The 56,758-nt window shown below is 64.8% G+C and carries 49 protein-coding genes and 3 pseudogenes (1 of these 52 cut by a window edge); 30 read left to right on the top strand and 22 right to left on the bottom strand.

Annotated elements, in window-relative coordinates:
- Both cydD and D105_RS0104690 read right to left on the bottom strand, forming a co-directional pair.
- Positions 1–1,182 carry the 5' portion of a thiol reductant ABC exporter subunit CydD gene (gene cydD, locus D105_RS0104695; protein WP_196801057.1) on the bottom strand. The gene continues 537 nt to the left of window position 1, outside the view, so 1,182 of the gene's 1,719 nt are visible here — the first part of the coding sequence; its start codon is at positions 1,180–1,182; the stop codon falls past the left edge of the window.
- A 3-nt stretch (positions 1,183–1,185) separates the two neighbouring features.
- A complete protein-coding gene (locus tag D105_RS0104690; protein WP_018877664.1) occupies positions 1,186–2,571 on the bottom strand; it encodes an NAD(P)/FAD-dependent oxidoreductase in 1,386 nt (461 codons plus the stop codon).
- Positions 2,572–2,939: 368 nt separating this feature from the next.
- On the opposite strand from D105_RS0104690, the gene D105_RS0104685 reads away from it, so the two are divergent.
- From D105_RS0104685 to D105_RS0104665, 5 genes are all read left to right on the top strand, one after another.
- Complete coding sequence (locus D105_RS0104685) at positions 2,940–4,346, top strand: cytochrome ubiquinol oxidase subunit I (RefSeq protein ID WP_018866038.1); 1,407 nt, start codon at positions 2,940–2,942, stop codon at positions 4,344–4,346.
- A gap of 3 nt (positions 4,347–4,349) precedes the next feature.
- Positions 4,350–5,354 carry a cytochrome d ubiquinol oxidase subunit II gene (cydB, locus tag D105_RS0104680; RefSeq protein WP_018877663.1) on the top strand — a complete coding sequence of 335 codons (1,005 nt, stop codon included), beginning with the start codon at positions 4,350–4,352 and terminating at the stop codon, positions 5,352–5,354.
- A gap of 145 nt (positions 5,355–5,499) precedes the next feature.
- Positions 5,500–6,981 carry a sigma-54-dependent Fis family transcriptional regulator gene (locus D105_RS0104675; protein ID WP_018877662.1) on the top strand — a complete coding sequence of 494 codons (1,482 nt, stop codon included), beginning with the start codon at positions 5,500–5,502 and terminating at the stop codon, positions 6,979–6,981.
- Between the two features lie 169 nt (positions 6,982–7,150).
- A complete protein-coding gene (locus tag D105_RS0104670) occupies positions 7,151–7,807 on the top strand; it encodes a hypothetical protein (protein WP_018877661.1) in 657 nt (218 codons plus the stop codon).
- 178 nt (positions 7,808–7,985) lie between these two features.
- Positions 7,986–8,612, top strand: coding sequence for a peroxiredoxin (locus D105_RS0104665; protein WP_018866042.1), 627 nt, complete (start codon positions 7,986–7,988; stop codon positions 8,610–8,612).
- Between the two features lie 237 nt (positions 8,613–8,849).
- Here D105_RS0104665 and gloA read toward each other — a convergent pair whose 3' ends face one another.
- The 5 genes from gloA to trxB all read right to left on the bottom strand — a co-directional run bounded on the left by gloA (position 8,850) and on the right by trxB (position 14,142).
- Positions 8,850–9,350, bottom strand: a complete 501-nt coding sequence (gene gloA, locus D105_RS0104660) for a lactoylglutathione lyase (protein WP_018877660.1) — start codon at positions 9,348–9,350, stop codon at positions 8,850–8,852.
- 354 nt (positions 9,351–9,704) lie between these two features.
- Complete coding sequence (locus D105_RS0104655; RefSeq protein WP_018877659.1) at positions 9,705–10,379, bottom strand: hypothetical protein; 675 nt, start codon at positions 10,377–10,379, stop codon at positions 9,705–9,707.
- Positions 10,380–10,676: 297 nt separating this feature from the next.
- On the bottom strand, positions 10,677–11,432 hold the full coding sequence (gene aat / locus D105_RS0104650) for a leucyl/phenylalanyl-tRNA--protein transferase (protein WP_018877658.1): 756 nt from the start codon (positions 11,430–11,432) through the stop codon (positions 10,677–10,679).
- A 348-nt stretch (positions 11,433–11,780) separates the two neighbouring features.
- On the bottom strand, positions 11,781–13,019 hold the full coding sequence (locus tag D105_RS0104645) for a GNAT family N-acetyltransferase (protein WP_018877657.1): 1,239 nt from the start codon (positions 13,017–13,019) through the stop codon (positions 11,781–11,783).
- 4 nt (positions 13,020–13,023) lie between these two features.
- The gene (trxB, locus tag D105_RS0104640; protein WP_026280408.1) at positions 13,024–14,142 is read right to left on the bottom strand and encodes a thioredoxin-disulfide reductase; all 1,119 of its coding nucleotides are present in this window, start codon (positions 14,140–14,142) and stop codon (positions 13,024–13,026) included.
- A gap of 512 nt (positions 14,143–14,654) precedes the next feature.
- Between trxB and D105_RS0104635 the strand changes: the two genes are divergently transcribed.
- From D105_RS0104635 to D105_RS0104595, 10 genes and pseudogenes are all read left to right on the top strand, one after another.
- Positions 14,655–17,549, top strand: coding sequence for a ribonucleoside-diphosphate reductase subunit alpha (locus D105_RS0104635; RefSeq protein WP_018877655.1), 2,895 nt, complete (start codon positions 14,655–14,657; stop codon positions 17,547–17,549).
- 109 nt (positions 17,550–17,658) lie between these two features.
- The gene (locus D105_RS0104630) at positions 17,659–18,897 is read left to right on the top strand and encodes a ribonucleotide-diphosphate reductase subunit beta (protein WP_018877654.1); all 1,239 of its coding nucleotides are present in this window, start codon (positions 17,659–17,661) and stop codon (positions 18,895–18,897) included.
- Positions 18,898–19,129: 232 nt separating this feature from the next.
- The gene (locus D105_RS15180; protein WP_018877653.1) at positions 19,130–19,279 is read left to right on the top strand and encodes a hypothetical protein; all 150 of its coding nucleotides are present in this window, start codon (positions 19,130–19,132) and stop codon (positions 19,277–19,279) included.
- Positions 19,266–20,765: a reverse transcriptase domain-containing protein gene (locus D105_RS14530; RefSeq protein ID WP_081619273.1), complete on the top strand. Its 1,500-nt coding sequence runs from the start codon at positions 19,266–19,268 to the stop codon at positions 20,763–20,765. Before D105_RS15180 ends, D105_RS14530 begins: the two co-directional genes overlap by 14 nt.
- Before the next feature lie 5 nt (positions 20,766–20,770).
- Entirely contained in the window at positions 20,771–21,760 is a 990-nt protein-coding gene (locus tag D105_RS0104620; protein WP_018877652.1) for a 5'-nucleotidase, read from the top strand.
- Positions 21,761–22,171: 411 nt separating this feature from the next.
- Positions 22,172–22,378, top strand: a pseudogene (locus D105_RS0104615) (transposase); the annotation flags it as partial.
- A gap of 202 nt (positions 22,379–22,580) precedes the next feature.
- The gene (locus D105_RS0104610; protein WP_018877650.1) at positions 22,581–23,606 is read left to right on the top strand and encodes a transposase; all 1,026 of its coding nucleotides are present in this window, start codon (positions 22,581–22,583) and stop codon (positions 23,604–23,606) included.
- Positions 23,607–23,715: 109 nt separating this feature from the next.
- On the top strand, positions 23,716–24,750 hold the full coding sequence (locus D105_RS0104605; protein ID WP_026280407.1) for a transposase: 1,035 nt from the start codon (positions 23,716–23,718) through the stop codon (positions 24,748–24,750).
- 106 nt (positions 24,751–24,856) lie between these two features.
- Positions 24,857–25,168 carry a BrnT family toxin gene (locus D105_RS0104600; RefSeq protein WP_018877647.1) on the top strand — a complete coding sequence of 104 codons (312 nt, stop codon included), beginning with the start codon at positions 24,857–24,859 and terminating at the stop codon, positions 25,166–25,168.
- Positions 25,143–25,418: a BrnA antitoxin family protein gene (locus D105_RS0104595; RefSeq protein WP_018877646.1), complete on the top strand. Its 276-nt coding sequence runs from the start codon at positions 25,143–25,145 to the stop codon at positions 25,416–25,418. Before D105_RS0104600 ends, D105_RS0104595 begins: the two co-directional genes overlap by 26 nt.
- A gap of 262 nt (positions 25,419–25,680) precedes the next feature.
- Here D105_RS0104595 and D105_RS0104590 read toward each other — a convergent pair whose 3' ends face one another.
- Together D105_RS0104590 and D105_RS0104585 are read right to left on the bottom strand one after the other, a co-directional pair.
- Positions 25,681–27,294: a hypothetical protein gene (locus tag D105_RS0104590; RefSeq protein WP_231366839.1), complete on the bottom strand. Its 1,614-nt coding sequence runs from the start codon at positions 27,292–27,294 to the stop codon at positions 25,681–25,683.
- Between the two features lie 314 nt (positions 27,295–27,608).
- Positions 27,609–28,265, bottom strand: coding sequence for a TetR/AcrR family transcriptional regulator (locus D105_RS0104585; RefSeq protein ID WP_018877644.1), 657 nt, complete (start codon positions 28,263–28,265; stop codon positions 27,609–27,611).
- A 112-nt stretch (positions 28,266–28,377) separates the two neighbouring features.
- Here D105_RS0104585 and D105_RS0104580 point away from each other — a divergent pair, with 112 nt between their 5' ends.
- The gene (locus tag D105_RS0104580) at positions 28,378–28,800 is read left to right on the top strand and encodes an MAPEG family protein (RefSeq protein WP_018877643.1); all 423 of its coding nucleotides are present in this window, start codon (positions 28,378–28,380) and stop codon (positions 28,798–28,800) included.
- 178 nt (positions 28,801–28,978) lie between these two features.
- Entirely contained in the window at positions 28,979–29,314 is a 336-nt protein-coding gene (locus D105_RS0104575; RefSeq protein ID WP_018877642.1) for a sulfurtransferase TusA family protein, read from the top strand.
- A 44-nt stretch (positions 29,315–29,358) separates the two neighbouring features.
- Here D105_RS0104575 and D105_RS15035 read toward each other — a convergent pair whose 3' ends face one another.
- Positions 29,359–29,517 (bottom strand): hypothetical protein, encoded by a 159-nt coding sequence (locus D105_RS15035; protein WP_018877641.1) that lies wholly within the window; start codon positions 29,515–29,517, stop codon positions 29,359–29,361.
- A 104-nt stretch (positions 29,518–29,621) separates the two neighbouring features.
- Here D105_RS15035 and D105_RS0104565 point away from each other — a divergent pair, with 104 nt between their 5' ends.
- Positions 29,622–30,461, top strand: a complete 840-nt coding sequence (locus tag D105_RS0104565; RefSeq protein ID WP_018877640.1) for an alpha/beta fold hydrolase — start codon at positions 29,622–29,624, stop codon at positions 30,459–30,461.
- Between the two features lie 147 nt (positions 30,462–30,608).
- Positions 30,609–31,259: a hypothetical protein gene (locus D105_RS0104560; RefSeq protein WP_018877639.1), complete on the top strand. Its 651-nt coding sequence runs from the start codon at positions 30,609–30,611 to the stop codon at positions 31,257–31,259.
- Positions 31,260–31,363: 104 nt separating this feature from the next.
- Here the strand turns inward: D105_RS0104560 and D105_RS0104555 are convergent, their stop codons facing one another.
- The 3 genes from D105_RS0104555 to D105_RS0104545 form a co-directional block, all read right to left on the bottom strand.
- The gene (locus D105_RS0104555) at positions 31,364–32,641 is read right to left on the bottom strand and encodes a hypothetical protein (RefSeq protein WP_026280406.1); all 1,278 of its coding nucleotides are present in this window, start codon (positions 32,639–32,641) and stop codon (positions 31,364–31,366) included.
- A 305-nt stretch (positions 32,642–32,946) separates the two neighbouring features.
- Positions 32,947–33,423 (bottom strand): YqhA family protein, encoded by a 477-nt coding sequence (locus D105_RS0104550; RefSeq protein WP_018877637.1) that lies wholly within the window; start codon positions 33,421–33,423, stop codon positions 32,947–32,949.
- An 83-nt stretch (positions 33,424–33,506) separates the two neighbouring features.
- Entirely contained in the window at positions 33,507–34,976 is a 1,470-nt protein-coding gene (locus D105_RS0104545; RefSeq protein ID WP_018877636.1) for an amidohydrolase family protein, read from the bottom strand.
- 286 nt (positions 34,977–35,262) lie between these two features.
- Between D105_RS0104545 and D105_RS15175 the strand changes: the two genes are divergently transcribed.
- Complete coding sequence (locus D105_RS15175) at positions 35,263–36,765, top strand: hypothetical protein (protein ID WP_018877635.1); 1,503 nt, start codon at positions 35,263–35,265, stop codon at positions 36,763–36,765.
- A 108-nt stretch (positions 36,766–36,873) separates the two neighbouring features.
- A pseudogene (locus D105_RS14520) lies at positions 36,874–37,654 on the top strand (NERD domain-containing protein).
- Positions 37,655–37,689: 35 nt separating this feature from the next.
- On the opposite strand, the gene D105_RS0104535 reads toward D105_RS14520, so the two are convergent.
- Together D105_RS0104535 and D105_RS0104530 are read right to left on the bottom strand one after the other, a co-directional pair.
- Complete coding sequence (locus D105_RS0104535) at positions 37,690–38,808, bottom strand: alpha/beta hydrolase (RefSeq protein WP_018877634.1); 1,119 nt, start codon at positions 38,806–38,808, stop codon at positions 37,690–37,692.
- Positions 38,808–40,487 (bottom strand): diguanylate cyclase, encoded by a 1,680-nt coding sequence (locus D105_RS0104530; protein ID WP_018877633.1) that lies wholly within the window; start codon positions 40,485–40,487, stop codon positions 38,808–38,810. Before D105_RS0104530 ends, D105_RS0104535 begins: the two co-directional genes overlap by 1 nt.
- Positions 40,488–40,840: 353 nt before the next feature.
- Here D105_RS0104530 and D105_RS0104525 point away from each other — a divergent pair, with 353 nt between their 5' ends.
- From D105_RS0104525 to D105_RS0104510, 4 genes are all read left to right on the top strand, one after another.
- The gene (locus D105_RS0104525; RefSeq protein ID WP_231366838.1) at positions 40,841–41,440 is read left to right on the top strand and encodes a hypothetical protein; all 600 of its coding nucleotides are present in this window, start codon (positions 40,841–40,843) and stop codon (positions 41,438–41,440) included.
- A 61-nt stretch (positions 41,441–41,501) separates the two neighbouring features.
- The gene (locus D105_RS0104520) at positions 41,502–42,629 is read left to right on the top strand and encodes a hypothetical protein (protein WP_018877631.1); all 1,128 of its coding nucleotides are present in this window, start codon (positions 41,502–41,504) and stop codon (positions 42,627–42,629) included.
- Positions 42,630–42,664: 35 nt separating this feature from the next.
- Positions 42,665–45,484 (top strand): EAL domain-containing protein, encoded by a 2,820-nt coding sequence (locus D105_RS0104515; RefSeq protein ID WP_018877630.1) that lies wholly within the window; start codon positions 42,665–42,667, stop codon positions 45,482–45,484.
- A 79-nt stretch (positions 45,485–45,563) separates the two neighbouring features.
- Entirely contained in the window at positions 45,564–46,307 is a 744-nt protein-coding gene (locus D105_RS0104510) for a hypothetical protein (RefSeq protein WP_018866067.1), read from the top strand.
- Between the two features lie 36 nt (positions 46,308–46,343).
- On the opposite strand, the gene D105_RS0104505 is transcribed toward D105_RS0104510, so the two are convergent.
- Positions 46,344–47,018 (bottom strand): c-type cytochrome, encoded by a 675-nt coding sequence (locus tag D105_RS0104505; RefSeq protein WP_018866068.1) that lies wholly within the window; start codon positions 47,016–47,018, stop codon positions 46,344–46,346.
- Positions 47,019–47,032: 14 nt separating this feature from the next.
- Positions 47,033–47,572: an HIT family protein gene (locus D105_RS0104500; RefSeq protein ID WP_018877629.1), complete on the bottom strand. Its 540-nt coding sequence runs from the start codon at positions 47,570–47,572 to the stop codon at positions 47,033–47,035.
- A gap of 509 nt (positions 47,573–48,081) precedes the next feature.
- Between D105_RS0104500 and D105_RS0104495 the strand changes: the two genes are divergently transcribed.
- The 4 genes and pseudogenes from D105_RS0104495 to D105_RS0104480 all read left to right on the top strand — a co-directional run bounded on the left by D105_RS0104495 (position 48,082) and on the right by D105_RS0104480 (position 51,107).
- On the top strand, positions 48,082–50,139 hold the full coding sequence (locus D105_RS0104495) for a sodium-translocating pyrophosphatase (RefSeq protein WP_018877628.1): 2,058 nt from the start codon (positions 48,082–48,084) through the stop codon (positions 50,137–50,139).
- 47 nt (positions 50,140–50,186) lie between these two features.
- Positions 50,187–50,375 carry a hypothetical protein gene (locus D105_RS0104490; RefSeq protein ID WP_018866071.1) on the top strand — a complete coding sequence of 63 codons (189 nt, stop codon included), beginning with the start codon at positions 50,187–50,189 and terminating at the stop codon, positions 50,373–50,375.
- Between the two features lie 68 nt (positions 50,376–50,443).
- Positions 50,444–50,641 (top strand): annotated as a pseudogene (locus D105_RS14100) (VOC family protein); the annotation flags it as partial.
- Between the two features lies 1 nt (position 50,642).
- The gene (locus D105_RS0104480) at positions 50,643–51,107 is read left to right on the top strand and encodes an SRPBCC family protein (protein ID WP_018877626.1); all 465 of its coding nucleotides are present in this window, start codon (positions 50,643–50,645) and stop codon (positions 51,105–51,107) included.
- 23 nt (positions 51,108–51,130) lie between these two features.
- Here D105_RS0104480 and D105_RS0104475 read toward each other — a convergent pair whose 3' ends face one another.
- The 5 genes from D105_RS0104475 to D105_RS15030 all read right to left on the bottom strand — a co-directional run bounded on the left by D105_RS0104475 (position 51,131) and on the right by D105_RS15030 (position 55,496).
- Positions 51,131–51,604: an SgcJ/EcaC family oxidoreductase gene (locus tag D105_RS0104475; RefSeq protein ID WP_018877625.1), complete on the bottom strand. Its 474-nt coding sequence runs from the start codon at positions 51,602–51,604 to the stop codon at positions 51,131–51,133.
- Positions 51,605–51,705: 101 nt separating this feature from the next.
- Positions 51,706–53,238 carry an L-lactate permease gene (locus D105_RS0104470; protein WP_018877624.1) on the bottom strand — a complete coding sequence of 511 codons (1,533 nt, stop codon included), beginning with the start codon at positions 53,236–53,238 and terminating at the stop codon, positions 51,706–51,708.
- 374 nt (positions 53,239–53,612) lie between these two features.
- On the bottom strand, positions 53,613–53,966 hold the full coding sequence (locus D105_RS0104465; protein WP_018866076.1) for a hypothetical protein: 354 nt from the start codon (positions 53,964–53,966) through the stop codon (positions 53,613–53,615).
- Between the two features lie 639 nt (positions 53,967–54,605).
- Positions 54,606–55,262 (bottom strand): MOSC domain-containing protein, encoded by a 657-nt coding sequence (locus D105_RS0104460; protein WP_018877623.1) that lies wholly within the window; start codon positions 55,260–55,262, stop codon positions 54,606–54,608.
- A gap of 72 nt (positions 55,263–55,334) precedes the next feature.
- Positions 55,335–55,496 carry a hypothetical protein gene (locus D105_RS15030; protein WP_155985231.1) on the bottom strand — a complete coding sequence of 54 codons (162 nt, stop codon included), beginning with the start codon at positions 55,494–55,496 and terminating at the stop codon, positions 55,335–55,337.
- A 119-nt stretch (positions 55,497–55,615) separates the two neighbouring features.
- Between D105_RS15030 and D105_RS0104450 the strand changes: the two genes are divergently transcribed.
- Positions 55,616–56,743 (top strand): site-2 protease family protein, encoded by a 1,128-nt coding sequence (locus D105_RS0104450; RefSeq protein WP_018877622.1) that lies wholly within the window; start codon positions 55,616–55,618, stop codon positions 56,741–56,743.
- Positions 56,744–56,758: the final 15 nt, after the last annotated feature.

The following is a 56,758-nucleotide window of genomic DNA, read 5'->3' as shown; positions in this document are numbered from 1 at the left end:
GGTCAGTGCGAGATGCGCCCCCGCTTGAATCTCGAGGTCGAGATGCTGCAGGACCGGTGTGCGCTGACCCGGGTAGTGCACCATCACATCCTCGAGTTTCAGCAAGGGGTCGGTCTCGTCCCCGCCGGTGACCTCGGTGACCGCGGCTGAAGCCTCGGCCCCGTTGGGCGAAGCAAGCGCGGGAGCGAGGCTCTCGGCGGCGGCCAGCGCACCGGCGCGGTCATGGTAGCTCTGGGCGAACTGGCGCAGGGGCAGGAAATACTCCGGCGCCAGCAGCAGGATGAACAACCCGGTGAACAGGGTGATGTCCCCGGCCGGGCCATAGTCGATGGCGCCGAACAGGGCGAAGCCGATGTAGATCGCGACCATGCCGATCGCGACCGCGCTGAAGAACTCCATGATCGCCGAGGACAGGAATGCGACCCGGAGGGTGCGCATGGTCAGGCGCCGTTGCTGGTGGCTGCGCTCGACGACCTCGATCTCGGTGGCCGTGATGGCGCGGGCCCGGCGCAGCCAGTCCAGGCTGCGGATGCGGTCGAGGAAGTGCCCCGCCAGACGGTTGGCCTCCTCCTGCTGACGCCGGTGGATCTGTTCCGCACCCATGCCGACGATCGCCATGAACGCCGGAATCAGCGGGGCGGCGAGCAGCAACAGCAGGGCGGCGAGCCAGTCCAGCCAGAAGGCCGCGGCCAGGATGGCCAGTGGCGTCAGGATGACCGCCTGGCGGGCCGGCAGGTAACGCGCATAGTAGCCGGTCAGGTCATCCACCCGCGTCTGGAACTGCTCCGCCCAGGCGCCCGCGGTCGTCTGTCCGGCCAGGCGCGCGGGCCCGGCATGCCGGACCTGTTGCAGGAGATCGGTGCGCAGCTGCTGCTTGACCGCAAAGGCGAGGCGGTGTCCCGCCAGGTCGCGCAGGGCCTGGGCGGCATAGCGCAGACCGAGCAAGGCGAGGCCGCCCAGCAGGATGCCCGGCAGGTACGGGGGGGCGGCGGCGAACAGCGTGCCGTGCACCGCCCAGGCCACCAGCCCCGCCAGCGCAATGGTGGCCAGCGTGGCCACCAGCGTGCCCGCGGCGCTGAGCGCCAGCCAGCGGCGGTGCGGCCGTTGCCGCACGCGCAGCCATTGCCCCGGCGAGGCACGGTCGTCCGTCGCCTGTGCGTCTGTTCCACCCGGTTGCGTCATCGACTAGCGCAGATAGCGCCCGCGCAGCATGTTGAAGTACAGCGGCTTGATCATGTGGACCTTCAGGCGCCACCACATCCAGCTGGGTTCCCCCTGGTCGAGGAAGCTGAAGGTCGGCACCTCCTGCAGGGTGTAATCGAATTCCACCAGTGCGGCCTTGCCCACTTCGGTGATCAGCGGGCAGGAGGTGTAGCCGTCGAACTGCCGCGACGGTTCGCGATCCTGGATCACGTCCACCAGGTTGTCCGGCATCACCGCGCCATGCGAGCGCACGGTGGAGGCGGTCTTGCCGATCGCGGTCGCGACGACGTCGCCGGCGCCGAAGATGTTCGGGTAATCCGTATGCTGCAGCGTGCGGTCATCCACCGCCAGCCAGCCTCCGGCCGCCAGAGGACCGTCCTCCACCGCCAGCCCGGCGTCACGCACAAAGTCGTGCGCGCGCATCGGCGGAGTCACGTGGAGATAGTCGTAGTCCACCGTCTCGCGCCCGCCGTCGCGGGTCTCGAACTGGGCCTGGCGGGCGTCGACATCCACCGCCACCAGGGCACCTCCGTCGTTCACGCTCACGCCGCGTTCTGCATACAGGTCGCGCACCATGCGGTCAAAGCGCTGCACGCTGAACAGGGTGTCCGACCCCGTGTGGTAGTGGAAATCGGCCCCGGCGCGCTGACCGGCCGAGCGCAGCAGGTCATCGGCGATGAAGGTCGCCTTGATCGGCGCCCCGGCACACTTGATCGGCGTATTGGGGATGGTAAACCGCGCCACCCCGCCGTTCTCGCCGAACGCATGGATCTGTTCGTAGGCATCGCGCGCGGCCTCGGCGCTGGCATACAGGCTGGTCAGGCCGGGACGCCCGATATCCCCGCGGCGCAACCCTTCGATGGCTTCAAAGTCCAGGTGCAGCCCGGTGGCGACCACCAGGAAGTCGTAGTCGAGCCGGTCGCCGTCGGTGGTCTCGACCCGTTGCGATGCGGGATCGATGGCCGCCACCGCGGAGCGCACCCAGTCGACGCCGCGCGGGATATAGCGTTCATTGCGGCGCTGGACCTCGCCCACGGAATAAACGCCCGCGGCCACCAGAGTCCAGCCGGGCTGGTAATGATGGATCTCGCTGGGCTCGACGATGGTGATGCGTGCGCCGTCAAGCAGGTCGCGCAGGCGGGCGGCCATGGTCATGCCGGCGGCCCCGCCACCGAGCACCACGATGCGCGCCTGGCTGGAGACCGCCGCGCGGGCCGGGGCGGCCTGCACGCCAGTCGCCGACATCAGGCCGGCGGCACCGGCGATCTTCAGGAAATCGCGCCGGGACAGTCCTCGCAAGGTCTCCCGGGCCTGCCGGGCCAGGGCCTGGTCAATCTCGGGGTGCTTCGGGTCTTCGGGCTGATGCATGGCTCTCTCCGCGTATCCGTCTGCCGCTCCGGGGACCGGGCGGGCCAGTTCTGAGGGTCGCGCCGTCTGCCGGGCGCTTCGTGTGACGGAATGCTTACAAGTTGCATGCCAACACCGGCAGACCGCCCCGTCGGGGCCTGGGCGCCCGTGCTGGTGGTGACGGCCTGCCATAAATGGCAGTCATCTGCGGTCTGGCTGCCAAAACTGGCAGACCCGGGGCGGCATTGGCGGGCGTTGGCCAGGCGCCAAGACACGGGCCAGTCGCCTGCAGCGCGCCGCCGGGGTCCGGACCGGAACTCTGGCACGGTACTTGTTAGGGGTTCATCGATACGTCATCCCGGCGTGCCCCTGATAACGGAGGAAAGGCCATGGAGCTCGACCCCATACTACTCTCGCGAATCCAGTTCGCGTTCGTGGTTTCGTTTCACGCGATCTTCCCGGTGTTCACGATCGGGCTGGCTTCGTTTATCGCGTTTCTGGAATTTCGCGCCTGGAAGACCGGTGACACGATCTATACCCAGATCTCGAAGTTCTGGATCAAGATCTTCGCGGTGGTCTTCGGTATGGGCGTGGTCTCCGGCCTGGTGATGTCGTTCCAGTTCGGGACCAACTGGAGTGCGTTCTCCTATGCCACGGCCAATTTCCTCGGGCCGGTGCTGTCCTACGAGGTACTCACCGCGTTCTTCCTGGAGGCAGCGTTCCTGGGCGTGCTGCTGTTCGGGCGTGACCGGGTGCCGCAGGGCGTGCACCTGTTCTCGGCCCTGATGGTCGCGCTGGGCACCTTCATCTCGTCGTTCTGGATCCTGGTGGCCAACAGCTGGATGCAGACACCGGTCGGTTTCGAGCTGCAGGACGGGGTGTTCCATGTCACGTCCTGGATCACGGCGATCTTCAACCCGAGTTTCTGGCCGCGCTTCTTCCACATGGGGCTGGCCTCGCTGCTCACCGCCGGCTTCGTGGTCGCCGGGGTCTCCGCCTGGTACCTGCTGCGCCAGCGCGACGTGGTGATGAACCGCAAGGCCCTGGGTACCACCATGTGGGTGCTGCTGTTCGCGGCCCCGGCGCAGCTGGTGGTCGGTGACATCCACGGCCTCAACACCTTCGAACATCAACCGACCAAGGTGGCGGCGATGGAAGGCGTGTGGGAGACCGAGCGCGGGGCGCCGCTGCTCTTGTTCGCGATCCCGGACTCGGCCAACGAGACCAATCACTTCGAGATCGGTATCCCGAAGATGGCGAGCTTCATCCTCACCCACGAGATGGACGGGGAAGTGCCTGGCCTGCTGGAGGTTCCGGCCGAGGAACGTCCGCCGGTAGGCATCACCTTCTGGTCGTTCCGCGTGATGGTGGCGATTGGCATGGTGATGATCCTGTTCGCGCTGGCGGGCGCCTGGCTGCGCTTCCGCCGCCGGATGTATGCCTCGCCGCTGTTCCTCAAGGGGCTGGCCTGGATGATCCCGGCGCCGTTCCTGGCGGTGGTCGCGGGCTGGTTCGTGACCGAGACCGGGCGCGCGCCCTGGCTGGTCTACGGCGTGATGAATCATGCCGAGGGCATTACCCCGGCCCTGACCGGTGGCATGGCCCTGTTCACCCTGATCGGCTATGTGGCGGTCTACGCGGCGGTGTTCACCGGGGGCGTCTACTACCTGGTGCGCATCGTGCGTCAGGGCCCGGAACCGGCCGATGCCGTGCATGCGCCGGCGCACGCCAAGCGTCCGCTGTCGGCCGCTGACACCTTCGTCGATGACGCCGCGGTCAGCGGCGCAAGGAGCTAAGTGATGGAAACCACGATTGATATCACGCTGATCTGGGTCGTCATCATTGCCGTGGGCGTGATCGCCTACGTGCTGATGGACGGGTTCGACCTCGGGGTGGGGATCCTCTTCCCCTTCGCCCCGGGGGAGACCTCGCGCGACGTGATGATGAACTCCGTCGCCCCGGTGTGGGACGGCAACGAGACCTGGCTGATCCTCGGCGGCGCGGGCCTGCTGGCCGCCTTCCCGCTGGTGTACTCGGTGTTCCTGCCGGCGCTTTATATCGGGGTCTTCCTGATGCTGGCGGGGCTGATCTTCCGCGGCGTGGCCTTCGAGTTCCGCTTCAAGGCGCACCGCTCCAAGGGCCTGTGGAACGCCGCCTTCGCGATCGGCTCGGCGGTGGCGGCCTTCGCCCAGGGCGCGGTAGTGGGTGCCTATATCCAGGGCTTCGAGATGGACGGCTTCAGCTTCGCCGGCGGTCCGCTCGACTGGCTGACGCCGTTCACCGTCCTCACCGGCATCGGGCTGCTGGCGGGCTATGCCCTGCTGGGCGCGACCTGGCTGATTGTGAAGACCGAGGGTGATACCCAGGCCTTTGCCTATCGGGTGGCACCCTGGATGCTGGCGGTCGTGCTGCTGGTGTTCGGCGCGGTGAGCCTGATTACCCCGTTCATCGACCCGAAGGTGATGGAGCGCTGGATGGGGACCTGGCACTACCTCTGGGTGCTCCCGGCGCTGGCGCTGTTCTCCGCCTGGGTCCTGATCCGCGCGGTGCGCCGGCGAGATGAAGGGATCCCGTTCGTCGCCACGATTGCCCTGTTCATCACCACTTACCTGGGACTGCTGGTGAGCAAGTGGCCGTACGTGGTGCCGCCGGACTACACCTTCTGGGATGCCGCCTCCTCGCCGGATGCGCAGTTGTTCATTCTGGTGGGGGCGTTGTTCGTGATCCCGATCATCCTGGGCTACACCGCCTGGACCTACTGGGTCTTCCGCGGAAAGGTGACCCCGGAGACCGGGTATCACTAGGCGGGAGCGTCCGGCGCGTGCCACAGGGCCGTTCGGGAATGCGCGAGTCCGCCGTTCAGGACACCCATCCTCGCGGCTGCAGGGAGCCGGCGGCGGGGCAGGGTCCGGATGGCGGGCCGTCAGGTCACCAGTAAGGGGTGATGCCATGGTGTTGAACATCGCTCGGCTGAACGTGTCTATGGGACAGCGTGACGGCGTCGGTTCCGGCGTCGGATACGCCTTCCAGGACCCCTTGTTGCGAGGCGACGTGACCAGCATCCCGAAGAAGGAGTCGGCACCCCTGGACCCCAACGTGGGGACCCTGCGCCAGGTGCTGGAGGTATTTCGTGAACCGGCCATCCTGCTGTCCCCGGATTATCGGATCCTGGCGGCCAATGGCGCCTACCAGCGCATCTACGGGACTGATCGCGATGGCTCCGGTCGCACCTGCTTCGAGGCCTCCCATGGTTTCCGCCGCCCCTGCGACGAGGCGGGGGAGTCCTGCCCCCTGCGGGCCGCCCTGGGCAGTGGCCACCGCGAACGCGTGCTGCACGTGCATCACACCGAGGCCGGGCGCGAGCACGTGGACGTCGAGTTGCTGCCGATCCGGGATGCTGACGGGGAGATCCGCTACCTGATCGAACGCCTGCATCACCTGCCGGTGTCCGCGCCACAGGCGGGCAGCGGCGGGCTGGTCGGTCGCTCCAGGGCCTTCAATGCCATGCTGGGGATGATCAGCCGGGTGGCGCCGAGCAATGCGTCGGCCCTCCTGCTTGGCGAGTCCGGCACGGGCAAGGAACTCATCGCCCGCGCGATTCACGAGGCGAGTCCGCGGCACAAGTCGCCGTTCGTGCCCGTGGAATGTTCGGGGCTGACCGAAACCCTGTTCGAAAGCGAGCTGTTCGGCCACGAGCGCGGTGCCTTTACCGGCGCCGCGTCGGCCAAGGCCGGGCTGGTCGAGGCGTCGGCCGGGGGCACCCTGTTCCTGGACGAGGTGGGGGATATCCCGCTGAGCCAGCAGGTCAAGCTGTTGCGGCTGCTGGAGACCCATGCCTATCGCCGGGTCGGAGGCGTCGAGTCGCGGCGGGCGGATTTCCGCCTGGTCTGCGCGACCCACCGCGACCTCGAGTCCATGGTGCGTGCCGGCGAGTTTCGCGAGGACCTCTACTACCGCATCAACACCTTTCCGATTGAGGTGCCCCCGCTGCGCGAGCGGGTGGAGGACATCCCGTTGCTGCTGGAGGCTCTTGGCGAGCGCCTGGATCTGGTCGTGCCACCGCGCCTGGAAGACGAGACCCTGAGAGTTCTCGAGCAGTATTCCTTCCCCGGCAATGTGCGCGAGCTGCGCAACATTCTCGAGCGCGCGGCCTTGCTGGCAGACGGCGAGGCGATCCGTCCGGAACACCTGCCGGACCGCGTGCGGCAAGGCGGTGCGTCCCCGGTCGGGGCGAGGACTGGCGGACTGGAAGGGTTGCTGCATCCGCAGTCATTGCGCCCGCTGGACGAGATCGAGCGCGAATACCTGCGGCACGCGGCTGCGGTGTACCCCGGGGACCGCCGTGCGCTGGCAAGGACCCTCGGGATCAGCGAGCGCAGCCTGTACCGCCGTCTGAGCCAGCTGGAGGGCGACGCCGACGAGCAAGACTGAAAGTGCCCGGGCGGGTCGGGTAACGCGTCTCGCCCGGGTTTAAACGACGTCCGCGTGGGCGGTCGGACGTCCGGCCACTGCCTGTCACAAGGGACGGGAGTGGAGAGATACCGCCATAAGCATCAGTAAAACACGATATTCCAATACAGCTTAAAGACCGGAGTCTCTGATGAAAAAGACCGCAATGACCCTCTCCCTGTCCGCCGCCCTACTGGCGACCCCGATGCTGGCCGCCGCCGAGCCCCTTTCGTTTGGCGAGCAACAGACCATCCGCTCCATGGCCAGTGCCGGGGTCGGGCAGGCCATCGTCAACCAGATGGGCGCCGGTTCGATGGCCGTGATCAATAATCCGTCACCCATCTGTGGTGCCCTGGCGGGTGGCCTGGGCGCATCCATGCTCTCGGCCGATCCGCGGGCGGGCTTCCAGATCGCGACGCTGCGCTCCGGCGAGGATGCCGCCGCCGCGGTGCATGTGACCGCGGACAAGGAAGTGGCCTACCTGGCGCTGGGGGGCGAGCTGGATCGCGATGAGAACGTGGCGCTGGCCCACGCCTACCTGCAGGAGCTCGCCGCCTCGGAGTGGGACGGCACCCTGGTGCTGCACATCTCCTCGTGGATGCAGAAGCAGGTCCAGGCTGTCGCGGAGGCCGACGAAGCGGTGGCTGACTATCTGGAAGGGCTCCGCATGGTGGCGCTCCAGCCCGACCTGGAGGCGGGTCAGGCGGTGATGCTGGGCGTGAACTTCGATGGCGACGACTTCACGACCGAGGAGATGGGTCGTCAGGACATGCGTGAAGACCTGGTGGACTTGTTCCGTCGCATGTAGGCCCGTGGTCAGCGGGCTGGGGCAGGGGCCGTCTTGCCTGGCCCGCTTTAGTGAAAAACTATCGTTGCGTTAAGAAATAAGTAATTCACTATATTCGGGTCGACAGATAAAGTAAGACGTACATGGAGGCACGACCCCATGAACGACCCGATCAAACTTTCAAAGCAAGGAGTACATCATGGCACTGCGTTTGGGCGATACCGCACCGAATTTCCAGATTGACACCACCAAGGGCAAGATCGACTTCCACGAGTGGATCGGCGACTCCTGGTGCTTCTTCTTCAGCCACCCGGCCGACTTCACCCCGGTGTGCACCACCGAGATGGGCCGTACCGCGCAGCTGGCCAAGCAGTTCGCGGACCGCAACACCAAGCCGCTCGGGCTGTCGACCGACACGGTCGAGGAGCACAACAAGTGGATTGAGGACGTCAACGACACCCAGAACACCACGCTGGAGTTCCCGATCGTCGCCGACGCCGACAAGAAGATCTCGGAGCTCTACGAGATGATTCACCCGGGCGAGAGCGAGACCGCCGCCGTACGCTCGGTCTACATCATCGACCCGAACAAGAAGATTCGGCTGATGATGACCTACCCGATGTCGGTGGGCCGCAACTTCGACGAGATCCTGCGTGTGATCGACGCGCTGCAGACCGGTGACCAGCACGGCATCGCGACGCCGGCCGACTGGACCCCGGGTGCTCGCGTGATCATCCCGCCGACGGTCAGCAACGAGGATGCGCAGAAGAAGTTCCCGCAGGGCTTCGAGGAGATCCGCTCCTACCTGCGCTACACCCAGGTCTAAGCGATCGGGCGACGATCGCACCGGCCGCTAACGCCGGAACGCTCTGGAGAGTGGAGGGCCCCGTAATGGGGCCCTTTTTATGTTCGGGTACAGCGCCCGCTGAGGTGAATCGCTGGCCTTTTCCGGTGAGCCAGGGCTAGCCCCATCCCTGCAGGTGCGCGCTCGCGCGCGAAGCCCCCGCCAGCGCCGGTGGCGGGCACCACCTGGCGGCGCCACCCGCTCGGTTGGTGGTGGGGCCTACCGCCCCAGCCCCGTCAGACGGCTGGGTTCGAGGATCTCGATCCAGTAGCCGTCGAGGTCCTTCACGAAGGCGATGTCCTTCAGGCCGCCCTCGTCCGGGCGCTTCACGAACTCCACGTCATTCTGGTCGAACCAGCGTACGGCCGCGTCCAGGTCCGGGACCGAAAAGCAGATGTGGCCGAAGCCCTGTGGCTCTTCGTTGCCGTCGTGGTAGTGGAAGTCGGCGTCCTTCTCGGTGCCGTAGTTATAGGTCAGCTCCAGGATGCCACGCTGGCTGAACATCCAGCGGGTGGCCTCGCCGGCGTCCTTCGGCGGCTGCGGTTCGTCCTCGCCGATCTGCGCCAGGAAGTAGAGCGTGAACTCGAACTCCGGGAAATCCAGCGTCTTCACCAGCTGCATGCCGAACACGCGCTGGTAGAAGTCCAGCGCCTTCTGCGGATCCTTCACGCGCAGCATGGTGTGGTTGAAGCGAAAGCCGGCCGTGGGATTGTCGCTCATGGTGCGTCCTTGTAGTCCGTAAGAGGGTACTCCGGAGACTGGAACACGGCGGTGCGGGTTCCCTCAAGTGTCGCCGTCACGCCTCGGGCCCCAGTTCCGTCACTGCGAGGAGGCAAAGCCGACGCGGCAGTCTGCTGGGGCTATCCCGGTGCCGGGGGCTGCGTCAGGCGATTGCTTCGCGGCGCTCGCAATGACGGGATGGTGGAACAGCCGGGAAACCGTATTCCTGTCACTGCGAGGAGGCGCAGCCGCCGTGGCAGTCGGTCGGGGTGGCCCCGACGGTGGGGTTTCCCGGGAGATCGCTTCGCGGTGCGCGCGATGACGATCTGTTGAGAGGCTCCGGATCGGTTTCGCCTACTGTCGGCAGAAGGGCCAGACCTGGTAGAAGCGGCGGCAGCGGAACTCGGATTCGCAGCTCGCCAGCTGGGACTCGTAGCGGTCGGCCCGCTGGGCGACCTGGCGCGCCGCGGAGCGCACCTGCGGCTTGTTCTGATAACTGCCACGGCTGTAGCCGCCCTGACCCTCGTGGTAGGCGAGGTAGAGGTGCTCCGCGTTGTGCAGCGGTACGCCGGTCATGCGCCGGGTGCGATCGTTGTACCAGCCGATGAAGTCGGTGGCGTGTTTCATGTGCGTGCGCCGCGCGAAGCGACTGCCGGCATCCTCCCGGTATTCGCCCCAGACCGGATCCTGCGCCTGCGCGTAGCCCCGCGCGGAGGACGGCCGGCTCCACGGGATGAAGCCCAGCAGCCGCTCGCGGTCCGGACGGACGTGGCTGCGGAACGAGGACTCCTGCTGGATGAACGACATCTGCGTGGCGATGGGCGTGCCCCATTCGCGTTCGGAATCACGCGCGTAGTCGTACCAGCGTGGCTGCTCGCGGAAGATCTCGCAGATATTGCTCTGGTCCTGGGGTGGCGATGGCGCCAGCGTCGCACAGCCCGCCGTGATCACGGCCAGCGCCAGCAGCAAGCCCGCGCGCAGCCCGTTGAGCGCCATGGCCCGCGATTCCCCCTGATCTGCCTTGCCCACCCGAATCTCCCGCTCGGTTCACCTAATGGCCGGGAGTATAAAGCACCCGCAACGGGGGCCAAGGGTGCGCCGGCTGACGTGCCCGGTTTCGGAGGCTGCCTCGGCCCCTGCGGCGCCTCGCAGTGACGGGCGCGGCGGCGAGCGGGGAGGGAGCTCCGTGGCGGGGTCTGTGGCAGTGACCTGTGGGAGCGGGCTTGCCCGCGAATGGCTCTTGCCAATGTCCGACGCGGGCAGGGGCTTCGCGGGCGAGCCCGCTCCCACAGTCTTCTCCCACAAGGTGCGCTTGTGAGGCCTCTGCTATAGGGCGGTGTTCCAGCCGGGGTCGAGGGGGCTCAGGGTCGGGTCGGTGCGCCACGGGCCGGGTTCGACGGGTTCGTTCGCGATGTCACGGATGCGGGCGATGAACTCGCGGCGGGGCAGGGTCACGGCCCCCAGGTTGAGAAGATGGGCGGTCTCCATCTGCACATCCACCAGCGGCCAGCCCCAGGCGACTAGGTGGCGGCTGAGCCAGGCGAGCGCGACCTTGGAGGCGTCGCGCTCGCGCGAGAACATGGACTCGCCGCAGAACAGCCGCCCCACGGCCACGCCATAGAGCCCGCCGATCAGGCGCGGGCCGTCCCAGACCTCCACCGAGTGTGCGTGCCCCGTGCGGTGCAGGGCGATGTAGGCCTGCTGCATGCTGGCGGTGATCCACGTCCCGTCGGCGTAGTCGCGCGGCGCGGCGCAGGCCTCGATCACGGCCTCGAAGGCGCGATCGAAGCTGACCGTGTAGCCACGGTTGCGGATCGCCTTCTTCAGGCTGCGGTGCAGGCGGAAGTGACCCGGCTCCAGCACCGCGCGCGGGTCCGGGCTCCACCACAGGATCGGCTGCCCGGCCTCGAACCAGGGGAAGATCCCGGATCGGTAGGCATTCAGCAGACGTGGCACGGACAGATCGCCCCCGGCCGCGAGCAGGCCGTTCGGCTCGGCCAGGGCATGCGCCGGGTCCGGGAACGGGGCCTCCGGGTGCTCCGGGTCCAGCCAGGGCAGGGTGATCTGCGGGCTGGAGTTCATGGGGCGCTTCCGTGCGTGACCCGAGGTTGGAGGCCCGGGTTTTGTAGGAGCCTGCTTGCAGGCGAAGGGCCTGTGGCGGAGCCCCGCGCGGGCAGGGGCTTCGCGGGCGAGCCCGCTCCCACGAAGATCGTCTCTGCGGGGCGAACCGGGCCCCGGTTGTATGCCAAGCCTTGTAGGAGCCGAGCCCTCTCGGCGATTGCGGCATTGGCTACGCCCCATCGGCCAGAGGGCTGGCCTCCTACGGGTTGGGTCCGGCGTGCGGGGTGTTGTAGGAGCGCAGCCCCGTGCGCGATGGGGCGCAGGGATAGGCCCCATCGGCCAGAGGGCTGGCCTCCTACGGGGGATGGTTCAGGCGCGAGGTGCATCGTCGGGTTGGACCTGCCGGTAGGGCGAGTGTTCGTGCAGGCGTTCGCAGTGGGCCTGCATCATCTGGGCCTCGCGTTCGCAGAAGTCGCGCACAGGCTGGTCGAAGCCCTCGGTCAGGATCATGTGGGCGGAGTAGGTGGGCGTGGGCAGGAAGCCGCGCGGGATCTTGTGTTCGCCCTGGGCGCCGGGCTCGAAGCGGGCCAGTCCTTCGTGGATGCAGAATTCGATGCCCTGGTAGTAGCAGGTCTCGAAGTGCAGGTCGGCCAGCTCCTCGGTGCAGCCCCAGAAGCGCCCGTACAGGGTGTCGTGGCTGCGATAGCAAAGGGCGGCGGCGATGGTCTCGTCGTCGCCCGCCGCGCCGGGTCGCCGGGCCTCGAACAGCACCACCTGATCGGCCAGCGCCGCGGCCGTTTCCACAAAAAAGGCCTCCGACAGCGTCGGGATGCCCATGTGCTTCTCGAAGGTGTCCACATAGAAGCGGTGGAAGCGCGCCCAGTCCTCGGGCGATCCGGTGGCCCCGGTCAGCGTGCGGAACTCGATGCCGGCCTCATTGACGCGGCGGCGTTCGCGCTTGATGTTCTTGCGCTTTTTCGAGCTGAGCGCGGCCAGGAAGTCGTCGAAGCTTGCGTAGTCGGCGTTGCTCCAGTGGTACTGGCAGCCCATGCGCTCGGCCAGCCCCAGCTCGCGGGTCACGTCCAGATCATCCTGGTTGGGGAACAGGATGTTCACGCCCGAGGCATTCAGTTCGCGCCCGCGGGTGACCAGGGCGCGCACGAGCAGGGTGCGCAGGTGATCGAAGTCCGGCGCCTCCGGGTGCACCAGCAGGCGTGGGCCGGTGGCCGGGGTGTAGGGCACGGAGACGACCAGCTTGGGGTAGTAGTTAAGCCCCTGGCGGTTCCACGCGCTCTCCCAGGCGAAGTCGAACACGAACTCGCCGTAGTTGTTGGTCTTGGCATAGGCCGGTGCCGCCGCGACCAGCTGCCCGTCGCGGAAGATCAGCACGTGCTGCGGGAACCAGCCGAACTGGCGCCCCAGGCACTCGTGGCGTTCCAGGCCCTCCAGGAAGGCGTGGCGCAGGAACGGCTCGGTGCCGCCAGTGAGGGCGTCCCAGGCGGCCGGATCCACGTCGGCCAGGCCGTCGCGCAGTTCGACACGTTCGGGCGCGTCGCCCGAGTCGTTCTCCGGCGGGTGCGGTGCCTGGGTATCGCCCTCGGCGCTCACGTGATCAACCGAGCTTGTCCAGGTACTTCTCCGCGTCCAGTGCGGCCATGCAGCCGGTGCCGGCGGAGGTGACCGCCTGGCGGTAGACATGGTCCATCACGTCGCCGGCGGCAAACACGCCCGGTACGGAGGTCGCGGTGGCGTTGCCTTCCAGGCCGCTTTGCACCTTGATGTAGCCGCCCTCCATGTCCAGCTGGCCCTGGAAGATGTCGGTGTTCGGCTTGTGGCCGATCGCGATGAACACGCCCATCACGTCGATCTCCTTCGTCTCGCCGCTCTGGGCGTGCTTCAGGCGGGCACCGGTCACGCCGGTCGCGTCGCCGAGGATCTCGTCCAGGGTGTGGTTCCACTCGATGGTGACGTTGCCGTTCTTTTCCTTCTCGAACAGCTTGTCCTGCAGGATCTTCTCCGCGCGCAGGGCATCGCGGCGGTGCACCAGCACCACCTCGGAGGCGATGTTGGACAGGTACAGGGCCTCTTCCACGGCGGTGTTGCCGCCGCCGATCACCGCGACCTTCTGGTTGCGGTAGAAGAAGCCGTCGCAGGTCGCGCAGGCGGAGACACCCTTTCCGGCGAAGGTGGTCTCGGACTCCAGCCCCAGGTACTGCGCGGAGGCCCCGGTGCAGATGATCAGGGCATCACAGGTGTATTCCCCGGAGTCGCCGATCAGGCGGTAGGGCTTGTCCTTCAGCTGCACCGTGTGGATGTGATCGAAGATCACCTCGGTGTCGAAACGCTCGGCATGCTTCTGCATGCGCTGCATCAGTTCGGGGCCCTGCACGCCCTCGTTGTCGCCGGGCCAGTTGTCCACGTCGGTGGTGGTCATCAGCTGGCCGCCCTGTTCCAGGCCGGTGATCACGACCGGGTTCAGGTTGGCGCGCGCGGCGTAGACCGCGGCGGTCCAGCCGGCCGGGCCGGAGCCCAGGATCAAGAGCGGGCAGTGGCGCGCTTCCTTGCCGTTGCCGCCCTTTTTCGGTTCGGACTCGGTGTCGCCGCCCAGCTGGACGGCGCCGGTGGCGGCCTGCACGGCCCCGGTGGCACTGGCCATCTTCGGGGTCTCGGCCTGGGCCTTGTCGGATGCGTTCTTCTTCTTGTCCTTCTTGGACTTCTTGGCGTCGCTCATGGCGCTCTCCATCTCGCAACAATGAATTCCGTGGCGGGGGCGGCGGGGCCGTCCCTGCGAGTGCTGCACACGATACCGGATCGTCGGGCCTGGGCCCGGGTTCCATGAATCGGGTAGCGGGATCCGCAGTGTGCCTACGGATCGGGGATCGATATGGCAAGGATTATTGGGACGCCGAACGGCTTTGTCCAACGCGGTTACGGGCACCGGGGGAACGCCGCGCCGGGCGGCGGGCGAGACGCATTCGGTTAATCGCGGTCGATAAAACATTTTCATGATCGCGCGGGCCGGGTGCGCGGGCCGGGCAGTCACTACATCAGCGTTTGGTGGATAACCCGGGCGCGCCTCCGGGAACGGCGGCAGGACGGGGAATCGCCGTTTTTATCCACAGCTTGCCCACGGGTTGTGCGCGGCTTGTTCTTTCGCGAACCACTATATCTAGTGGCTATGCAGTTTCGGATCCCCGATCTATAGTACTTCACGTTCGATCCAACACCACCCGCGAGGCCGTCATGAACAGCGAACCCTACACCGCCGAAGCCCCCGAGGGCACCCAGTACCCGCCGCAGGCCGAACCGTCGGCCGAGGTCCTGGCGACCAGCCCGGGCCAGCACCAGGTGATTCGCCGCAATGGCAAGGTCACCGGCTTCGATGCCTCCAAGATCGAGGTCGCGGTGACCAAGGCCTTCCTCGCGGTGGAGGGCGGCAATGCCGCGGCCAGCCGCCGCATCCACGAGGTGTCGAAGGAAGTGGCCGGGCAGGTGGTGGACAGCCTGTTCCGCCGCGCCGGCACCCAGGGCATGACGGTGCACATCGAGGATATCCAGGACCAGGTGGAACTGGCCCTGATGCGCGGCGGCCACCACAAGGTCGCGCGGGCCTATGTGATCTATCGCGAGCAGCAGGCGCAAAAGCGCGCCGCCGAGGCCGCCGAGCAGTCTCCGGAAGAGCAGGAAGCGGCCGCCGCGCTGAACGTGACCCGCGCCGACGGCACCCAGGCCCCGCTGGACGAGGCGCGTCTGCAGGCGGTCGTCGCCGAGGCCTGTGACGGCATCGAGCACGTGGACGGCCAGAAGATCCTGACCGAGGCGCGCCGCAACCTGTTCGACGGCGTCGCCGAGAAGGATGTGGCCACCGCGCTGGTGATGGCCGCCCGCGTGATGATCGAGAAGGAGCCGAACTACTCCGAGGTCACCGCGCGCCTGCTGATGGACGCCTTGCGCCGCGAGGCCCTGAGCTTCGTGCACGGTCGCCCGGAAGAGGCCACCCAGGCCCAGCTGGCCGAGCGCTACGCCGAGTACTTCGGCGCCTACATCCGCCGCGCCGCCGACCTGGAGCTGGTCGACAGCGAGCTGACCCGCTACGACCTCGACAAGCTGGGCGCGGCGATCAAGCCCGAGCGCGACCTGCAGTTCACCTACCTGGGCCTGCAGACCCTGTACGACCGCTACTTCATCCATAGCGATGGCACCCGCTTCGAGCTGCCGCAGGCGTTCTTCATGCGTGTGGCGATGGGCCTGGCGATCAACGAGATCGACCGCGAGGCACGCGCGATCGAGTTCTACAACCTGCTGAGCTCGTTCGACTTCATGAGCTCCACGCCGACGCTGTTCAACTCCGGCACCCTGCGCCCGCAGCTCTCCAGCTGCTACCTGACCAGCGTGCCGGACGACCTGGACGGCATCTACAGCGCGATCCGCGACAACGCGCTGCTGTCCAAGTTTGCCGGCGGCCTGGGCAACGACTGGACCCGCGTGCGCGGCATGGGCGCCCACATCAAGGGCACCAACGGCAAGTCGCAGGGCGTGGTCCCGTTCCTGAAGGTCGCCAACGACACCGCGGTGGCCGTGAACCAGGGCGGCAAGCGCAAGGGTGCCGTCTGCGCCTACCTCGAGACCTGGCACATCGATGTCGAGGAGTTCATCGAGCTGCGCAAGAACACCGGCGACGACCGTCGCCGCACGCACGACATGAACAGTGCCAACTGGATCCCGGACCTGTTCATGAAGCGCGTGGCCGAGGACGGCGACTGGACCCTGTTCTCCCCGAACGAGACCCCGGACCTGCACGACCTGGTCGGTGCCGAGTTCGAGAAGCGCTACTGCGAATACGAAGAGAAGGCCGCGCGCGGCGAGCTGCGCGTGCACAAGACCATGAAGGCCGTGGACCTGTGGCGGAAGATGCTCGGCATGCTGTTCGAGACCGGCCATCCGTGGATGACCTTCAAGGATCCGTGCAACCTGCGCAGCCCGCAGCAACACACCGGCGTGGTCCACAGCTCCAACCTGTGCACCGAGATCACCCTGAACACCTCCGATGACGAGATCGCGGTGTGCAACCTGGGCTCGATCAACCTGGCCGCGCATGTGAACGAGGCCGGCGAGCTGGATCTGCCCAAGCTCGAGAAGACCGTGAACACCGCCATGCGCATGCTCGACAACGTGATCGACTACAACTACTACTCGGTACCGCAGGCGCGGCGCTCCAACCTGCGCCACCGCCCGGTGGGGCTGGGCGTCATGGGCTTCCAGGACGCGCTGTACAAGCTGCGCGTGCCGTATGCCTCCGAGGCGGCGGTGGAGTTTGCCGACACCTCCATGGAGGCGGTCTCCTACTACGCCATCAAGGCCTCGACCGATCTGGCCGAGGAACGCGGGCGCTACGAGAGCTTCCCCGGCAGCCTGTGGAGCCAGGGCATCCTGCCAATCGACTCGATCGACAAGCTGGCCGAGACCCGCGGCGACTACCTGCAGATGGACACCACCCAGCGACTGGAGTGGGACAAGCTGCGCAAGCGGGTGAAGAAGGTCGGCATGCGCAACTCCAACACCATGGCGATCGCGCCGACCGCGACCATCTCCAACATCTGCGGGGTCAGCCAGTCGATCGAGCCGACCTACCAGAACCTGTTCGTCAAATCGAACCTGTCCGGCGAGTTCACCGTGATCAACCCGTACCTGGTGCGCGACCTGAAAGACCGCGAGCTGTGGGACGAGGTGATGGTCAACGACCTCAAGTACTACGACGGCTCCGTGCAGCCGCTGGACCGCGTGCCGGAGGACATCAAGGCCCTGTATGCCACCGCGTTCGAGCTGGACACCCGCTGGCTGGTCGAGGCCGCCTCGCGCCGGCAGAAGTGGATCGACCAGGCACAGAGCCTGAACCTGTACATGGCCGAGCCCTCCGGGCCCAAGCTGGACGCCCTGTACAAGCTGGCCTGGGTGCGCGGCCTGAAGACGACCTATTACCTGCGCTCCATGGGCGCGACCCACGTGGAGAAGAGCACCGTGGCCGACTCCTCGCGTGCCAACAAGCTGAACGCCGTCTCCGGCGGCCAGCAGGCGGCCGAGCCCGAGGCCCCGAAAGCCTGTTCCATCCTCGACCCGGACTGCGAGGCCTGCCAGTAAGGCGGGCCCGCCCACGGGCACCGAATACGCACCACGCACCGACCACAACGCACTGAACAAAAGGCCCGGCCACCGCGCCGGGCCGCCACCGAAAACAAGAGGGGACACTATGCTTTCCTGGGACGATCCGATCGCAGCTATCAAAGGCGAAGGCCAGAAAGAACCCGCCGTCCGCCCCGGCATGGGCTTTCAGGAGAACGAAGCCCTGATGAGCACCGCCGGCGCCGCACCCAGCGTCTCGCCGGACCCGGAAAACGCCGGCCAGCCGCTGGCCGAGCCGAACGAAGACGCCCTGACCGGAACCGGTCTGGAAGACCTAGAGATGGGTGCCGAGCGCATCCGCGTCGATGACAAGAAGATCATCAACTGCCACGCGGACCTCAACCAGCTCGTGCCCTTCAAGTACAAGTGGGCCTGGCAGAAGTACCTGGACGGCTGCGCCAACCACTGGATGCCGCAGGAAATCAACATGAACGCGGACATCGCCCTGTGGAAGGACCCGAATGGCCTGACCGAGGACGAGCGCACCATCGTCAAGCGCAACCTCGGCTTCTTCTCCACCGCCGACTCGCTGGTGGCGAACAACCTGGTGCTGGCCGTGTACCGCCACATCACCAACCCCGAGTGCCGCCAGTACCTGCTGCGCCAGGCCTTCGAGGAGGCGCTGCACACCCACGCCTACCAGTACTGCGTGGAATCCCTCGGCCTGGACGAGGGCGAGATCTTCAACATGTACCGCGAGGTGCCCTCCGTGGCCACCAAGGCGGAGTGGGCCCTGCCGTTCACCAAGCACCTTGCGGACCCGAACTTCCGCACCGGCACCCCGGAGGCGGACCAGAAGCTGCTGCGCGAGCTGATCGCCTTCTACGTCGTGTTCGAGGGCATCTTCTTCTACGTCGGCTTCGTGCAGATCCTCTCCATGGGCCGGCGCAACAAGATGACGGGTGTGGCCGAGCAGTTCCAGTACATCCTGCGCGACGAGTCCATGCACATGAACTTCGGGATCGACGTGATCAACCAGATCAAGCTCGAGAACCCGCACCTGTGGACCGAAGACTTCAAGAACGAGATGCGCACCCTGATCAGCGACGCAGTGGAGCTGGAGGCGCAGTACGCGCGCGACACTATGCCGCGTGGCGTGCTCGGTATGAACGCCCAGATGTTCGAGGAGTATCTGCACTTCATCGCCAACCGCCGTTGTGCGCAGATCGGCCTGGCCGAGCTGTATCCGGGGGCCGACAATCCGTTCCCTTGGATGAGCGAGGTGCTCGATCTGAAGAAGGAGAAGAACTTCTTTGAGACTCGGGTTACGGAGTATCAGACGGGTGGGGCGTTGAGCTGGGATTGAGTTGGCGAAGCGAGCCACCAGGCAAGGAGCCGGGGAAGCGCCCACGACCCAGACGAAAAGGGCGCCGGTCGGCGCCCTCTTTTGTAACTGAACTCATCGTGTTCGGGGCAAGAAGCAAGGTTGGATCCCGTGGCCTATGCGCTAGATCCTGACTCGTGCCTACCCACGGTTGCCCTGCCCCAAAGTTTGCTTTACGGTTGAGGCATCCTCCAAGGGAGGAAACGGGCGGCCTTTGGCCGGGCACGACCCGGCTTTTGGGGAGTATGAAGCGATTCTGCTCAACCAGGTGGAAACGTACTTTTTCGTGGTGACGCCCGTGGAAGGCCCGATCAAGATGATCGGGCCTTTTGTTTTTAGCAGGAGGGTTGATGAGTTTTCGTGAATTGTTGGAGAGGGAGATCAAGCAGGAGGCGGAAAAACTCACGAACCGTTACCATGCTTACCATAATGCACTTCACATAGAATTTTCGCGTAATCGCGAAAGATTCCTCAATCCTCCGAAGAAGGAGGTCTATAAGCCGGATTATTGGGGTCATGATAGGAAATTTAACCCATTCTACGTAAGAGCAAATTCTCGAAGCATAGCGAAATCGATATCTCGAAAGATCTCTGCTGGTGTGTACGCTCCCTATCCTCCCCATGTTCACAAAGTACCGAAGTCTGATGGTGGGGTTCGTGATGTAAATATCTTTCAGATCCCAGATGCTGCCGTATCTAGTATTTACTATCGCCGTTTGTTGTACAAAAATAAACACCGATTCAGCGCATTTTCTTATGCTTACCGGAATGACCGAAACGTCCATTTTGCCATACAAGATGCATGGGTGGATATTGCTCGAGAAGCTCGGACCTTTGTTGCGGAATTCGATTTTTCAGATTTCTTCGGTTCAATCTCTCACAGCTACCTATTCGACCAGTTTGATCAGAATGGCTTCGTTGTCTCTGAAGAGGAGCGCCGGATAGTCCGGTCATTTCTAGATGGAACTGGTTCTGGTATACCGCAAGGGACATCGCTTTCACTGTTTTTAGCAAATATTGTCTGTTGGAGGTTGGACCTAGGTTTTGAGCGAGAGGGCCTGAAATTTGCGCGCTACGCTGACGACACTTTGATCTGGGATCCAGATTATTCTAAGATTTGCCGCGCATTCTCGTTAATAAATAATTTCTCTGACTCGGCGGGTGTTCCAATAAATGCCAGAAAATCGAACGGGATTCGGCTCTTGTCTCGTGAAGGACTTCCAGTGGAGTTGAGTAATCCCGCAACCAAAGTCGATTTTCTTGGGTATTCTATATCAGTAGATGCCGTGTCGATAAAAGAAGAAAAAATCTCTAGGATCAAGCGTGAGATTGGCCTCATACTTTACCGTAATCTAATTCTACCGCTTCGCGGGCGCTGGGGTGGTCCGAGGTCGTTGCGGGTAGGAGAGCTGGATCCCGAATTCGTGCGTTCGATTATGCAAGTTCGGCGCTATCTATACGGTGAACTAAACGAAGATAAAATTCGGAAATACATCTCTGGACGGGTCCGAAGTATCAAATTTAAGGGGTTGATGAGTTTTTACCCGTTAGTGACCAATGAAAAACAGCTGCAAGAACTTGATGGGTGGTTGGTTAGTGTGTTTCGGAGGAGCTTGGTAAAGAGAAGGGAGCTCTTGGAGTTGAAGGGCGTAGCTCGGGTATCAGATTGCTTTCCCTATTGTGAGAATCTAAATAATCTTCCGGAGGTGTGTCGGCAGCACGGCCGGAAAGTGGGGATAGAGATAGACGTGCCGAGTTTTCTTCGAATTTATAACGCGATCCAAAAAGGAATAGAAAGGAGGGGTGTTGAAGGAGTAATGAACCCATCCTCCCTTGATTATGAGTATTAATCTATATGGCATTTGATTTAAGAGACACTTTGGTCGTTGGTATTTCGGCCACCGCACTGTTTGATCTGTCAGAAGAAGACCAGTTCTTTAAAAAGCAGATTTCTGAAAATCCTTCGCAAGCGGTTCGCCGGTACCGAGAGTATATGTTGGAAAGGGAGCTCGAGTCCCTCTCGGACGGCACTGGCATGCCGCTAATGAAAGGGCTTCTGAGATTGAATCGACATGCAGAAGCCGACAAGACCCCGCTGGTCGAGGTGGTCGTGATGTCAAGAAACAGCCCTGAGACGGCCGTCAGGGTTCTTCATAATGTCAGGAATCTTGGATTGAAGGTCTCGCGATTTGCGTTTACGGGTGGCGAGAGCGTTGTTGAGTATCTTGAGGCGTTCGATGTCGATCTTTTTCTTACCACGGACAAGGATGATGCCCAAGCTGTTATTGATGGGGGGTATTGCCCCGCGGCGATTCTTAAGGATCCTCCCTCGGAAGGTAATTCATCTATCGAGAACCAGGTTCGGATTGCGTTTGATGGGGACGCGGTGCTTTTTGATGAGCAGAGTGAGTTGGTCTATAAACGCGACGGCTTGCAAGGGTTTCATAAACACGAGGATCAGAAGAAAGATGAGCCGATGGCCGAAGGTCCATACGCGTCATTTTTGAAAAAGCTATCTCGGCTTCAGGAAAGATTGCCCGGGGGGGTGGAGGGGTGTGAGGTCCGTGTGGCTATCGTCACCGCTCGAAATGCGCCCGCAGAGATTCGGGTGGTAAATACCCTCCGTAACTGGGGTGTTTACGTGGATGAGGTGTTTTTTCTCGGAGGCGTTAAGAAGGATAAGGTGTTGAGCGCGTTCAAGCCGCATATTTTCTTTGATGACCAAGAGCTGCATTTGAAGGACGCGGCGCATGTTGTCCCATCGGCTTTGGTACCGTACGAATCGGATTCGCAATTGAGGGCCCCTATGATGACTCCATCTGAAGGCGAAGACGGGTCCACATAACGGGGTCGGACCTCGGTAACCTACGGAAAAACTGGGGGAAACTGGTCGAGAAAGGGCGCAATTCGAGCTTTAAGCGGTAATTTCGGCCATCAAATGGGCATTCCAGGGAGGGAAGCCATGCCACGGGCGAATCGCCATCATCTGCCGGGCCATGTCTGGCATATCACCCACCGGTGTCACAAGCAGGAGTTTCTGCTGAAGTTTGCGCGCGACCGCAGGCTCTGGCGCTACTGGCTGTACCAGGTCGTTCCAAAAACGGGGTCGGACCTCAGTAACCTACGGAAAAACCGAGGTCGTTCCAAAAGAAGAAGAGGACACCCATAGAAGAAGAGGACACCCATGATTTCTTGACGGTCTGAGGCGGGCTGTCTAGGTTTTTGGGGGAGTGCATGGACCAGGGAGGGTCCGGAGATGACGCGAGCCAGGAAGGAGCTCGTCTCGGTCGAGACGACGCCGTACTACCACTGCATTTGTCGTTGTGTTCGCCGCGCGTTCCTGTGTGGCGAGGATTCCTATTCGGGCAAGAACTACGAGCACCGGCGCGGCTGGGTGCTGGAGCGTCTGCGTGAGCTGCAGGGCGTGTTCGCGGTGGACGTGTGTGCGTATGCAGCCATGAGCGGGAAGAAGAGGACACCCATGATTTGTTGTGGGAGGCACGTGAAAACTTTTGAATGGCCGGACTATCCCTGCCCAAAGTGTGGCCTGGAAAAACAGTAGAAAGAAGAGCAGTAGAAAGAAGAGGACACCCATGATTTCTTGACGGTCTGAGGCGGGCTGACTAGGTTTGTGGGGGAGTGCATGGACCAGGGAGGGTCCGGAGATGACGCGAGCCAGGAAGGAGCTCGTCTCGGTCGAGACGACGCCGTATTACCACTGTATTTGTCGCTGTGTTCGCCGCGCGTTTCTGTGCGGCGAGGATTCCTATTCGGGCAAGAACTACGAGCACCGGCGGGGCTGGGTGCTGGAGCGTCTGCGTGAGCTGCAGGGCGTGTTTGCCGTGGACGTGTGCGCGTATGCGGTGATGTCGAACCACTATCACCTGGTGGTGCGGCTGGATTCGGATCGGGCGGCGGCGTGGAGCGAAGGCGAGGTAATGGAGCGCTGGGAGCGGCTGTTCTCCTTGCCGGTGCTGGTAGCCCGCTATCGGGCGGGGCAGACCAGGACGGTGGCAGAGCGCGAGCGGGCGCAGCTACAGATTGCCGAGTGGCGGGACCGACTGCAGGACCTGTCGTGGTTCATGCGCAGCCTGAACGAACATCTGGCGCGGCGGGCGAATGCAGAGGATGGCTGCAAGGGCCGCTTCTGGGAAGGCCGCTACAAGAGCCAGGCGCTGCTGGACGACGCGGCCGTGCTGACCTGCATGAGCTACGTGGATCTGAACCCGGTGCGCGCCGGGATGGCGGATGCGCCCGAGGCCTCCGATTTCACCTCGATCCAGCAGCGCATCCGGGCACTGGCTCGTAAGGATCAGGGGCATGAAGGTCCGGCGGGTGAGGGAGACGAGCCTCGCCTGACCGTATTGGGGCGGGAAGGCGACGATCCACATGGCAATGCGGTGGCCTTTACTACGGAGGACTACCTGGAACTGGTGGACTGGACCGGGCGCGCGATCCGCGAGGACAAGCGCGGGGCTATCCCGGAATCCATTCCGCCGATCCTGGAACGTCTAGGGATCGATCCAGTGCATTTCCTGCGGCATGTCGGAAGGGGACAGAGGTCGCACCATGTAGCGGCCCTGGGGCACGTGGAGCGTTTTCGCGAGGCGGTGAAGCAGCTCGGCCGTTGCAGCATCAAGGGTGTGGGGATATCGGTTCGGATGTTTCTGGCCCCAGCCGGTTGTCGCTGAACCTGTCCGGTTTCAGGGGAAGGAAGAAGAGGACACCCATGATTTCTTGACGGTCTGATGCCGGCTGTCTAGGTTTCAGGGGAATGCATGGACCAGGGAGGGTCCGGAGATGACGCGAGCCAGGAAGGAGCTCGTCTCGGTCGAGACGACGCCGTATTTCCACTGCATTTGTCGCTGTGTGCGCCGCGCGTTCCTGTGCGGCGAGGATTCCTATTCTGGACGTAACTACGAGCACCGCCGAGGCTGGGTGCTGGAGCGTCTGCGCGCGCTTCAGGACGTGTTCGCCGTGGACGTGTGTGCGTACGCGGTGATGTCGAACCACTATCACCTGGTGGTGCGGCTGGATTCGGATCGGGCGGCGGCATGGAGCGAGGGCGAGGTGATGGAGCGCTGGGAGCGGTTGTTTTCGCTGCCGGTGCTGGTAGCCCGCTATCGGGCGGGGCAGACGAAGACGGTCGCGGAGCGCGAGCGGGCGCAGGTGCAGATTGCCGAGTGGCGGGCGCGGCTGCAGGACCTGTCCTGGTTCATGCGCAGCCTGAACGAACATCTGGCGCGGCGGGCGAATGCGGAGGATGGCTGCAAGGGCCGCTTCTGGGAAGGCCGCTACAAGAGCCAGGCGCTGCTGGACGACGCGGCCGTGCTGACCTGCATGAGCTACGTGGATTTGAACCCGGTGCGCGCCGGCATGGCGGATACGCCCGAGGCCTCCGATTTCACCTCGATCCAGCAGCGTATCCGGGCGTTGGCTCGGGAGGGCCAGGAGCATGAAGGTCCGGCGTGTGAGGGGGACGAGCCTCGCCTGACCGTACTGGGCCGGGAGGGGGACGATCCGCATGCCAATGCGGTGGTGTTTACCACGGAGGACTACCTGGAGCTGGTGGACTGGGCCGGGCGCGCGATCCGGGAGGACAAGCGGGGTGCCATCCCGGAGCATATACCGCCGATCCTGGAGCGCCTCCAGATCGATCCGGTGCAGTTCGTGCGGCATGTCGGCAGGGGGCGGGCTACCCACCATGTGGCAGCGCTGGGGCGAGTGGAGTGCATGAGGAGCGCGGCGGTATCGGCAGGTCGGTGTTTTATCAAGGGTCTCGGGGTGTCGGCGGGCCTCTTTTCAGGTGCGGGGGGACGGGCGTGTACGCCTTAAGCCGCAGGTTGTTCCGCGCTGGTTGGCGCCGTTGCAGACCGACATGCATACACGGAAAAGCGGGCTGTCTCTGGAGGCAGGCTGTATACGTTGGTAATATACACAGATGATCCAGTGGAAGGACATTACCGGGTTCGACTGGGACGAGGGAAATGCCCGGAAGAGCGTGGACAAACATGGTGTGGGCCAGTCAGAGGCGGAGCAGGTGTTCTTCAATACCCCGTTGCTGGTTCTGGCGGACGTGGTACACAGTCGGAGTGAGCCCCGCTACCACGCGTTGGGTATCACTCATGAAGGTCGCCGGCTGCACATTACGTTCACGCTGCGCGAGCGAAGCACGAGAATCCGTGTGATTTCGGCCCGAGATATGCACCGCAAAGAGCGAGCCATCTATGAGCAAGACCAAGAAGATTCCTGAGTTCCAGGACGAGGTAGAAGAGCGGGCGTTCTGGGAGAGTCATGATTCCAGCGACTACGTCGATTGGAACCGCGCCGCGGCGGTTGAGCTCCCGAATCTCAAGCCTTCTACCCGGACGATCTCCCTGCGCTTGCCGGAGTCGCTCCTCGACCGCATCAAGATCGAAGCCAACAAGCGTGACATGCCCTACCAATCCCTGATCAAGGCGTGGCTGGCGGACGACGTGGACGAGGCCCGCAAAAAGGGCTAACGGCGATGACAGCGGGGCGAGGAGATACGGGGGTTGTCGAGCGTCGGCAACCGGAGTTGTTGGAGGCTTGGAATGGGTTCTTTGGCCACGAACCGCAGAAGAAGAGGACACCCATGATTCTTGTCTTCGTCAAGCATGTGGTGGGCGACCGGCCGCTGTCTCTCAGTTGGGGTTCTCACCGGAACAGCGGCCGGTCTGGCTCGTCGCCGAGTCCCAGGCATTGATGGCCTCGATGCATCACACCGCGAGCGCGGATACCGGCTCAGTCGTGGCGTGCCAGCACCTGGGCTCGGTCGATGGTATTGCGCTCGGTGTTCGGCGCAATCTCCAGCAGCCGCGCCGCCCAGCGTGCCGCCGCATCCGCATCACCCGCTGCCTCGGCGGCACGAACGGCACCGAAGAGCGTGTTGTAACGTCCCGGCCACATGCCGTCGGACTGCTCGAACGCGGTTAGCGCCTCGTCCGGGCGGTCCAGTGCGAGCAGCAGCTCGCCGAGCGCCTCGTAGGGTGGAAACAGTGCGCCCGGGCTCACCGGGTGTTTCTCCACCGAGGACTCGAGCTCGCCGGCCGTGCGCAACAGTTCGACAGCACGCTCGTGGTCGCCTTCGGTATGCGCGATGAAGCCGGCGAGGATGTGCCGGTCGGCCTCGATGTAGACCGGGAAGCGGTCGTCAGGGGCCGATTCGGCTCCTTCGGCCAGGTTCGCCAGCCGCTGCTCGGCCTCGCGGGCGGTTTCCAGATCGCCGGTGTGGACCGCGCCCAGGCCGCGGGCGTACCAGCTCAGGCCCTCGGCCCAATGGAAGTTCTCCCAGGCGATGTAGTCGGGCACGCGTGGCTCGATCGCGGCCGCAGCGTCCCAGTCACGCTGCTCGACCGCCAGCCGTGCCGGTATCGCGGCCAGGTGAAACGCCCCGGGGAAGGAACCCTGGTGACGACCCTCGTCGAACGCGGTCCGGTGAATCTCGTCGGCGGCCGAGTCTTCGCCGCGCTGCAGATGACCGTAGACGAGGTAGTCGACGGCATGGATGTAGTGGAACGAGATCGCACCGTTGACGTCGTGTTCCCGCGCGACTTCGGCCGAGCGCTCGTTCCAGTCGATCACCTGCGGCCAGTCGCCAAGGCGTACGTAGATGTGCGACGGCATGTGCAGTGCGTGCGGCACGTCGGGCGCGATCTTGCCGTAGGATTCGACCATCGCGAGGGCGTTCTCGGCACGCCCGTCGGCGTCGGTGGCATGAATCGCGTAGTGGATGGCGCCAGGGTGGGTCGACTCCTCTTCCCACGCGCGCTTGAGGATCGCCTCGGCCTCGTCGTGTAGCGCATCGCGGTCATCGGCCCGTGTGGCTTCGGTCAGCAGTGACAGCGCGTAGAGCGCAGCGATGTCGTGATCGTCCGGGTAGGCCCGGTACGCGGTCGCCATGCCCTGGGTCCAGCCGGCGAGGCGATCCCATTGCCGGTCGGTGTCCGGCTCGAAGAAGGCCGCGGTGGCCTCGATCAGCGCCTGTTCGCGCTCATCGTTGACCGTGGCGCGCGCCTGCTCGATCGCGTCGCGGCCACGAGCCACTTCGGCATCGCTCGGCGTGGTGGCCCACAGCGGCTGGAACAACGTGGTCGCCACCCCCCAGTGGGCCATCGCGCAGTCGGGGTGGGCCTCGGCGATCGTGGCGAACTCGCCGCGGGCCTGCTCGTACATCATGTGGTGCATCAGCCCGAGGGCATGGTCAAACGCCTTTGCGGCTTCGCCCACGCAATTTGCGCCGAACGAGACCGTGCCGAGCTGCTGCTTGGCTCCGACCGCTGAGTGGGTGGGATCGTTCTGGGCTGCAACCCCGGTTGCAAGCATCGCGGTCAGCAGCATCAGTGGGATTCTGGTCATGGTCAGCCTCCGTTCCATGCTTGGTGTACACATGGCGTTGGGTGCACCGGTGATGTGAATAACGGACCGTCGGGGAGGCGCTGCCTCGCGAGAGCGGGGTCCGGATCGGCATCACCGGATTCGAGTCTAGAAATCGGATCGCACGGGGGCTTGCAGAATGTTGCGGTCAAGGCGCGTTTCTTGCGGTTCCTTGTTGCGGATCGCGGCTGGCTGACACGTTGATGCAGCGACGGACTACCCAGGTTGGACCTTGTCTTGGTTCCCCGTTACCGGGCTTCGCCTTGCAGTCGGCTATCGTGCTCCGGCCCGGGGTTTCAGGCTGGCCCCACCGGCCCGCCAGCCGATGATGCCGTGCCTGCAGTTCCAGTGAGCTGCTGCCCCGGCGCGGCATTGCGCAGGAGCTGCTTGGCCGCGTCGCGGCAGCTATGCAGTAATGCTTCTGCCGTGGCGGGGCTATTCAGGGCCCGGCCGATGGCTACGCCGCCGATCATCAATGCCGAGACGGCCAGGCCTACTGTCTGAGCGTCACGGGAGCTCTGGTGCAACGAACGGCCGATTAGATCCACCAGGCTGTGGTGTACCTGGCTGTAGGCATCCCGAACCTTTTCCTCCCGAATCCCCACGTCCGTGACCAGAAAGGCGAGAGGACACGGTGGATCGGCTCGATCCGGTTGATCGATGTGCTCACGGCTGAGGTACCGATCCAGCATTTCCTCGATGGCTGGCAGGTGCGGGTTCTCCACGTCGATGTGATGCGCGAAGGGCGTATTATTGGCGGCGTGGACGATAGCCTGGGCGTATACGTCGGCCTTGTCGTCGAAGTGATTGTAGAAGGCTCCCCGCGTCAACCCGGCATCGTGCATCAGATCGTCGAGTGTCACTGCATCGAAGCCGCGCCGGGAAAATAGGCGGCTGGCACTGTCGAGGATGCGCCTGCGGCTCAGCTCCTTGTGTTCCTTGGTGTAGGGCATTCCGTTGACCGCCTTCGTGTTTAATTTATGTCCTTGAACATATCTTCTTGTGCGCTAGCCTGCCAGTCATTCGACCCTTCCGCGGATATGAATTGAACGGAGAGGTGAGGCGATGGCGGCGGCGGCAATCCTGTATCCCTTGTTTGCGCTGGTGGGCTGGACGTTCCTTATTGCGGCATACATGGTCGCGACTGCCGTGAAGGCCCTGCGTGCCGGGTTGCGCGTGGAGTACTTTCGCTATGGTGATGGTGATGAGCCGCCCGGTTACATGCGTTCGGCGTATCAGCATTACTCGAATCTGTTCGAAATGCCGGTGCTGTTCTATGTCGGCGGCTTGCTGGCCTACGTTTCGGGGCATAGCGGCCCGCTCCTGGTCGCCGTGGCTTGGGCCTATGCGGGAATGCGAATGATCCACAGCTTATTGCACCTGCAGAACTCGAATATTCCACGGCGACGCGATGCGTACTTAGTTAGCACGCTGCTTCTGTTGGCAATGTGGGGCGTTTTGTTGTTCGAAGTGGTGACGAATGGCTGAGCAAAGCCGTCGTCACATGCGTGTGTAGGGACCGGTGTTTCCCCGGCCTTCGGGAGGACGAGTAGAGCATGGAAGGGCGGAAAGTTCCGGTCCCGTCGTGTCTTTAGGCTGATGCCCCTCGGCCGTTGCCGCTCTGGCGACGAAGGCCAACGACCCGTTTTCGGGGCTGGATCCCGTTATGTATTTGAAGGAGGGCGAGATGTGGTGGCGATTTGGCAGGCGGGTCCCTGGCAAAACGATCTCAGCCGACATTCGTGAACACGAGGACGGTACCGTGTCGATTGATGTACGCGGGCAGACGTGTCCCGGGTACCTGCTGTCGATCAATCAGGCCATGGATCGGCTGGCTCCCGGAACCAACGCGGTTCTGCTGACCACGTACGCCCCCTGTGGTGATGACGTAAACGCGTGGTGCAAAGAGAAGGGCTATGTTTTTTCCGGCCTGTCCCGGGATGAAGACATCTGGAAGATCGCGGTGACAAAGCCGGAGGGTTACCCCCAGAGGGACCCCTGACGAAAAACCAAATAGCGGGGTCGGCCTCGTTACGGTCCGCAGCGTCAATCCGACCGCCGGGCCAGCAGGTCCATCATCGCGCGCACACGCTGCCACTGGCCGATGAGCCCCACGCCTTGTGGATCGATGTGGGAGAAGCCGTCGATCCGGTGCAGGTCGGTCTCGCCGATGGCACGGGCGAGGCGCTCGCTTTCGGTGAGCAAAGAAGAGGACACCCATGAAGGCTTGCCGTAGGATTTAGGGGACACCCATGATTTCTTGCTCCCATGATTTCTTGCTCGCAGGTCCCGGTCGAGGAGGGGCAGGAATGGCATTGGCAACCGTGAACGACGTCCGCCTCTTCCATGAACTCACCGGCACGGGCGAGATTCCCATCGTGCTGGTGCACGGGAGCTGGGTATCCCACCGGACCTGGGAGCCGGTGGTCCCGCTACTGGCCGATTCATTCCGGGTCCTCGCTTATGACCGGCGCGGACATGGCGAAAGCGAGCGGCCGGCCACGCAAGGCAGCGTTCGCGAGGATGTCGCAGACCTCGCTGCCTTGATCGAGCATCTCGAACTTGGGGCCCTATGGGTGGTGGGGAACTCCTTTGGTGCGTCGATCACGCTTCGGTTGGCCGGCGAACGGCCGGATCTGGTCCGGGGGGTGATCGGGCACGAGCCGCCGTTGTTCTCGTTGCTGGAAGATGATCCCGCCATGGCGCCGACGCTCCGGGACGCCGAGAGGCGGATCAGTGCGGTGGTCGAGCGCATCGCGGCTGGCGATCATGCCGGTGCCGCGGAGCAGTTCGTCGAGACCGTGGCGCTCGGCCCCGGAACCTGGGCACAGCTTCCGTGGGAGTTCCGGCAGACCATGATCGAAAATGCGCCCACTTTTCTCGACGAATCAAACGATCCGGAACAGTTTGCCTTCGATCTGGACTGGATCAAGGGGTTCTCGCGGCCAGCCCTTCTCACCGTGGGAGATCAGAGCCCACCCACCTTCGGACCAGTGGTCGCCATGCTCGCAGACGCGTTGCCGATGGGGGAGGTCGTTACCTTGTCGGGCGCTGGCCACGTACCTCATGTGACACACCCGGAGCGGTATGTTGAGGCAGTCAGGGCGTTCGTTTACAAGAATGCGGCATTACGACGGTCTAGCAGGTGAGGACACACCGCGAGCGGCGAGAGCACTGGCTGGCAAATATCGGGCCCGGCTGATAGAAGGGGCTGTGGGGTCGGGTTCTGTCCCTGGATTAGTAGGCCTGATCTGACCCGGGCCGAGAGTGGTTAATAGCGACGCATGGAGGCGCGCATGGTTTTACTGATTCTGTATATCCCCTCAGTGCTGGTCGCACTGGGAATCCTGTTTATGGCCAGGCGGGCCGCACTGGGGCCTCGGGTGCGGTACGCCCTCGCAACGCTGATTCTGCCCGTTGTCGTGCTCTTTGCAGGCTGGGCTATCGCCGGTGGCGACCCGTCGATGGGGGTGGCGCTGACGGTCTTGTTCTTGGGGTTTGTGGTCGTCCCCGCCGGTCTTGGTTGGATGTTCGTGCGGCGATACCCGTCCGTATCGCCAACGCAGGAGACGAATGTGAACCCGAGGCGGGACCCTCTGGTGACCGACGTCGCGGGGCAGGAGTCTGATGGCGCTGGGCACGAGTCCGATTCGGGGCATGGAAACGATGTGGCGCCGAGGCAGGATGACCGGGCGCGGGCGATGCGGCTTGCCTTCATGGTGCATACGCCCGGAGCGATGTTGCTGGGACTCGGCCTGGCGGAACGACTCGGAAACTCGGATCCGCTCCTGCCGTGGTTCGAGAACGGCTGGGTGGTCGATGGCATGCTGCTACTGGGGGTGGTGTTGATCGCGATCTCCACGCGGATGATTCTCGCCACGGTGTTCGGCCCGTCCTCCAGGGCGCGAGATTCGGGGAGCCTGGGCCGCCGGAATCCACGCCTCTGATTCGCTGCGAAAGCGTCTCGAAGAGGACACCCGTGATTTCGTAAGAACTGTCACCTGTGCACAGGACTGTCGGGTCGAGTGGTAGTCACCGGGGTGGGATGGCTTCAGCGCAGGCGGCGTACCTCGGCGATCGCGGAGAGAGCAATCGGCGCCTCCATATAGCCGCTGCCGACGCGACGACGCACGCGGATGCGATCGCCCTCGATGGCCAGCAGCTCAGCGTTGCGCGCGCGTCCGTCGGCGAGGGTGATGCGGAGTGTGTGTCCGATGTGCTCTTCCAGAGCCGTCAGTGCAATGGTGGCGGTTGTTGAGGGTTCGGCTTGCGTGTCGCGTTCGGGCCGCATTTGGGGCCAGTTCGTTTGGGGCTGAGGGGTCGTCCGGGCGGGCTCCGGGGCGACCGGGTAAAGGTCCACCGGGCCAAAGTGTCTGCCCGCCACGCTCAGGCGATGTTCGATCTGGCCCAGCATGCGTTCGGCCGAGTCCAGGTTCGCCCAGAGAAGCATCGGATTGTCGATTGGACCGATCCGCAGCGAAAGGTCGCGGGGGGCCTGGATGAAGTGTTCATAGGCTGCGACCAGCGTGGGCCCCGGCTGCAGGCCGAAGGGGCGCCAGGCCTCGACCCATTCACCCATGTGGTGCTCGGTGTAGTCCTCGAGGGTCATATCCATTTCGGCCGCGCAGAATTCCATCAATGCGGGGTAGTAGCCACGATCCTCGTAGACCACCGTCATTGACTGCAGGGGAGCGTTGATCAGCGCCGGTGCGAGATCGCGCGCCCGGTTGGAGCGGGCCTCAAGCGAGAAGTGTGCAGTGGACGAGCCGGCACTTAACGGCCCCATGCCGAAGGTGCTGTGCACGGTCATGCGGTCGTTGCCGTCTGCCAGGTCGTAGCGGACCGCAAAATCCAGAGGGATGTCGTGGTAGCCAAGCGCCGACATCAATTCGTCCGGCGGAGCGGCGTGGTAGGAACCGCATCCGGCGGTGTCCAGCGACAGTGCGGGTGGGTCGCCTTGATTGCCGGTGACCAGCCCGGCCGGAAGGGTCAGGCCCTGCACCGAGAACCCGAATTCTTGTGGGAGGCGGCGGGCGTCCAGCGTGTGTCGAAGGCGGGCGAGTCGCCACAGGTTGCCGGTTTCCAGTGAGACGCGTTCCGCCCGCATGCGGCCCACCGCCGTATTGTGGGGCTCGAACAGCAGACCGTCTACGTACAGGCTGCCGCCCAGGCCAACCCCGACGTTGGTGTAATGCAGTGTGCCGAGTGGCTGGAGCCGTTCGACGAGGTCGTCGAGTTTCTGCTCCGCCTGTTGGAGTTCGTAGTGGTAGTAGCCGAAGCCCGCGGCAGTGAGTACCACGAGGCCGACCAAGATTCCCTTCCCTGACATGTTCGCTCCCTGGTCTTTCCATAACCGGGTCGGGCGCGTCCCGGCCCGACTGTGGGACTGCCTTGTCCCATGGCCACACCATACCTGCAGCGGGATGTCCTGTCCCTCTTGGGAGGCGATGGTCCGGCGCTGGTGATTCCGGGCGGCGCGAGATGCTTGCGGATCTATAATCAGGAAGTGCGGAGTATTCCGGGCGGAGCGAGCGCAAGACCTTGGCCGGGAGCCGTGGGTCGCCGGATCTGCCTGTCCCCTGATCCGCGGGCCGTGGCCCGGTGGATTCCCCGCCGAAGAAAGGGACGGTGAGTTCAGTCCCCGCCATGTGTCATGTTCCGGAACGCAAACACAGCGCTGGCGATGATCACCGCGATGGCGAAGCCGTAGTAGAGCGTTTCCAGTGATGCGCCAACCTCCACTGCCTGCTCCAGAAAAAGCACAACCAGGATCACGATCGCGACCTGAATGATCGTGACTTTGAGGTCGTGGAAATGCCGGATCTCCAACACGGAGAGCAAGCTGCTTTTGCTGCCGGAATCCGGCTTGATGAACAGCCGAAACAAGCCAACCGCGATGATCTGGAAAGTCAGAGCGATGAGCAGCATGTCGAGGACCTTCAGGAACCTCACCGCCAGGCTCTTGCCCTCATCGACCGAGCTGGGTACCTGCTGGACAAAATCGACCACGATATTGAACCCGATGTATACATTGGCGGCATACAGCAGGAGAGCCGCGATGGTGCTGACCACGACCGTCACCAGTACCAGCAGCCGGCTGGTGGTGAACATTCTTTAGATCATTCGTGCATGACTCCATGGCGGGTAGTGGCGATCCGGAGAATGGAATATGAGGCGGACCGGCGGATATTGATCTATCGAGTGTGGGCCAGCTGGTTCCGGACGATACTGCCGCCCTTCATGATCAGGTCCAGGTGGTCGGCGGGTGCATCCAGCCAGTCCAGGCCGGCTGCCGGGTCGGCATCGATCACGAGCAGGTCGGCCAGGGCCCCTTCGGCGATGACGCCGAGGCGGCCGGGGTAGGGGGCGCGGTCGCCGGACAGGGTGAGCAGTTGGCCGGCCGCGCCGGTGGCCATGTGCAGGGCCTCCAGCGGGGCCATGAAACGGGTCAGCTTAGCGAGCTGGCGGCCCTGGCTGGCGGCGCCCTCGGGGCTGAACAGGATGTCGGTGCCGAAGGCCATGGGCACGCCGTACTGGCGGCCCAGTTCGAAGGCGCGCTCGGTGCCCGCGCTCACCTGGAGCTGCTTGGCCCGGGAGACGGGGTCCGTCTTCGGGTTGGCGTCCTCGTCGTCCAGGAAGGGCTGGATGCTCCACCACACGTTGGCATCCGCCATCATGCGCACCGTCTCCTCGTCGGCGAGCTGGCCGTGCTCGATGGAGCGCACCCCGGCGCGGATCGCGCGCTGGATGCCCTGCGGCGTGTAGACATGGGCGCATACGTAGGTGCCCCAGTCGGCGGCGGCGCGCACGGCGGCGCGCATCTCCTCTTCCAGGTACTGGGCGGTATCCAGTGGGTCGTACAGGCTGGAGACGCCGCCCCCGGCCATGATCTTGATCTGGCTGGCGCCTTGCATCAGCTGTTCCCGGGTGCGGCGCAGCACCTCGTCCACGCCATCGGCGATCGCAGCGACACCGCTGCTCTCGATGTAATTCGGCGGGGTGCTCGGCATGCGTGGCAACTCGTGGCGCTGGCGAAAATCGCCGTGCCCGGAGGTCTGGGAGATCATCGCGCCGCAGGGGAAGATGCGCGGGCCGGCCACCGCGCCGCGGTCGATGGCCATCTTCAGGCCGAAGGCCGGGCCGCCGAGATCGCGCACGGTGGTGAAGCCGCGCATCAGGGTCGCGCCGGCCTCGCGCCCGGCCATCAGGTGCAGGAAGCCGATGTCCGCGGTCATGGCGGTCATCTGGCTGACCCCGACCAGCGTGCTGTGCCAGTGGGCGTCGATCAGGCCGGGGATGACCGCGCGCCCGCCGCAGTCGATTATGCGTGCGGCGGTCGGGCCCTCGCCGCGCCGGGGCAGCGCGGCGATGCGGCCGTCCTCGATCAGGATGTCCACGTCCTCGCGCATCTCGAGGGTCTCGCCGTCGAACAGTCGCAGGTGGGTGAGTAGCAGCGGTTGCCCGGGTTCACCGGCCTTGACCTCGCGCGGGGCGAGGCCGAAGCCCGCGAACATGCCCAGCACGGCGGCGGCACCGCCGAGGAACTGGCGCCGGTTCAGGTCGGCCTCGATGCGCCGGAGGGCCGCCTGGGTATGGGCCGCGCCACAGTGGCAGGGGTTGATGCCGGCGTTCGCGCCGTGCGGTGCACAACAGGCCATGCCCATGACGGTGAGGCTCCTGGTTAACGCACGCGACATCGGGATGCGGCGCCGAGTGGTTCGTGGCGCGCCCCGACACCCGCGTGGGTGTCGGAATCCCGGCCGCTGCCGATCGCGAGCGATAGCCGGGGTATGCCTGCAGCATACCCAAGATCGGGCGCGCGTCTACTGGCCTGACCGGGGCGCGGCGCCGCGTTCTCGGGCCCGGCTTTCTGGCCGATGGCCGCGATGGCAACTTCGCACGGACTGGCCTAGGCTCGTTTGGCACGGGCGAGGGTCAGGGAGCGGCAGGATGATCAAGGGGCTGAGGCGGGTAGGGTTGGCGGCGGTTGGGCTATGGCTGACCTGGGTCTTGGCGGGATGTGCTGGTGTCCAGCATGGGCCTACCCAGTATGTGTTGACGTCGGATCCGCCCGGAGCCGAGATCTATCGAGGGGATCGTCCGGACCGCCTTTATCACTATACGAGGACCCCTTTTCGGTTGACGACCTCGCGGTCCGAGGGATGGTCCGGGATGTACTTCCTGGCGCGCAAGGAGGGGTATCACGACTCGGAGCTTCATCAACAGCCCACGTCGGCTATGGGGGGCGAGCCCATCGCGATTCACCTGGAGCTGGCACCTCGTGGCGATGAGGACGATTTCGCGCCGTATCGGGAGCGCGACACGCTGGAGGCGTATCAGGAGTTTCTCGAAACCTATCCCGCGACGCCACTGCGGGAGGCGGTGTTCGAGCGCATGGTGGACCGCATTGAAGAGTCGGACGCCCCCGAGGCGCGCTACGAAGAGCTGTTGGAGGCGTATCCGGAGGCCGCTCGACTGGTGCCGGTGCGACGACAGGCGGAGCTTGAGGCGCCGGAGTTGGAGTCAGGGTCAGTTCCGGAGGGCGGGGAACAGCGGGTTGCGGACACCGTTCCGGAGGACGGCGATGAGGAACCCGCCGTCGCTCGGAACGATGCGAGGCTGGAAGGTGACGGCGAGCGGGTGCGGGTAGCCCTGGAGCAGCAGGATAAGGAGCTGGATCGCCGGCGCGCGCATTACGAAGCGCTGGTGACGCAGCAAGACGATCTCCGGGATGAACTGGAAAGGCAGTGGCAGGTACGCCCGGCCCTCGGTACCCCCGATATGGACGACTCGATTGCCCGGGCGGCGATCCCGTATTGCTTTGAGCAGTATGGGCGTCGTGCATGGGAGAACGATCCGGCGCGCATGGAGGATCGGTGCGAAGCGGAGCTGAACCGGGACGCGCGACCATCCCTCGAGGCCTACTGGCGTCTCGATGAAGAGGTTCAGCGCTCGGTGGAGCAGTACAGTGAGCTGCACGAGGAACGCAGCCAGCTGGCCGCGGCTGCCGACCAATGGCGGGAGACCGGCGAGACGGCGGACGCATTGCTGGCCGCGGTTCTGGACGACGAGTATGACCCGACGCTGACGGGGGTCGCGCCGGAGTCGGTGGCCGAGGGTGTCGCGGGCGCGCCCGGCGGAGGCGAGCAATGCGCCATCAAGCATCGGCAGTACGATGAGTTCACGCGGCAGTTGATGCAGGTAGCGCGGGGTACGGAAGACGTTTGTGATCACCACAAGGTGAACTACCTCGGTCAGGCCTGGGGCTATGATCTGGCGCGAATCTGCCTGGAGGAGGGGGATCCGGAGATTCCTCCGGACGAAGTGGAAAAGCTGCGTCAGGCCATGCCGGAGCTGACACGCCATTTCGAGCAGGTGGACCGGCGGATTGGCTGCCAATTCGATCCGACACTGACGCGGTTGCGCCGGGAGTGGGGCCCCGTCCCCTACTGACTCGAGGACAACGGTCTCGACGGGAAGAGCGAAGAGAGGACAGCCGCGATTTCGTTGATCCCGCGCAGTCGGCGATGCGGGATCCCGGGAGCGGAGAAGGAAATCGAGATGGATATCGATCTGGGCGCAGTATTTGTGAACGCGGCTCTGCAGTTCTGGTGGGCCTGGGTACTGGCGGCGCTGGTTGCAATCGCTCGGTTTCCAAAGGTGAAGGGCTGGCTTGGCGAGCTGTGGGTTCGCCTCGTTCTGGCGGTTGGTCTGGATGGAAAGTCGGGTCGCGTGGTTCACGACGTTATGCTTAAGACCTCGGACGGGACCACACAGGCCGATCATGTGCTGGTGTCGCGGTTCGGGGTGTTCGTCATCGAGACGAAGAATATGCGGGGCTGGATTTTCGGGAGTGAGCCCCAGGCCCAGTGGACACAGAAGATCTACCGCCGGTCGTTCCGTTTCCAGAATCCATTGCGCCAGAACTATCGCCATGAACGCGCGGTAGCCGAGGCGCTGGGGGTAGACCCGGAGCAGATTCACTCGGTAGTGGTTTTCGTCGGTGGCAGCACCTTCAAGACACGGATGCCGGACAACGTGGTCCATGGGCTGGGGCTGGTGAGCTACATCCGCTCATTCCGGGATGAGGTGTGGAGCGAAGACGAGGTCCACGCCATGCTCGCAACGCTGGAGAATTGCGGACTCGAGCGTTCGCGCCAGACCCGCAGAGCACACGTGGAGGGTTTGCGTGAGCGACACGCGGCGCCGGCTATTCCGGACTGCCCGAAGTGCGGCAGCGCCATGGTGAAGCGCAAGGCCCGTCGGGGCTCCAATATGGGGCAGGAGTTCTGGGGGGTGCCCGCAGTATCCCGGCTGCCGCGGGACGAGGGCTGTCCAGTAGGCGGTGGCCGGGCGAGAAGGTGCCCCTGTCGCAGGTCAGTTGTCCCGCCGAGCCAACAGGTTGGTTACGGCACGGATGAGCTGCCACTGGCCCACCAGGCCCACGCCTCGCGCATCGATGTGGGAGAAGCCGTCGATCAGATGCAGGTCGGTCTCGCCGACTGCATGGGCGAGGCGCTCGCTTTCGGTGTGGGGAATCATGTTGTCGTCGCGGCCGTGGATCAGGAGCGCCCCGCTGGAAAGGTGCGCGAGGTCCCGGTGGGCCAGGGATAGCATGTCGATGGCCTCCTGTGCGCTTTCAGGTAGGTCTTCGAGGAGCGCTGGCACGCGTTCCTGGTCATCGTTCCGGATTAACGCCAATAGGCTTCGCCCCTCTTCGCCGAGACCGGCGGCCAGTTCGTCGATCGGGGCCTCGGGATCGTGCATGCGCCGCCAGGCAATTTCGTCGAGGATCTCGCGGTCTGCGGGGGCATTAAGCATGTGCAGATTGCCGCGCAGGAATAGCCACTTCGCCAGTGGATCGGGAGTCCTGGTCATCCAGCGGTCTGACCCAGGTTCCTGGAAGGCCCCGGTCGTGGCGAAGGTGATGACGTTCTTCGTGTCGTAGTAGCCGCCGACCCCGACCAGGAAGTCGATGCTGGCTTCTCCCTGTGGCGTTAGCGTCGCGAGCGCGGCCAGGCCCACGGCGTAAGAGATTGCCGCGACCCCGACGTCCTGGTGATCCGGGGCGCGCTCTGCCTCCAGGCGGGACAACAGGGCAGCGGCATCCGCGATGGCGGCGGCATCCTGGGTGCGGATCCTCAGGGCTTTCGTGCCCTCCAGATCGGGGACCAGCACCAGGAAGCGTGCCCGGGCCAGTGTATTGGCGAGTTGTACCAGGCGGGGGTCGTCCTTGCCCTCTGGCGTAAAGCCCGGCACAAGGACAATACGGGCGCCGACATCCTGCCGGGGATGGTAGAGGTCGGCTTCGATGGCCCCTTCGCTCGTCGTGACTGCAAGCGTTTCGCGCGCGGGTTCCGGGGTGCGGTCCTTTAGCGCGCTCGGTCCGTCACCGGCCTCGATGTCCTGGAGCACCCGCATGGCCTCCCAGTTTTGCACTCCGATGTAGCTGGCAAGAATCACAAGGCCCAGCAACACGGCAGCGATGCGAAGCACTAGTCCTGACCTTCTGGGGGTTCTGGTTCACTCATTTGGAAGACGACTCGGTTCCGCCCGGCGTTTTTGGCTTGATACAAAGCGGCATCGGCTTGACGGATGAGGGCGTCCGGGTCAAACCGGCGACCGGCTGAAGGGGCCATGGCGATGCCGGCTGTCAGGGTGTGCTCGATGCGGTGGCCCTCGTAATCCGTGGGCGTGTCGGAGAATTCTTTGCGGATCCGATCGGTCATCAGGCGCACCTGTTCCGGGCCGGGTGCCTCAAGCAGGATGGCAAATTCCTCGCCACCGTAGCGGATGCAGATGTCCTGAGGCCGGGATAACTGCAGCAGGAGATTGCCGAGTCGGGTGAGGATGCGGTCGCCGGCATCATGGCCATAGTGGTCATTGATTGCCTTGAAGTTGTCCAGGTCGATCATAATCAGGAATACCGACAGTTCGCTGGATCGGGGGAGTGCCTTTACGCGATCAAATGCCGCGTTGAGTGCGCGGCGGTTGCCCAGCCCGGTGAGCGGGTCCTGGTTGGCGACCTTCAGCGCCTGCAGGCGGTCCCGGTCCCAGTCGATCAACCTTTCTCCCAGAGCGACCAGCAGGAACACGGCTTCGAGCGCGCTAAAGGCCTGGGCGTACGCCAGTGGTGCCATGCCCCATGCAAACAATGAAGTGCCGGCGCTGAACACACTGATCAGCAGGCCCAGACCGTAGAGGCTCCAGGCCACTGTGTACCAGCGGGCATACCGCATGCCGTTCCGGTAGGCGATCGCGCCCAGGATGGGTAGCAATGCGAGTAGGGCCAGGGAGGCGAAGGAGAGGTACAGGACTGGCGTGTAGAAGCCTGCGAACCGCAAGACGATTCCGGCAACCATGATGCCCTGGGCCGCAAGGATGACCTTGTCGATGCGGGGACAGCAGTATCGAGTCTGGAGAAACAGGCGCGAGAACTGCAGGGCGGTGATGGCGACCGCCAGGAATACGATGTGAAAGCCCTCGTTGTGCCAGAACACGGAATTGGGCCAGAGGTACTGGAAGGCAAAACCGTTCAGCAGCGCCCACATCAGAATGCTGGCCAGCAGGAATGCGGCGTACCACAGGTAAACACCCTGGCGCATGATCAGCGAGAAGGTCCCGGCGATGATGATCAGAGCCGCCAACAGGCCGTAGTAACCACCGTAGATGAGGTACTCGCCCCGTGACTGGCTGTGGAAGTGATCCGCACGGCTCAGGAAGACGTTCAGCGACATGGCGTCGGGCTTCGTGTACTGCAGCCGGAGAAACAGGTCGGTGTAACCATCCGCCGGGGTGGTATGGGGAAACGCGAGTGTCCGGTAGTTGAGCAGGCGCTCCGCGAAGGGCTGCCGGTCACTGAGCAGCACTTTTTCCAGTGGGGCGCCGTTATCGGAGAAATAGACGGCCATTTCATCCAGGTAGCTGGTCTCGTGGTGCAGAACCCAGTGTTGCGGCTGTTCCGCGTCTGCATTGGACAGCCGGACCCGGACCCAGTGGGCCTCTTTTGTGATGCCGCGGTTGATTTGATCACTGGTCAGAGGGCGGAACTGATCGAGCGGCAGTTCAGATGGCTCGTACGCGCGGTCGGTGACCCAGAAGGTCGCCGGTTCGCGCAGCGTCAAGCTGCCGAGCTCGCCGATCTCGATCGTCTGTTCGGTGGATGTGGAGGCCAAGGCCGCCGGGGGAACGAGAATCCACAAGACCAGGGAGACCAGGAGGGCCAGGCCAAGCCATTGGCAGGCACTTGCACCTTGAGGCTCGAAACCGGTGGACAGCAGGGGAGGAGGGCGCTTCATTTTCACCGTGTTATGTCGAAGATCATTGCAACGGACCCGAATCGGACTTGGCTTCCATGCAGTCTGCCATTAACGGAACACCGAGTGTCCCGTGTGCGCCCCGCAGACACTGAAGGCAAGATGAAGTACGAAGGTGGATCCGGGCGCGCAGGCGAGTAGATTTCGGTGAGCAGCCCAGTACAATCCGGAGCTTGAGTGTTGCAGTCCTGACAAGCCCGCGAAGGAGACCGATGTTTCGTATCCGGGAAAGTCAGGATCGGCGAGATGCGGCTGATTCACGCCATGGGTCCGGTTCCTCCGGATGCCTGACAGGAAAGGGAGCGCCCATCATCTGTCCTGCTAACCGTAATCTTCCCTCTGCGGGATCTGCTGGTGCGTGCGTCCCTGATCGACGTGGCGCGCTTCGGCTTTTCATCGCGCTTTGGGTGGGTGTCGCTTTCGGCATCGCAGGTCTGTCCAAGGCGGATGATGAAGCGGTATTTGTGGTCGCCCATCCGAGCGTGGCGACCCAGACCCTGACCCGCGACACCACCCGGGCCTTGTTTGGCATGCGCCAGCGCAGCTGGCCGGACGGCGAGATCGCGCGCGTGTTCGTGCTGGGGGACAACGACCCCGTACATGTGCGCTTTGCGAAGGAAGAGCTCGGGGTATTTCCCCATCAGTTACGCCTTGCGTGGGACCGAGCGGTATTTTCCGGCACCGGCCAGGCACCCCGTCGAGTGGGATCTCTGTCGGAGATGCATGAGCGTGTGGGCACCACGCCCGGCGCGATTGGCTACCTCACAAAGGAGTACCTGGATGAGCGTATCCAAGTCATCGAGATGGAATAAGGTGCGGCCTGCCCTGGGCGGGACCCTGTTACTGATTGCGTCATCGGCGGCTGGCCCGGCGATGGCCGACGAGGGTGCGCTGGGGACCTTGCAGTTGCACGGGTTTCTCAGTCAGGGCTGGGTGACGACGGACTACAACAACTTTTTCGGATCCAGCAGCGACGGCAGCGGCAGCTTCGACTTCACGGAGCTTGGGGTTAACGCCTCCCTGCGGCCCCGTGAAGACTTGCTGCTCTCGGCGCAAGTGCTCAGCCGGCGTGCCGGGGAGATCGGGGATGATGGCCGGCCGAAACTGGATCATGGTTTGATCGATTACCAGGCGCTATCCGGGCCCGAGCGAACGGTGGGTGTGCAGCTAGGGCGAGTGAAGAATCCTTTCGGCCTCTACAATCAAACCCGCGATATGCCCTTTACCCGGCCGGGCATCCTTCTGCCTCAATCCATCTATTTCGATCGTGCCCGTTCGCTGGCGCTGGCCTCCGACGGTGGCAAGGCCTATTTCGAGGAGCGGATAGGCGATGCCGGGCTCCTGCGCGGCGAGGTCGGTTTCGGACGGCCTCAGGCCGATGACGATCTACAGGGGGCGCTGCGACTGGATAACGTCCCGGGTTCTATCGAGCCGCGTAACTCGACGATCGCGCAGCTGCTCTACGAGCACGATGGTGGCCGTGTGGTCGCTGGGTTGAGTGCTGCTCAGGTCAAGGCACGCTTTGAGCGCGATGGTGGGCCCGACGGGCAGTTTGAATTCGAGCCCTGGATTCTTTCCCTCCAGTACAACCAGCCACTGTGGAGCCTGACCGGTGAATATGCGCTGCGTCATTCCAGCATGGAGGGACTAAGCGACCTCGGGGCCGATTTCGATATCACCGGGGAGAGTTGGTATCTGCAGTACTCGCGTCGCTTCAGTGATGACTGGGAATGGTTGATTCGTTACGACAGCCTGGTGGTCGATCGCAGTGACCGTTCCGGACGTGGCTTTGCAGCCGCTACTGGCCTGCCGGCACATGCGCGCTACGCCGAAGACTGGACCGTTGGCTTGCGCTGGCATCCGCACCCGCAGGTCATGCTGGGGGCGGAGTATCACCACATCGAAGGTACGGGCTGGTTGCCATCCGGTGACAATCCCGACCCATCCGAGACCCGGAAGCGCTGGAACATGCTGATGTTGCAGCTCTCCCTGCGTTTTTGAAACCGGCCGGAACGCAATAGAACGGGCACCTGGGGATGACGAAGCCACACACATCGCATTCGCGCATCCGGGTGGGACTCACGGGGCGGCTTATTGTGCTGACCAGTCTGGTGCTGGTCGGTCTGGTAGCGCTGATTACCACGCTGGGCCATGACATCCTGGAAAGCCAGTTCCAGCAGGAGCGCGAGGACAGTCACGCTCGCGAGCAACGCGAGATGCGGCTGGCGCTGGAACGTGCCGAGGACAGCCTGCAGCAATTGGCAGCCGTGGTGGCGGCGGCGCCGGGCTTGTCCCGTGCGCTCGAGCAGCGAGACAAGATACTGGCCGATCAGGTGTTGGCGACCCAATGGCCCACGTTGGAACTGGACGCCGGAGTGGCGCAGGTCCGGATCTATCTCGAATCGGGGCGTCTGCTCTCCAGCCGAGGTGACGACGACAGCCTGACGCCCGGGCTCGTCGAAGATTGGCTGGATCGGGTCCGCGACACAGAGCGGCCTCACAGCGATCTGCGCTGTGCAGCCGACTGTCTTATCCACAGTCTGGTACCGGTGCTGGTGGATGGGGAAATGGCGGGGACTGTGCTGGTTTCCCGGTCTCTGGCCGATCTCACCCAACAGGTCCGTAACGTGTCCGGCAGTGAGGTTGCCCTGTTATTGCGCAGCGCAGGGCAGCCCGAAACGGGGGATATGCTCCGTCAGGTGCCGGAATGGGGCGGGCATCTCCTGGCGATCACCCGGATCGAACAGACGTTGCCGACCCTGCGCGCCATGGCCGAGGAGGTGGCGTGGTCCTCGCTGTCTCGGGATCCAGTGACGTTCAAGGATGGGTCGCGGGTTCTGGAAGTCCAGGCGCTCCCGCTTGCGGGCCATGGCGGCACGGATACCGATGTTGAGGGGTACTTGCTGTCCCTCTCGGATATCTCCTCTCAGGTCGCTGCCATCCGGGAGCACACCCGTAACCTGTTCCTCGCCGGGATGACCGGTTGGGTGATCGCGGAGGTCATCGTGTTGCTGATCGTCTGGCCACCGATGCGGCGCCTGTATCGACTGGCTGAGGTGCTGCCGGGGCTGGCCAGCGGTGGCTTCGCGCGGACCCGGGAGGTGATTCCGGAACCGCGCCGGCGGTTTCAGGACGAGATTGATGAACTGGAGACCACGACCCTGGATCTGGCCGATCAGCTGGAGACCCTGGAGGGCACGGTGCAGAACCGGGATCAGCAGCTGGCGGCGCAGATCCAGGCACTGGCGCGCGAGCGCGATTTCATCGGTAGCCTTCTGGACACGGCACGGGTGTTTATCATCAGCCAGGATTCGGACGGGCGGATCACTCTGGTCAATGAATACACGACGACCGTGCTTGAGCATTCCGAGGAGGACTTGATCGGCCGGACGTTTGACGAGGTCTTGCCCATCGGATCTGCCGTCCTGGATGGAGATGTCCAGCAGGGGGAGGAAGAACGTTCGTTGCGCACGCCCGGTGGTGAGGAACGGGTGGTCGTTTGGTACCACGCGCCGCTTCCCGGGGATGAGCCGGGCCGGATCTCCGTGGGGCTGGACATCAGCGAACGCAAGGCCGCCGAGGCTCGACTGACCTGGCTGGCCCAGCGCGATCCGCTCACCGAACTCTACAATCGCCGCTACTTCCATGAGGCGCTGGATCAGGCCCTGGCCAAGGGTGCCCATGGCGCCGTCCTGTTGATGGACCTGGATCAGTTCCGGGATGTGAACGAGCTACGGGGCTACCACGCCGGGGACGAGTTGCTGCGCCGAGTGGGCCATACCCTGTACGAGTATCTGGGATACCGCGGCGTAATCGCGCGCCTGGGCGGTGACGAGTTCGCCCTGTTGCTGGAGGGCGCGAGCGACGATCAGGCCATGTACGTAGCGCAGTACGTGGTGAAGCTGCTGGAGGATGTGGACCTCGCCATCGGTGAGCAGCACCATCGGGTGTCGGCCAGCATAGGTATTGCCCGCTTCCCGGAGCACGGCGCTACGCCCGCTGACCTGATGGCAAGCGCCGATGTGGCGATGTATCAGGCGAAAGAGGGAGGGCCTCAACGCTGGCACTTGCTGCACGCGGTGGAAGACGTCAGGGATGAACTGGAGCAGCGGGTCTACTGGGTGGACCAGCTGCACAAGGCGTTGAAGACCAACACCTTTGAGCTGATGGTTCAGCCCATTGTGCGCCTGAGTGACCGCAGCGTGCGTCACTATGAGGTGCTGCTGCGCATGCACGGTGGTGAAGGCGAGTTACTGATGCCGGGACGTTTTATCCCCTTTGCCGAGCGCAGTGGTCAGATCGTGCAGCTGGATCGTTGGGTGCTGCGCGCGGCGCTGCAGTTGTTGGGCAGGATTCAGGACGAAGACATCAGTCTGGCCGTGAACCTCTCCGGGCAGTCATTGCATGACGACTACCTTACGGATTACCTGGCCGAGGAGTTGCGCGCCAGTGGTGCCAACCCACGGCAACTCATCCTGGAAGTGACCGAGACCGCAGCCGTCAGCGACTTTTCCACGGCACGGGGTGTGCTGACCGGCATACGCGCGCTTGGATGCCGCGCGGCACTGGATGACTTTGGGGTGGGGTTCAGCAGTTTCCACTACCTGGGCCAGCTGCCAGTGGACTACATCAAGATCGACGGAAGCTTTACTCGTAGACTCGTGGATGACCATGAAAGTAGGGTCATTGTCCGGGCGATCGCAGATCTTGCGGTTGGCCTTGGCAAGGAGGCGATCGCTGAATTCGTTGATCAGGAGGCGATTATTCCCATCCTGCAGGACTACCGGGTTGCCCTTGGACAGGGGTACCACCTGGGCCAGCCGGTGCCCGCGTCGGAAGTGTTCGGAGACCTCTGAAGACGAGCACCGAGTCAACACCATAAAGAGGACACGCACTATGAGTTCTGCGGATGCAGGTGTGTGTCGTTGGAGGGGGATGCGGGGTCTCGCGAACAGTCGAGAACGCGAGGATGCGCTGGCGGAGCGGTCGGGCGCGGGCGCGTTCTGGCCTGGACGCGGCCGCTCGGTTCGACGCGTCGCGCCCCGGGTCGCCGCCGGTGTGGTAGTCACGTTGCTCGTGATCAGTGGTTGCACGCCGTCGGGGGAGGAAGAGCATCCGTCCGGGTACGGCGAGGCGTCCGTGCAGGCGCCGCTCGACATCCGTGAGGCGTCTGTTCGGACGGCGGAGGGTGCCACGCTCCTTGGCATTGAAGACCTGCCCGGCGATATCCAGGTGGACGCGCAGAACGCCTTCGGTGCGACAACGCGATTCCGGGAGGCCAGGGCATCCCCGGATGATGCCTGGGTAGCGGTGGTCACCAGCGGTGCGGCCCACAGCGCCGGCTGGCTGGTGCGGGCGGACAGCGGCGCGGCGAGCCCGGCGGCGTTTCAGTACGGGGGCCGCGTCACGATCGGGCCCTGGAGCGACGATGGGCGCCATGTGGTGTTCGCGCAGGAAGGACCTGCAGGGAACCGTACCCTGACGGTCGTGGATCGCGAATCGCTGGGCGACTCGGTGGAAGCGAATGCGATCCCAGTGCGTGTTGAGCACCACGGGGAGCTGGATCCGGAGGCGCAACGCTACGAGGCGCTGGGCTGGGTGGAGGGAACTCTTCGGTTCCGCCTCGGCGACGAACCATGGGTGTTTGATCCGGCCTCGGGGGCGGTGGAAGCGGGGTAGTGCCAGGCCGAATGGACAGGTTGCCTCGAGCTCTGGTTACTCGCCGCGGGCCGGCAGGGAGGCGTAGTAGGCCGCGAGTGCCGCCATTTCTTCCTCTTCCAGTTCGCTCACGATGCCCTGCATCAGGCCGGCAAGGGACGTCTCGCGCGCACCGTGGGCATAAGCCTGGAGCTGTGCCATCAGATAGCGGGGCGGGTGGCCGGCCAGCGGCGGCAGGCTGGGGTTCCGTTCGCGTCCTTCGTCCCCATGGCAGGAGGCGCAGGACTGGACGTTGCGTTCCGGCAATCCTGCAAGGGCAATCTCGCGCCCTCGTTCCGCCAGATCGCCCGGCACGTCATGCGGGCCGCCCGCCGGTTCCATCTCCGCGTAGTGCCGGCTGATCGCTTCGATCTCTTCGTCGTTCAGGTGCTGGGCGATCCGCGCCATGGTGGCGTTCGGGCGCAGGCCGTCCCGGTAGGCCTCCAGCTGCTCCACCAGGTATTGCTCCGGCAGCCCCGCCAGGCGCGGGAACGGCGGCTGCGACTGGCCCTGACCCTGTTCGCCATGGCACTGGATGCAGGCGGTCGCCCCGCGGTCGTTGCCTTCCTGGGCAATGCGTGCACCGAGGTCCTCGTCCCCGCTGGCACTGGCCGTCGGCAGACCCAACGATGCCGCGGTCAGTGCGAGCCAGGCGACTGCGCCGAGGGGTTGGTGGAGGCGTGCCACGCGCATGGCATTGGCGTTGTTCAGGCCGTGTCGGTGCGTACGCCCGGGTGGGCATGGCGGTGGTAGTTCGCGCGATCCGGGATGACGTTGCGGATGCCGCCGCGAGGGTCTTCGACGTCGCCCGCGTAGCGCGGCAGCAGGATCATGTGCAGGTGGTCGATGCTGCGCCCGGCCATGCGGCCGTCGTTGTTGCCGACGGTATAGGCATCGGGCGGATTGCCCAGGAAGGGCAGGTCCAGGACGTTGTCGATGTGGTCCTTGGGGCGCTCGCGCAGGTCTTCGCGGACGCGCATGTTGCGGTACAGCTTTTCCAGGTCCGTGGCTTCGATGACCCGGCGCACGCCGTGAAGCGCGTCGAAGTAGTCCGCCTGTTCGGTGTCGTCGAGGTCGAACAGGGAGACCACGTGGCGCCGGGGAATGACGAGTGCGTGCCCGGGGTTGACCGGATTGGTGTCGAACAGGGCGACGAACGAGCGGTTCTCGTAGATCAGCGGGTCGGCCAGGCCGGCGGATACCCGGCAGAAGTAGCAGTTCGGGGTGGCTGGTTGGGCACTGGTCATGGGAAGGCCTGCGAGTAGGGGCTTGCGTCAGTTGGAAAGTGGCGGATTTTACGCGACTTCCGCGCTTGCGTGCCCGCGTCCCTGTATGCGGCGAATCGGATACGCGGTGTGGCCGCGGGACGAATCGGGCCCGGTCGTGCGCGATCAACGCTCTTTGTGAACGGTAATGTCGGCGCAGGTTCCGAAAACCCTGATGGCTGCATGGCTTGACGGCCGGGATCGCACCACGTAAGTTCCCTAGCATTGTAAGGGGTTTTTGCGGTCCGGTCACTGAGTGATCTCCCGGCCGACCCACCATCCCCCGATACGTTTGTCGAGGCTGTACGCCCGCGCCAGCGGCCGCCGCACGCCTCGACGACCGGTCGCGCGCAGGCACGACCGGGCTGCACAAACCGGATGTCCGGGCCTGACCCGGGCGGTGGCGTCGCGCCTGGCGCGTTCTTCTTGAACGTCGCGGGTGCCCGCTGCGCCGGAGGATCTTGTGTCACGACGTATCGAAGGGGGAGCTCATGTCCATGCCACTTTCCGGCCTCGTGTTTGCGCTGCTGTGCGGCGTTGTCGCGCTGGTCTACGGTCTGTTGTCCATCCGCTGGGTGCTTTCGCGATCGGAGGGTACCGACGAGATGCGGCGGATCGCACGCGCGATCCAGGAAGGCGCCTCGGCCTACATGAAGCGGCAGTACACGACCATTGCAGTGGTCGGGGTGGTGCTGTTCGTAGGGCTGTGGCTGGTGATCGGCATCGGCTCCGCGGTCGGGTTTCTGATCGGTGCCGTGCTTTCCGGGGCCGCCGGGTTCATTGGCATGCATGTGGCGGTGCGCGCCAATGTGCGCACGGCGGCGGCCGCGAAGTCGAGCCTGGAGGCGGCGATGGATGTGGCCTTCCGCGGGGGCGCGGTGACCGGCCTGCTGGTGGTCGGGCTCGGGCTGCTGGGGGTGGCGGGCTATTTCGCCGTGCTCTGGTGGCTGACACCGGAGGGGGGCGATGTGGGACTTTCGCCCCTGGTCGGGCTGGCCCTGGGCGGTTCGCTGATCTCCATCTTTGCCCGTGTGGGTGGTGGCATCTTCACCAAGGGCGCGGATGTCGGGGCGGACCTGGTGGGCAAGGTCGAGGCCGGTATTCCGGAGGATGACCCGCGGAACCCGGCGGTGATCGCCGACAACGTGGGCGACAACGTGGGCGACTGCGCCGGGATGGCCGCGGACCTGTTCGAGACCTATGCAGTGACCATCATCGCGACGATGATCCTGGGCACGCTGCTGATTCCCGAGCTGGGGCTGATGGCCGCGGTGTATCCGCTGGTGCTGGGTGGCGGCGCGATCCTGGCCTCGATCATCGGTACCTTCGTGGTCAAGGCGCGCGAGGGTTCCGAGATTATCCGGGGGCTCTACAAGGGGCTAATCGTCTCGGGGGGGCTGGCTGCCGTGGCATTCCTGCCCGTTACCCTGGTGCTGGTTCCGGATACCGCGCTGGCCAACAACATGGGGATCGAGAGCGGGGCCGCGCTGCGCCTGTACGGGGCGGCACTGGTAGGGCTGGTCCTGACCGGCGTCATTATGGTGGCGACGGACTACTACACCTCCACGGTCTTCCGGCCGGTTCGCCATCTGGCCGAGGCCTCCACGACCGGTCACGCGACCAACATCATCGCCGGGCTGGCGCTGTCGATGAAGGCGACCGCCGCGCCGGTGCTGGCGGTGTGCGCCGCCATCCTGGTGGCCTATGCCTTTGGCGGGCTCTACGGCATCGCGATCGCCGCGACCACGATGCTGTCGATGACCGGGATCATCGTGGCGATGGACGCCTACGGTCCGATCACGGACAACGCCGGTGGCATCGCGGAGATGGCCGATCTGCCCTCCGAGGTGCGGGACACCACCGATGCGCTGGATTCGGTGGGCAACACCACGAAGGCCGTGACCAAGGGCTACGCCATCGGTTCGGCGGGCCTGGCGGCACTGGTGCTGTTTGCCGACTACACCCACGAGCTGGTGCATCACACCGGGGGTGGGCACAACTTCGAGCTGAGCAATCCGAACGTGATCGTGGGCCTGTTTATCGGCGGCCTGATCCCGTACCTGTTTGCGTCGATGACCATGGAGTCGGTCGGTCGCGCGGCCTCCGGCATCGTGAACGAGGTGCGGCGCCAGTTCCGCGAGATCAGCGGGATCATGGAGGGCACCACGAAGCCGGACTACACTCGAGCCGTGGATATGCTCACCAGCGCGGCGATCCGCGAAATGATCGTGCCCTCGCTGCTGCCCGTGCTGGTCCCCGTTCTGGTCGGCGTGTTCCTGGGTACCGAGGCCCTCGGGGGGCTGCTGATCGGGACGATCGTGACCGGGCTGTTCGTGGCGATCTCGCAGACCGCGGGCGGCGGCGCCTGGGACAACGCGAAGAAGTACATCGAGGACGGGCATCACGGGGGCAAGGGATCGGAAGCGCACCATGCCGCAGTGACCGGCGACACGGTCGGCGACCCCTACAAGGACACCTCGGGGCCCGCGATCAACCCGCTCATCAAGGTGCTGAACATCATGGCGCTGCTGCTCGTGCCCGTTCTGTAGGGCCCCGAACCGGAAGGAGAATCGACATGCCGAGAATCCGCGTACAAATGGCCCCGGATCTGGAGTTCAACATGGAACTCGACGTCGAGGGCGTCGACTGTGACAGCCGCGACTGGGACGTCCAGCAGCACAAGGCCGAGATCTACGCCGAGTTCGAGCGGCGGCTGAAGGCGGCCTTCCCCGAGGGGGTGAAGATCCACACCTTCGAGTACGGCCTGGCCTGCAAGCCAGGCTGACCGGGTGGGAGGGCACGCGCGCCTGCGTGTCCTCCCGCTGCGCTGCGCAAGCGTGAACCTCGGGGCGGACGGCCGATGGCGGGCAGGCGGTGGAATGCGGCTGGCTGAAGGACAAGTTCGGCCTGTCCTGGCAGATCGTGCCCGCGGTGCTGGACGAGCTGATGCAGCCGGGTGACCCCGAGGCGCTGGCCCGGGTCACGCAGGCATTCCTGCAGATGAAGAAGTTCGACATCGCGGCGCTCGTTCGCGCGTACGAAGGTCGGTGACGTGGACGTCCGCGGGCCGCACCTGGCCGAGGTGGTCCATCTGACGACCTCGATCGCGCGAGCGCCCGAGGACGTGTACGCCTTCGCGTGCGACCCGAGAAACCTGCCGCTATGGGCGGCGGGGCTGGCGCGTTCAAGCGTGCGGCAGGCGGGGGATGCGTGGGTCGTCGACGGCCCCGTGGGCACGGTCACGCTGCGGTTTGCCCCGGCCAACCCGTTCGGGGTGCTGGATCATGAGGTCGAGCTGCCCACCGGCGCGGTGATCCACAACCCCATGCGCGTGCTGCCGAACGGAGCGGGCAGCGAGTTCGTGTTCAGCCTGTTCCGCCAGCCGGGGACGACGGACGAGCAGTTCCGGGCCGATCGCCGCGCGGTGGAAGACGATCTGAAATGTCTGAAGCGGTTGCTGGAAGAGCGCCGGGATCCCCCTGGCCGGGATGTACCCGGTGAGCACGCCAGCCGTTGAGGCGTTCGCGACCGGGGCCCGGTCTACCGGTGCACCGCGGTGTTCTGGCCGAACCGGATCTGCCAGCCGTGGTGTTCGTCGTGTTCGAGCAGGAAGCTCATGCGGGTGTGCAGTTCCCCGTCGCCGTGGTCCGGCAGGCCCTCGGGCATGGATTCGATACCGGAGACCCGGAACCGGGCCTCGGCGAAGGCGGTGTCTTCACTCAGCAGGGTGATGTCCTGGACGTCCACATCCAGGGAGGTGCCGACAAAGGGGCCCTGCAGAAGCTCCGTATGCCGCCGGGCATTGCCGGCGCGGTTCTCGAAGCGCGTGCCGACCAGATTGACCACTCCAGAATCCTCCGCATAGTCGCGCGCCCAGGCCTCGCCGTCCCCGGCCTCCCAGGCGGCCGCCTTGGCCTCCAGGATCTGCTGGATCGTGTCCTCGGCTGCCCAGGCAGGGGATGCCATTACGGCGGCGAGTGGCAGGGCGGCGAGAAGAAGCGGCTTGGCGAACATGCGATCTCCGGGGTGTGGGGTTCCGCCCCCCGGTGTACAGGAGTGTGGCCGGCGACGCCAGCCCCGAGCCACGGGGCCACGGCGCAGGCGCCGGACGGGCGCTACCAGGCGAGGGCGAGCAGGCCCGCGCCGACGCACACCACGATGACCGGGACGATGGTCTCGCGGATCACCTGACCCTCGCGGGCCTGCAGCCCGGCGGCCCCGGCCGCCATGGCGATGTTGTGCAGCGAGATCATGTTGCCCACCCCGGCACCGATCAGTTGCAGAGCCAGCACGGTCGGAATCGCCATGCCCAGGGCGTCGGCGGTATCGGCCTGGAGTTGCGCGAACAACAGGTTGGAGACGGTGGCGCTGCCGGTCATGAACGAGCCCAGGGCGCCGATAAAGGCGCTGAACATCACGAATGTGCCGCCCAGGATCTCCGCCAGCCCCTGGCCCAGGACCTGTGGCATCGACGGCAGGCCGGCCGCGTTGTGGCCGGAGGTCAGCAGGAGCTGGGTGAGGGCGATGATAAAGGCCAGCACGATCGCGGCGACGCGCAGCTTGGTCCAGGTGGCGGCGACGGCCTGGGCCAGCGTGGGGCGGCTCACGCGGAACAGCACCAGGGCGGTGAGCAGGGCAAGACCAAAGTAGAAATACGGGGTGTACAGCGGGGTCAGGCTCTGGCCGAGTTCGATCTCCCGAAACGCCCCGGGCGACCAGCGCACGGACTGCAGGGCCTCGCGCAGGGGCATGATGGTCCGCGACGCGATCAGGGCAACGGCCATTACCGCGAAGGGGACGAAGGCCAGCAGGACGCGTCCGACCGGGGCCTGCTCGACTTCCTCCCGTCGCTCGTGGCCGGGCAGCAGGAAGCCGCGGTGGGCCGCCAGGGCGATGATCGCCATGGCCGCCACGCCCCCGATGATGGACGGCAGCTCAGGCCCCACCAGCCAGGCAACCAGCAGGTACGGGATGCCGAAGGCCAGGGCCGACAGAACGGCGAACGGCACGAATGCGCGGAAGCGCCCGCGTTCCTCGCCCAGGGTGGCGACCCAGACCATGAACAGCGTGACAAACGGCGCCAGAGCGGTGTGGATCACGGCCGTCTGCAGCACCGCGGAGCGGGTGGTTTCCGCATCCAGGCCGAGGCCGGCGAAGCCGATGATCACGGGGGTGCCGGCCGCACCGAAAGGGACGGCGGTGCTGTTGCCGATCAGGGCGATGGCGACGGCCTTTAGCGGCCGCATCCCGAAGTAGACCAGTAGCGGGGCGGCCAGCACCGCGGGGGTGCCAAAACCGGCGATGCCCTCGACGAAGCTGACCAGCCCCCAGCCGAGGAGCATGGCCAGTACCCGGTGGTCGCGCGAGACGCTGGCGATCACCGACTGGATCGCGCTCATGTGCCCCGTACCGATCATCACGTTCAGCACCAGCAGCGCCAATACGATGATCAGCAGGACCTCCACGAACACGACCGCGGCGTCCAGCAGACTGGCCACCAGCACGGGGCCCGATACCCCCCAGACCAGGACGGCCAGCACGAGTGTGGCGAGATAGGCGAGCGGCGCGGCCTCGAAGGCCGGGCGGCGCAACGGCACCAGCCATGCGAACAGCAGCAGGAAGGGCACCAGCGTAAGCCAGAACAGCACGATCGCTTCTCCCGCGCGACGCGAATGGGATCATGCTACCCCGTCGCCGAGCGCGCATACACATCGGTGCGGTCGGATCGCTATAGAACAGGCACGCGAACCTGCACAGACAAAGGGATATCCGTCATCGGTCACACCGCTTGGAGAACCGGTGGAAATCGTTCGGAGGGGATGCGAGGGGGCGGAGGAAGGTGTTCGGCTCCGGGCCACCAGGACTTGCGTCGGCTCGGGAAAGCCCATGGCGCGTGCCATGGGCAGGAAGGTTCAGGGGGTAAAGGGGATACCCCCGCTGGTTCGATGACCCCGGGCATCGCTCCCCGGGGAGCAGGCAGTACAGGCCGGCCGAAGGGGCCGGCCTGTCGACGGACCTGGTTTCAGTCTTCTTCCTCCTCGGTGTCATTCCCCAGGTCGATGCCACCTTCGGCTTCGGCATCGGTTTCGGCTTCGGCGCCGTCATCACCCATCCGGGTGTCCGCGCCGGCACCTGCGCCCATACCGCCTTCGGCACCCGGGGCCCGACCGTCACCGGTCGCACCGCCGGCCGCGCCACCGGAGGCCTCGGACCCCCGTTCGGAGCCGCCGGCCATTCCGCCACTGGCCTCGGCTCCGGTTTCGGCCGCTCCTTCTGCCGACCCGCCAAGGTCTTGGGCCTGGGCGGCGCCCACGGCGCCGACGGTGAACAGCGAACTCAGTGCGATGGCAATGGCTGTCTTGCGAACGTTCCACATAGTTTTGCTCCTGCGATTTGAACAAAGCACCGCCGGGGTGGCGCCCTGCGGGGGTGCGCCCCGGCTGTGTGCAACCCATGGATAGCGTGGCCGGAAATCGCGTTAAAGCCTGTGCGTCAGGAGTTGACCGCCAGTTCACAGACGTAGGCGGCGCGTTGTGGAGTGGTTCGCGTGCGCACCGGCACGAGCTCTCCGGATTGGCCACGCGATTCGGCCAGTCGCGCAAGTCGGCGATGCGTCGAGCGCAGTGCACAGGGAGCATGTGAGCGGTGAGGGTTGCGCTGTTCTACCCGGGGGATGGCTTGTCGGCAAGTCGGCGGTGGGCGCTGGGGCCTGCCAGGGAAACACCGATCCACGTACACGCTCGCGCTCGAGTCGCTTTTGCGTGCGTTTAATGCGCGGTGACTGCCGTGCAGTCATTCTGCACAAGGGAACCGCAACGCCGTGCGCGCGTGCATTTTTGATCAACAACGGGCGGCCGGGCCCCTTCGTTGATTAAGTTGTGGGGTTGGTGCCCCGGGTTCCCCGATCCTGCGTTGCGCCTCGAATCAATTAGAAACGGGCGGGTAGAACCACTACCCGCGGCATGCCGCGCCTTGCATCGGAAAACCTGGGGGCCAACGCGAGCGTGCAGATTGATCAGTGTTTGCCAAGGCCGCGCAGCTTTCTTCGGGCCTTATCGCGCCAGTTGGCGGCCAGGGCCTCGCAGTCCGCGAGCTGCTCCAGGGGCGTGCGCTGGTTGTGCTGGTAGACCGCCGCCATGGCGGCGGCGATGCTGAGGGTGTCGGGCAGGCGTTCAAGCCGTTCGATGGTGTCGCCCACGCCGAGGGTGCCCGGTTGCAGCACGCGGTAGAACCAGCCACAGCGGCCGGTGTCCTGGACCTCGCGGGCCAGGCCCGGGATGTCGAAGCGTACGTCGAGTTTCCAGCACGGCGTACGGGGCTGGCTGACCTGCACCCGGGCGGAACCGATGCGGTAGATATCGCCGATGTGGACGTTGCGCTCGTCCATGCCGTGGCTGGCGAGGTTCTCGCCAAAGCCGGAGGCGACGAAGCGGGCGGCGTGAGCCGGGTACTGCGCCTGCCAACCGTCGTACCGGTCCAGGCTGTAATGGAGCAGGGCGCGTTCCGGTCCGCCGTGGTTGTCCGGGTCCGCCTGCTCGTCACCGTCCAGGCCCAGGGGCCCCACCGCGAGCGGGCCGGCCACCGGCTGCTTGTCGATGGCGCTGGCGCGGCCTCGGGCGTAATCCGGGGCCACGCGGCCGGTGTAGAGGCCGATGAGTCGGTTGGCGGTCATACGGGTGCAGTTCCGGGCTTGCGCATGGTCGCGACGATACAACAGGTCCGCGTCTGCGTGACGCCTGTTCGCTCAGCGCCCGGCCAGATAAAGCAGCCGCGCGATGAAGGCGATGCCCAGGATGATCCAGCCGATGGGGTAGGGCAGCACGCCGGAGAAGAACGCGGTCAGGCTGGCGACGAGCAGGGCGCCGATGATAAGCAGGGGGATATCCATGGCATTGAGAGCACTCACGGCGGTGGATGTTCCGCAAGCCCCGTGCCCGCCGACAGCCAAGTGCGCCGCGCCATAATACGGACCACGTCGGTACCGCTGATGGTATCGGAGAGCCTGGCGCCGCAAGGAGTTGCTGCATGTTCAAGACCGTCCTGATCCTTGGCCATATCCGCGGGATTCGTATCCAGCTCCACATCAGCTGGGTATTCATCCTGATCCTGCTGGTGGCCAGCATGAGCACGGGCTTTCACCACCAGTATCCGGAGTGGAGCCTGGCCATGGCGGCCGGCACGGCGCTGGTGACGGCCCTGCTGTTCTTTGCGTCCATCCTGGCCCATGAACTGGGGCACAGCATCGTCGCGCTGCGGCGCGGGGTGCCGGTGGAGTCCATCACGCTGTTCATCTTCGGCGGCGTGGCGCAGATGGAGCGGGATCCGGAGCGGGCCGAGGACGAGTTCTGGATCGCCATTGCCGGGCCGGCGGTAAGCGTGGCGCTGGCGCTCGGTTTCGCCGCGCTCGCGCAGGCCACCGCGGACGGGTACGAGCCGATCCCGGTGGCCCTTGGCTGGCTCGCGCTGATCAACCTGGTCGTGGCGATCTTCAACCTGATCCCCGGGTTTCCGCTGGATGGCGGGCGGGTGTTCCGCGCGGTGATCTGGAAGCTCACGGGTGATGCGCGCCGCGCCATCCAGGCGGCCGTGTGGGGCGGGCGCGTAGTGGCGTTCCTGCTGTTTGGCTTCGCCTTCTGGAACCTGGTGGTGATCGGCAACCTGATCGGTGGGCTGTGGATGATGCTGATCGCCTGGTTCCTGCTGACCATGGCCGAGGGCCAGGGCCGAATGTTCGATATGCGGGAACGCCTGGCCGATGTGCGCGCGCGGGACCTGGCCAGCCCGGATCCGCCCTGCGTGCGCCCGGAGACCACCATCGACGACTGGATTCACCACGATGTGCTGCCGGGCGGGCGCCGGGCCTTTCTGGTGGGTACGCCGGAGCGGGTGCAGGGCCTGGTGAGCCTCAGCGACAGCCGCAAGCTGCCGCGCGAGCAGTGGGCCGCGCGCCGGGTCGACGAGATCATGACCCCGGTGGAGTCGCTGAGCCGGGTGGCGCCAGACACGAAGGCCGAGGCGATCCTGCGCATGATGAGCGAGCGCAACCTCAACCAGATCCCGGTGATGGAGGCCTCCGGGCGCGCGATCGGCTGGATTGAACGCCAGCAACTGCTGCGCACCATCGAGATCCACATGGATCTGCAGCGGCCATAGGCGGGTCGTTCAGGG

Origin of the sequence: Thioalkalivibrio sp. ALE28, from assembly GCF_000377425.1 — a bacterium.
Taxonomy (GTDB): Bacteria; Pseudomonadota; Gammaproteobacteria; order Ectothiorhodospirales; family Ectothiorhodospiraceae; genus Thioalkalivibrio.
The sequence above is the reverse complement of the archived record's forward strand: the minus strand, read 5'-3'. Positions and strand labels throughout refer to the sequence as shown.

What these genes read in the sequence shown, in the direction of transcription:
- D105_RS0104685 (WP_018866038.1), top strand. Translation starts at nt 2,940, where the DNA reads ATGGAGCTCGACCCCATACTACTCTCGCGAATCCAGTTCGCGTTCGTG.
- D105_RS0104500 (WP_018877629.1), bottom strand. Translation starts at nt 47,572, where the DNA reads ATGACCAGTGCCCAACCAGCCACCCCGAACTGCTACTTCTGCCGGGTA.
- D105_RS0104605 (WP_026280407.1), top strand. Translation starts at nt 23,716, where the DNA reads ATGACGCGAGCCAGGAAGGAGCTCGTCTCGGTCGAGACGACGCCGTAT.
- cydB (WP_018877663.1), top strand. Translation starts at nt 4,350, where the DNA reads ATGGAAACCACGATTGATATCACGCTGATCTGGGTCGTCATCATTGCC.
- gloA (WP_018877660.1), bottom strand. Translation starts at nt 9,350, where the DNA reads ATGAGCGACAATCCCACGGCCGGCTTTCGCTTCAACCACACCATGCTG.
- D105_RS0104545 (WP_018877636.1), bottom strand. Translation starts at nt 34,976, where the DNA reads ATGGGCATGGCCTGTTGTGCACCGCACGGCGCGAACGCCGGCATCAAC.
- D105_RS0104560 (WP_018877639.1), top strand. Translation starts at nt 30,609, where the DNA reads ATGGTTTTACTGATTCTGTATATCCCCTCAGTGCTGGTCGCACTGGGA.
- D105_RS0104555 (WP_026280406.1), bottom strand. Translation starts at nt 32,641, where the DNA reads ATGTCAGGGAAGGGAATCTTGGTCGGCCTCGTGGTACTCACTGCCGCG.
- D105_RS0104505 (WP_018866068.1), bottom strand. Translation starts at nt 47,018, where the DNA reads ATGCGCGTGGCACGCCTCCACCAACCCCTCGGCGCAGTCGCCTGGCTC.
- D105_RS0104575 (WP_018877642.1), top strand. Translation starts at nt 28,979, where the DNA reads ATGTATTTGAAGGAGGGCGAGATGTGGTGGCGATTTGGCAGGCGGGTC.
- trxB (WP_026280408.1), bottom strand. Translation starts at nt 14,142, where the DNA reads ATGAGCGACGCCAAGAAGTCCAAGAAGGACAAGAAGAAGAACGCATCC.
- D105_RS0104495 (WP_018877628.1), top strand. Translation starts at nt 48,082, where the DNA reads ATGTCCATGCCACTTTCCGGCCTCGTGTTTGCGCTGCTGTGCGGCGTT.
- D105_RS0104585 (WP_018877644.1), bottom strand. Translation starts at nt 28,265, where the DNA reads ATGCCCTACACCAAGGAACACAAGGAGCTGAGCCGCAGGCGCATCCTC.
- D105_RS0104510 (WP_018866067.1), top strand. Translation starts at nt 45,564, where the DNA reads ATGCGGGGTCTCGCGAACAGTCGAGAACGCGAGGATGCGCTGGCGGAG.
- D105_RS0104635 (WP_018877655.1), top strand. Translation starts at nt 14,655, where the DNA reads ATGAACAGCGAACCCTACACCGCCGAAGCCCCCGAGGGCACCCAGTAC.
- D105_RS0104580 (WP_018877643.1), top strand. Translation starts at nt 28,378, where the DNA reads ATGGCGGCGGCGGCAATCCTGTATCCCTTGTTTGCGCTGGTGGGCTGG.
- D105_RS0104525 (WP_231366838.1), top strand. Translation starts at nt 40,841, where the DNA reads ATGTTTCGTATCCGGGAAAGTCAGGATCGGCGAGATGCGGCTGATTCA.
- D105_RS0104610 (WP_018877650.1), top strand. Translation starts at nt 22,581, where the DNA reads ATGACGCGAGCCAGGAAGGAGCTCGTCTCGGTCGAGACGACGCCGTAT.
- D105_RS15175 (WP_018877635.1), top strand. Translation starts at nt 35,263, where the DNA reads ATGATCAAGGGGCTGAGGCGGGTAGGGTTGGCGGCGGTTGGGCTATGG.
- D105_RS0104620 (WP_018877652.1), top strand. Translation starts at nt 20,771, where the DNA reads ATGGCATTTGATTTAAGAGACACTTTGGTCGTTGGTATTTCGGCCACC.
- D105_RS0104565 (WP_018877640.1), top strand. Translation starts at nt 29,622, where the DNA reads ATGGCATTGGCAACCGTGAACGACGTCCGCCTCTTCCATGAACTCACC.
- D105_RS0104465 (WP_018866076.1), bottom strand. Translation starts at nt 53,966, where the DNA reads ATGTGGAACGTTCGCAAGACAGCCATTGCCATCGCACTGAGTTCGCTG.
- D105_RS0104670 (WP_018877661.1), top strand. Translation starts at nt 7,151, where the DNA reads ATGAAAAAGACCGCAATGACCCTCTCCCTGTCCGCCGCCCTACTGGCG.
- D105_RS14530 (WP_081619273.1), top strand. Translation starts at nt 19,266, where the DNA reads ATGAGTTTTCGTGAATTGTTGGAGAGGGAGATCAAGCAGGAGGCGGAA.
- D105_RS0104590 (WP_231366839.1), bottom strand. Translation starts at nt 27,294, where the DNA reads ATGACCAGAATCCCACTGATGCTGCTGACCGCGATGCTTGCAACCGGG.
- D105_RS0104595 (WP_018877646.1), top strand. Translation starts at nt 25,143, where the DNA reads ATGAGCAAGACCAAGAAGATTCCTGAGTTCCAGGACGAGGTAGAAGAG.
- D105_RS0104475 (WP_018877625.1), bottom strand. Translation starts at nt 51,604, where the DNA reads ATGTTCGCCAAGCCGCTTCTTCTCGCCGCCCTGCCACTCGCCGCCGTA.
- D105_RS0104520 (WP_018877631.1), top strand. Translation starts at nt 41,502, where the DNA reads ATGGCCGACGAGGGTGCGCTGGGGACCTTGCAGTTGCACGGGTTTCTC.
- D105_RS0104665 (WP_018866042.1), top strand. Translation starts at nt 7,986, where the DNA reads ATGGCACTGCGTTTGGGCGATACCGCACCGAATTTCCAGATTGACACC.
- D105_RS0104450 (WP_018877622.1), top strand. Translation starts at nt 55,616, where the DNA reads ATGTTCAAGACCGTCCTGATCCTTGGCCATATCCGCGGGATTCGTATC.
- D105_RS0104600 (WP_018877647.1), top strand. Translation starts at nt 24,857, where the DNA reads ATGATCCAGTGGAAGGACATTACCGGGTTCGACTGGGACGAGGGAAAT.
- D105_RS0104550 (WP_018877637.1), bottom strand. Translation starts at nt 33,423, where the DNA reads ATGTTCACCACCAGCCGGCTGCTGGTACTGGTGACGGTCGTGGTCAGC.
- D105_RS0104630 (WP_018877654.1), top strand. Translation starts at nt 17,659, where the DNA reads ATGCTTTCCTGGGACGATCCGATCGCAGCTATCAAAGGCGAAGGCCAG.
- D105_RS0104515 (WP_018877630.1), top strand. Translation starts at nt 42,665, where the DNA reads ATGACGAAGCCACACACATCGCATTCGCGCATCCGGGTGGGACTCACG.
- D105_RS0104490 (WP_018866071.1), top strand. Translation starts at nt 50,187, where the DNA reads ATGGCCCCGGATCTGGAGTTCAACATGGAACTCGACGTCGAGGGCGTC.
- D105_RS0104675 (WP_018877662.1), top strand. Translation starts at nt 5,500, where the DNA reads ATGGTGTTGAACATCGCTCGGCTGAACGTGTCTATGGGACAGCGTGAC.
- aat (WP_018877658.1), bottom strand. Translation starts at nt 11,432, where the DNA reads ATGAACTCCAGCCCGCAGATCACCCTGCCCTGGCTGGACCCGGAGCAC.
- D105_RS0104460 (WP_018877623.1), bottom strand. Translation starts at nt 55,262, where the DNA reads ATGACCGCCAACCGACTCATCGGCCTCTACACCGGCCGCGTGGCCCCG.
- D105_RS0104690 (WP_018877664.1), bottom strand. Translation starts at nt 2,571, where the DNA reads ATGCATCAGCCCGAAGACCCGAAGCACCCCGAGATTGACCAGGCCCTG.